The following is a 57671-nucleotide window of genomic DNA, read 5'->3' on the forward strand; positions in this document are numbered from 1 at the left end:
ACGGGAACCCCGTTAGTCCACATTTTTACCGGTACGCCACTTTCTTGAATTATTTGATTAAAGTTATTATTACTCATTGTTATTCCTTAATTTTTACCAATCCATTTAATACTTGGTCTAATCCACCGTAAACGGAAATTTGATCGATTCGATGTGCAATACTTTCTAAGGTTTCTAGCTCTTTTAAGCGCAGCGCAACAGGGTTGTTTTCCATCACTTTTGCCGTATTTAACAGTGAACGTGTGGCCGCTGTTTCTTCGCGACGGCGGATCACATTCGCTTGTGCTGATTTTTCAGCCTCGACAACTTGGGACAATATTGTGCGCATTTCACCCGGCAAAATAATGTCTTTTACACCGATGCTATCCACTTCTAAGCCAAACTCAGTAATGCTTTGTACCACTTGCGTTAGCATCAACTCATCGATTAATTGTTTGTTTTCTAATAGTTCATCAAGTGTACGGGTGCCGATGATTTCCCTTAATGAGAACTGTAATTCACGGTACAAATGCTCCACTGGCTGGCTTAATTTTGAAAATGCATGCAGCACATCTCCATAGCGCCAGTTAGCTGATAAATTAATACGCAACGTGACTTTATCTTTGGTTAAGATTTCTTGCCCATTGACTTCTAATGACTGTAAACGCGTATCAATGATATCAATTTCAGGAGTATGCTCTACGCGCCAATAACCGTGGGTACCTGCGTCGAGTAAACCTGTTATCTCACCATCAATTTTTAGTACGCCAATATGCCAAGCTGGTATTTGAGCAATTAGGCAAAGTTCGCTGCCTTTGATGCGTTTTTTTGCCGCCAAGCGTTGTGTTAATGTATCGGATAGCATCACATCACCCACTTTTTGTTTCTCTACACGCAAGGAATTTCCTGATTTCCAGTACAGACGTCGCGTTGCGGGTGATAAAATTTCCACCAAGTTATTATGTGAATATAAAAAACCGATTTCGTCATCGGATAAATCAATATCGACCCCATATGAGGCTACCCAATTTGGGTGATATTGACGAATTTGTTCAGCAAGTACAGTGTCAATGGGTTTATCAATGGTCTGTGAGCATACATCAATCACTTGAATTTCTGGTTTTTGTTTGACTGACCAAAAACCATAATTTCCCGCCTCTAATAGGCTTTTTATTTCACCGTCCACTTTTAATAAGCCTATTTGCCCTGCAAAAATTTGGGCCATCACACATAAATCACGGCCTTTAACCCCTTTTTTGTGGATCAAATGATCCGTTAGCTTATCTGTCATCGCTAAATGGGCTACGCTATGCTTTTCGATACGTAAATCATCGTTAGTTTTCCAATATAAACGGCGTGTTTGTGGGGCAATAATTTCAACTAAATGATGATGTAAATATAAAAATGCGACTTCATCATCAGATAGATTAATATCAACGCAGTATTCATTTACCCAATCCATATGGAACTGACGCAAATGGGCGGCCAATTTTTCTTCAATCGGTTCATTGTTTAATGTGAAAAATGAAACTGTCAGTTTATTGAACCAATCTTGTACGCGGTGCTCACCTGCCACTAACAGTTGTTTGAAATCACCATTTTTTGACGTTAATGCAATAAGTCCTTGAGCTACATTTATTTTTTTCATTATTTTTCCTTTTTTAATATTTATCCGGCACTGAAGAAAAAAGCGAAGTGATGAGGGGAAAAGTAGAGTGCCTAGGGGCTGTCTAAATTTCTGCTCATCACTCGGCGTAGCTCCCGAGTGGCGGATTTAAGCTTAACTTCAGCTCGTTGTTTTACGTTTTGGAGACGTTATTTTCAGGAGTCGAACCTGATAGCTAGGCTATTACCAAGGTATCTTACCGACGGCGGCATACAGACCATGTAGTGACAACAGCCACCATGTCTGCACCGGTTGAACGCGAAGTTCAGACATTTTCCGGCAGTGGATGAATTTATAATTGCCAGAAGCGTGCCAACTTTTTAAAGAATAGGAAAAATATTTTTATCTGCATGAAAAATAACAATTAATTATTTTTATTCTAAAATAAGCTTACAATAACAGCAGAAATGAATTAGCCTATTTATTATCTTTTTATATCGCATTTTATAAATTTATATAAATCATGACTGAAAAACGAAAGGTTGTAATTGGTGTACTGGGAACGGTATTGGATAGGCGGGGTAAGAGGGCCAACCGCTGGACCAAATGGCGTCCAACGGTCGGGTTGTGCCAACAGCCGAATATCAATATTGGCCGCTTTGAATTAATTCATCAGGTCAATGATTACTCGATGGCGCAGCGGGTCAAAGAGGATATTGAACAAGCCTCTGCACAAACTGAGGTGGTATTACACGAAGTGGATATCGCTGATCCGTGGGATTTTGAGGAGGTGTATACCTCGCTACTGGATTTTTCTGCGAGCTATACTTTTGATACGGATAACGAAGAGTATCTGGTACACATCACCACCGGGACACACGTGGTGCAGATTTGCTGGTTTTTATTAACAGAAGCCCATTATTTACCTGCCAAACTGATCCAAACCTCCCCCAGTGAAAAGGGCAGGGAAAAAGACCCTATTGGTATTCACACGGTGATTGACCTTGATTTAAGTCGCTACACTCATATCACTAGTCGTTTCCAAAAAGAACAACAGCAACAGGTTTCATTTTTAAAGTCGGGTATTGCGACACGTAACCGCGCATTCAATACCATGATTGAACAAATTGAACGCGTCGCGTTACGTTCAAAGGCCCCGATTTTACTTAATGGCCCAACAGGGGCGGGTAAATCATTTTTAGCACGAAGAATTTACCAGTTACGTGAAAGCCGGCACCAAGTAAAAGGGCGGTTTGTGGAAGTGAACTGTGCAACATTGCGCGGCGATAATGCGATGTCCACATTGTTTGGTCATGTAAAAGGGGCATTTACGGGGGCGATTAATCCACGAAAAGGGCTATTAAAAGAAGCCGATGGCGGCATTTTATTTCTTGATGAAATTGCGGAGCTTGGGCTAGATGAACAAGCCATGTTGCTAAAAGCCATTGAAGAGAAAAGTTTTTTTCCTTATGGTGCAGATGAAGAAATTCACAGTGATTTTCAATTAATTGCGGGGACTCATCGCAATTTGGCGCAGCAAGTGGAAGAGGGTAAATTCCGTGAAGACTTGTTTGCCCGTATTAATATGTGGACCTTTGCTTTGCCCGGTTTGCGTGATCGCCGTGAGGATATCGAACCGAATATCGATTATGAACTGGTGAAATTTAGCCAAGACGCACAACATCAAATTCGCTTTGATAGCGAAGCCCGTGACCTGTATGTGAAATTTGCCTGCTCGGAACAAGCGCTATGGCGCGGCAACTTCCGTGAATTAGGTGCATCAATTAGCCGTATGGCAACCTTTGCTGAAAAAGGGCGAATAACTCGGTCGGTAGCCGAAGAGGAAATAGTTCGGTTGCAGACGCAGTGGCAAATAAAATCGAGTAATATGTTGCCTGAACAAATTGGTGAAATTGATTTATTCGATCAACAACAACTGGTCACGGTACTGGATGTGTGCCGCCGCTCTTCATCCCTTTCAGAAGCCGGACGCACGCTGTTTGCGGTGTCTCGGCAACAGAAAAAACAACCCAATGATGCGGATAGGCTGCGAAAATATTTAGCCAAGTTTGGGCTGGATTGGGAACATATTCAACAGATAAAGAAGAGACAGTAAAAGGAACAAAAACATGGAGTTAACTTTTCTAGGAACCAGTGCTGGTGTGCCGACAAAAGAGCGCAATGTTACCAGTATGATATTAAATTTGGTCGGTATTCGTAAAAGCTACTGGCTCTTTGACTGCGGAGAAGGCACGCAGCACCGTATTCTTAATAGTCCATTTAAAGCGCCAAAAATTGAGAAAATATTTATTACCCATTTGCACGGTGACCATATTTTTGGGCTGCCGGGGTTGTTATGTAGCCGTTCAATGGGGGGAGCAACGGAACCATTAACCTTATATGGGCCAAAGGGACTCAAGCAATATATTGAAACGGTGTTGTCTATTAGTGTGTCTTATATGACTTACCCTCTTGACATTATTGAGATTGAGGCTGGTCAATTGTTTGATGATGGCGAGTTAATTGTCACTGCGTATTCCCTTGATCACCGTGTGGAATGTTATGGCTATCGTATTGAAGAGCATGCCAAAAGTGGGGCATTAGATGCGAACAAATTAGCGCGTGATAACATTCCGCGAGGCCCGTGGATGCAAGCACTCAAGGCAGGTAAAACCATTACCCTTGAAGATGGCCGTATGGTTAATGGCGCGGATTATCTTGGTGAGCCGATTCCTGGCAAAGTTATTGCCATTTTTGGGGATACCCAACCGACTCCGCAAGCACTGGAACTTGCAAGAAATGCGGATGTCATGATCCATGAAACGACTTTAGAAGCGGAATTTGCGGAAAAAGCGAATGAACGCGGTCATTCAACAACACAACAAGCGGCTGAATTAGCGCGCGAAGCGGGAGTAAAACGTTTTATTGCGACTCACTTGAGTGGGCGCTATACAAGTGAAGATATTCCAAGGTTATTAGCGCAGTGCCAATCTGTGTTCCCTGCAACTGAAATCGCAGAAGATTATTTGACCGTGAAAATCTAGCCTAAGCGGGCAAGATATTGTCCGCTTAATCTCTTGATGATTTTAATAAATCACTTTCACAAACCCATTGCGGCAATAGGTTTCATATTCATCGGAAAGCTGCCTGTTTGTGACTATCACATCAAATTGTGATAATTCCCCCATATTGGCGGTCGCCACTTCATCAAATAAGTTATAAGGGGCGAGTAAAATCTTACGAATAGATTTTTCCATCGCTTTTTTCTTCATGGGTAAATCATCAATATTATAACAGGTTACGCCATACGTACCGTGAACACCTGCGGCGGAAATAAAAGCTTTTCTGGGGTTAATTGAGTCGAGTAGAGAAGGCAACGAAGGGTTGTAAAATGAATCACTTTTAGGGCGATATTCACCACCGCACAATAACGCGGTGGCATTTTTTTTCTGGCTAAGTGCAAGAAAAACGTTATGGGAATAACAAATCCCCGTAAAGCTGATTTCTTCAGGGATCAGGGAAATTAATGTTGCCATTTCAATGCCATTATCAAAGAAGATCACGTCATCCTCAGTCACCATGCTAGCGGCAAGATTGGGAATATAGAGCTCTTCGGTTTGATCTGGCGTGAAAATATCGGCTTGCTGCTCTTGGGTTACGAGGTTAGCGGGTCGGGTAACAGAAACAATATAGCCACCAAGGAGTGACATAGGGATAGGGCCTTCCGTATCTGCGCTAAGGTCTCGGCGAATGGTCATTTCAGACACTTCGAGTATCCTAGCAGCTTCTTTAAGATGAATACGTCCTGAACGTTTCAAACATTCACTTAAGCGGCGAAGGCGTTCTTTTTGTTTAGTTTCTATCACCCTACAATCCTTTTATGAGATACAAAATTAGCGCGGCTGGGCCGCGCTCCATCATTTAGTAGTCGCTTGGCTTGGTTGCTGTTCCTGTGACAATCGCCACACTGGCGCTTGCGCCAATGCGGTTTGCACCGGCTTCAATCATTTTAATTGCCGTTTCACGATCACGTACACCGCCGGAGGCTTTCACACCAACTTCACTGCCAACGATGTTGCGCATTAAAGCAACATGATGTTCAGTGGCACCCATTGTACTGAAACCTGTTGAAGTTTTCACAAAACCAACGTTAATTGTGCGGCAAATTTCACAAACTTGTGTAATTTCTTCATCAGTTAACAGGCAATTTTCTAAAATAACTTTTAATGTTGCACTACCACAGGCGGCAAATACGGCTTCAATATCTTTGCGGACGAAGTCTAAATCGCCACTTTTTAACATGCCCACGTTAATCACCATATCCACTTCATCCGCACCGCGGCGCACAGCTTCAGCAGCTTCAAAGGCTTTTGCTTCTGTTAAACAAGCACCTAATGGGAAGCCTACCACACAGCAAACTTTTACGTCGCTGTTTTTTAAGAGCTCACTGGCTAAAGGAACATAACCGCTATTTACACATACGGAAGCAAAATGGTGTTCAGCCGCTTCTGCACATAATTTTGTGATATCACTGACAGTCGCATTAGCCGCGAGTAAAGTGTGATCAATATACTTTGCTAAGTCTTGCATTTTCAACTTTCCTATATAAATGTGGGATAGACAACAAAGAATGAGGAAATGTGGTAGATGTAACACTTGATCATTCATTAATCGAGATCCTAATCACAAATGATATTTTTGCAACATGATAATGTTACTATCATATCATTATGTGATTTATTTAACACGAGGGGTATCATGGATATAGCAGTTATTGGTTCAAACATGGTTGATTTGATCACTTACATCGATCAAATGCCAAAAGAAGGCGAAACGTTAGAAGCGCCCGCTTTTAAAATTGGTTGTGGTGGTAAAGGGGCGAATCAGGCGGTGGCCGCTGCTAAACTCAATTCAAAAGTGATCATGTTAACCAAAGTGGGAGATGATATTTTCGCGGATAATACGATCCGTAATTTGGAATCTTATGGCATTAACACCCGTTATGTGGAAAAAGTACCTTGCACGTCAAGCGGTGTCGCCCCTATTTTTGTTAATCAAAACTCATCAAATAGCATTTTGATCGTCAAAGGTGCGAATAAATTTTTATCCCCAGAAGACATCGATCGTGCGGCAGAAGATCTGAAAAAATGTAAGTTGATCGTGCTGCAATTAGAAGTGCAGCTTGAGACGGTCTACCACGCGATTTCATTTGGTAATAAACACGGGATCCCTGTCTTGCTCAACCCAGCACCCGCGCAACGCTCCCTTGATCTGGATTTTGCTTGTCGCTGTGATTTCTTTGTGCCGAATGAAACAGAATTAGAAATTTTAACCAATATGCCAGTAGACACGATGGATAACGTCCGTAGTGCGGCGCAGTCTCTGCTGGATAAAGGACTCAAAAATCTCATTGTGACCTTAGGGGAAAAGGGCGCTCTGTGGATGACTCGCGATAGCGAGTTATATATACCGGCAATCAAAGTGAATGCCATCGATACAAGTGGTGCGGGGGATGCCTTTATTGGTTGTTTCTCTCATTACTATGTACACACGGGGAATATTGAAGAAGCACTGAAAAAAGCAGTGATGTTTTCTGCGTTTAGTGTGACAGGGAAAGGGACTCAATCTTCTTATCCAAGTGTTGAGCAATTCAATGAATTTGTACAAATCAACACCTCAAACACATAGCTAATTAATAAAACTCAACGTAGCTGTATACCCTTTGACGTATTAATCCGCCATTAGAGCTGAATAGATACTCATCGGGTATAAATTATAAAAATATAAGGGTTACTATGAACATTAAGAACATCACTCAGTTACCTGATGGGTACCTGAGTCGGACTCCTCTATTCCAATTTATCCTACTATCGTGCTTATTCCCATTGTGGGGATGTGCCGCAGCATTAAATGATATTTTAATTACCCAGTTTAAAAGTGTCTTTGAACTCAGTAACTTCGCATCGGCTTTAGTACAAAGTGCATTCTATGGCGGGTATTTTTTAATTGCGATCCCGGCCTCTTTGGTGATCAAAAAAACCAGTTATAAATATGCGATTATGGTGGGGTTAATTCTCTATATTGCGGGTTGCAGTATGTTCTTCCCCGCCTCCCATATGGCAACTTACACGATGTTCTTGGCGGCAATCTTCGCAATTGCTATTGGTCTAAGCTTCCTTGAAACCGCAGCAAACACCTACAGTTCAATGATTGGTCCTAAACAGTACGCCACATTACGTTTAAATATTAGCCAAACTTTCTACCCAATCGGTGCGGCGGGTGGGATCTTACTCGGCAAATATTTAGTGTTTTCTGAGGGGGATAGTTTACAAAGCCAGATGGCAGGGATGAATGCTGAACAAATCCATGAATTCCGTTTAGCAATGCTGGAAAACACGCTAGAACCTTATCGTTATATGATCATGGTACTGGTGGTGGTGATGCTCCTCTTCCTAATCACTAAATTCCCTAAATGTAAGGTTGCAGAAACGCAAGACCATAAGCGCCCATCTGCATTGGATACGCTCAAGTATTTAGCAAAAAATAGCCGCTTTAGGAAAGGGATCATTGCTCAATTCTTATATGTGGGGATGCAAGTTGCGGTGTGGTCCTTCACTATTCGTTTAGCGCTGGAAATGGGCGATATTAACGAGCGTGATGCATCTAATTTTATGGTGTATAGCTTCGCGTGTTTCTTTATTGGTAAGTTTATCGCCAATATCTTAATGACTCGCTTTAATGCAGAAAAAGTCCTGATTATTTATTCGGTAATTGGGGCACTATTCCTGATTTATGTTGCATTTATTCCGAGTTTCACAGCGGTCTATGCAGCGGTGATGGTGAGCATTCTGTTTGGACCTTGCTGGGCAACAATTTATGCAGGCACACTGGATACCGTCGATAACGAACACACCGAAATGGCGGGAGCGGTGATTGTGATGGCAATCGTTGGTGCCGCAGTGGTGCCTGCTATTCAAGGTTATGTGGCTGACGTACTCCACTCTTTGCAACTTTCTTTCTTAGTTTCCATGCTGTGCTTTATGTATGTTGGTATTTACTTCATTGGTGAACGCCGCTTTAAAGCAAAACAAGACGCTAAATAATGCCGACCTTGGGTAGCGTTAGCTACCCAATTTCCTTGATTAACCGTGAGTATGAAAATGAATACACGAATTCCTCTTCACAAAAGCGTATTTACGGAAAACCCGACGCTTATTCTTAAAAATGACCAGTTCACTGCCACTGCATTTCGTTATCACACTGGCGTGGAAGCTTTACGTATTGAAAACCAGCAAGGTTACTTAACGATTTTGCCTTTTTTAGGGCAAATGATTTGGGATGCAGAATTTTGTGGCCAAAATCTGAAAATGGAAAATATGTTTTCAGCCCCCAAACGGGTACCTACAGTGATTGAAACCTACGGGTGTTTTGCTTTTCATTCAGGTTTAATCAGTAATGGTTGCCCTTCACCAGAGGATAATCATCCCCTGCACGGCGAAATGCCTTGTGCAACAATGGACAGCGCATGGTTAGAGCTCACTGAAAACAGTGTAAAAATGTGTGGTGAATATGAGTATGTGATGGGGTTTGGTCATCATTACCGCGCTGCGCCGTTTGTTTTGTTAAAGGCAAATAGCGCATTATTTGATATTCATATGTCGGTGACTAACTTAGCATCCGTTCCTATGCCCCTCCAATACATGTGCCATATGAATTATGCCTATGTGGATAATGCAACACTGACGCAAAATATCCCTGAGCATGGGATTAAGCTGCGTGAGTCGATACCAGGGCATGTTCAACCAACAGAGAAATGGCTCGAATTTAATGACGCGTTGAAATCTGGAAAAGTCACGTTAAATCAGCTAGATCAGCCACAGATGTGTGATCCTGAAATTGTCTTCTTTATGGATAACCTTAGCCAATATACGGCAAATCCTGTGTTTAGAATGACATCGCCTGCTGGAGATACCTTTATTACGCAATTTAAATCTAGCGAATTGAACTACGCGACTCGTTGGATTTTATACAATGGTGACCAAAAAGTCGGGGCGTTTGTATTGCCAGCCACATGTCGACCAGAAGGTTTTTTAGCGGCGAAAAAGAGCCAAACCTTGATGTGGTTAGATGCAGGGCAAACTCGTGAGTTTACGGTCACGACTGGTGTTGAAAAGTAGTTTTTTACCTGAAGAGGCAGCATATTGCTGCCTCTCAGACTGCTGACAAACCGATTAGGTTTGCCAGCAGGTTGGATAGATTTTGAAAATAAACAAGGAAAATCAATATATTGATTTTCGTCTGATAACACAAAGTGGGAAAAACCACGCTTTTATCCCACTTTGTCAACAACCTGAAGAGGCAGCATATTGCTGCCTCTTACTCATATTGTTGGCATTCTTCCTCTAAATCAGCGAGCAGTGCTATCGCATCATAAATAGGTGTTTTTTCCCCATCAGGCTGCATTGCCAGCGCGACCTTAATATTGGCTTCATGCATATCGGGTAAAATTTCTGTCATTAAGTGATCAAGGGTAAACGGCATAGGCACCAAATTTGACCACTCACCTGTTAAATACAACTCCACATACGCTTTCGCAGGCCAAAGAGGAAGAGAGAGGCATTTATTATCATCCCATGTGGTGACGAGGTTTTTTCCATCACCGATACTCCAAACTTGCTGCCAATCGGCGATTTTACCGACAAAATAGCGGTATTTTTGTGAAGGACTTAAAGCCAAAACGTTATGAATTTCTTTCTTATTAGGGGAAAATATTGGGTTATTCATTATTAGATGGTCTAAAAAGTAATTGATAATTATTGGGAAAATAATATTTAGAATTGTTATCTTAGTAATAAGATAACGTAAAACAATGCACAGCAAAATGATTAAAAAATATCTATCAGATGAATTTTAGGGCGGTTAGAGATGATAGAAGTATTACTTGAAAAATATGCCATTGGCATGACAATAATCGCAGCATGTCTCATGCTGTATGTCTTTTTCGAGATATTCCACAAACGACGTAAACATAAGCATAAACATAAAAGCATTATTATTCATATTATTCAAACAGCTGCACTTTGTTTCGTGGTTATCGTTGCTGCGCAGTATGTGGACATGGCCGCGGCAGATTTTGATTTGCATTTTATTTCCACCCCGTTAGTTAATTTTATTACTATCGCATTGATTGCGTTAATTTTAATGCGAAAACTGTTCCAACTTGCTAATCGGTTAGAGAAGGCTCAAATTAAAAAAGGCAGTGATCCGACTTCCGCCCGTATTGTCGCTCGTGTATTTAAAACGACCGTGTTCGTTATTATGGTACTGCTATTTGGTGAGCACTTTGGCATGAGCCTGTCAGGGCTAATGGCGTTTGGTGGTATTGGCGGTATTGCTATTGGTATGGCAGGTAAGGATATCTTGAGCAACTTTTTCTCAGGGTTAATGCTCTATTTTGACCGTCCATTTAACATTGGGGACTGGGTCAGCTCACCAGACCGAAATATTGAAGGTACGGTTGTGGAAATTGGCTGGCGGATCACTAAGATCATCACGTTTGATCATCGACCATTGTATATTCCCAATTCGGTATTTTCGTCCATTAGTGTGGAAAACCCTGGGCGCATGACTAACCGTCGTATCAAAACGGAATTAGGCTTACGTTACGAGGATTCCGATAAAATTGGTGCGATCGTTGACGATATTCGCACAATGTTGCAGCAAGATGAAAATATCGATACTAGCCAAACCCTATTAGTGTATTTTGATGCGTTCGCAGATTCTTCGTTAAATATTATGGTGTACTGCTTTACCAAAACCACCGTTTGGGCGGAATGGTTAGCAGCACAGCAGGAAGTCTATTTAAAAATAATTGAGATTGTTAAGCGTCACGGCGCAGATTTCGCATTCCCTTCTCAAACATTGTATGTGGAAAAAAACCACTAAGCTCCCATACAGGATAAATTGACCGACTGATTTCATAGATTATTGTTATTAGTTGGTCATTTTATCTATCTATTTTTGTTTTTCTGATTTTATATTTGGCTAAGGGCGTAGAGGGGTGGGAATATTTTTATGCTATTAACCAGTGGCTTATAAACAATATTCGACTTCGCGGATTTTCCGTTTTTTTACCGCAGTGCAAATCATTCCAATTCCCTGATCTATCAAGTATATTGACCGCTTCTTTTCCTCAGCTAACTAAGAGCCAGACTGCTATGAATAAAATCAATGTGGCATGTAGCCAGGGGGTCGCAATCTATTTCACTAACCAATTTCAGTGGGTAGATATTCGCGATGCACAGTTAAACAATATTGCTGCGGTGGTGCTATCTGAACAAGATGCTAACCAAGGGCTGTGGGAAAGGATTGCACAGAGTAAACTCAGTATTCCGCTGTTTATCATCAGTGATAAACAGCTGCCAACACAAGACACTTTGCCACCATATGTCACGGCATTATTACCCCCTGCGCCATCTGCGCGGGAAGAAAACAGCCGCCAATTATTGGATGCTGCTAATCAGTATCTTGAACAGTTATTACCGCCATTTTTTGCTCGAATGATGGATTATGCTGCGGGTCATAATGTTACGTTTGCGTGCCCAGGACATCAAGGTGGGCAATTTTTCCGCCGCCATCCAACCGGTGAACAATTTTACCAATTTTATGGTGAGAATTTATTCCGTACTGATTTATGCAATGCGGATGTGGCGATGGGGGATTTATTGATCCACGAAGGCGCAGCAAAAGAAGCTCAAAAGTTTGCGGCAAAAGTGTTTAATGCAGACAAAACCTACTTTGTCCTCAATGGCACATCATCTTCCAATAAAGTGGTGCTCAATGCATTATTAACACCGGGGGACTTGGTGTTATTCGACCGCAACAATCATAAATCCAATCATCACGGTGCATTAATTCAAGCGGGAGCAACCCCCGTTTATTTAGAAACAGCACGTAATCCGTATGGTTTTATTGGTGGTATTGATGCCCATTGTTTCGATGAACGTTATTTGCGTGGCTTGATCCAAGAGGTGATGCCAGAAAAAGCGCAGCAAACCCGACCATTTCGCTTAGCTGTGATCCAACTCGGCACATACGACGGTACCGTGTACAACGCAAGGCAAGTGGTGGATAAGATTGGTCACTTATGTGATTATATTTTGTTCGATTCGGCGTGGGTGGGTTATGAACAATTCATCCCCATGATGCGTCAGTGCTCGCCATTACTGCTCGACTTAAATGAAAACGACCCCGGCATTATGGTCACTCAGTCAGTACATAAGCAACTGGCGGGCTTTTCACAAGCCTCACAAATTCACAAGAAAGATAACCACATTAAAGGGCAACAGCGTTTTGTTTCTCACAAAAAACTCAACAATGCCTTTATGATGCACGCCTCTACGAGTCCATTTTATCCATTATTTGCCTCTTTAGATGTCAACGCCCGTATTCATCAAGGTGAAGCGGGGGAAATGATGTGGATGGATTGCGTGAAAACGGGCATTGAAGTGCGTAAATCAATTTTCCAGCACTGCCGTTATTTTAGACCGTTTGTGCCTGAATTGATTGACGGGAAAGCATGGTATGAATACCCGACTGAGCAAATTGCATCTGAGCAGCGTTTCTTTAATTTTATTCCTAAGGAACGTTGGCACGCCTTTGAGGGTTATGCGCAAGAGCAATATTTTGTCGATCCCTGTAAATTAATGCTGACGACACCGGGGATTGATGTAGAAAGTGGGGAATATGAGGCATTTGGCGTACCTGCGACCATTTTGGCTCATTTTTTACGTGAGCACGGTGTGATCCCAGAAAAATGTGACTTAAACTCGATCTTATTTTTATTAACCCCGGCGGAAACAACGGAAAAATTAGCACTATTAGTTTCTCATTTAGTGCGTTTTGAACAGTTATTGGATGAGGATGCATTACTGGAAGATGTGCTGCCATCGGTATACCAGCGCTACCAAGAGCATTATCAAGGTTATACATTGCGCCGCTTGTGTCAAGAAATGCACCAATTGAGTGTTAATGACAACATTAAACAGTTACAAAAACAGATGTTTCGTAAAGCGCATTTCCCAGAAGTCAAAATGAACCCACAACAAGCACATTTGGAATTTATTCGTGGTAATTGCGAATTATTGCCATTGGATGAATTGGAAGGGCGCATTGCGGTTGAGGGAGCATTACCCTACCCACCGGGGGTTTTATGTGTTGTCCCAGGTGAAGTGTGGTCGGGACCTGTACTGCGCTACTTTAAAGCACTTGAGGCTGGGATCAATGCGTTACCGGGCTTCGCACCTGAGTTGCAAGGGGTGTATATTTCGAAAAATGAAGGTGAGAGAAAACGTGTCTATGCGCATGTTTTAAAATAATTTTCTTCGTATTCAGACGACAAGCATAGATTTTGCCTTATGGGGTCGTTACATTGGAGTTAGGCCATCTCTAACTCCAATTTTATAAGGTAAGGTATGAGCAAAAAAATCATCCTCGATTGTGATCCTGGTCATGATGATGCTATCGCATTATTACTGGCTTACGGTAACCCAGATATTGATTTATTGGCTGTAACAACCGTTGCTGGTAATCAAACCCTTGAAAAAGTGACCCGTAATGCACTGGCAATCGCAGAAATGGCGAAAATTACAGATATTCCATTTGCGGCAGGATCTGTTCGTCCATTAGTGCGAGATATTGAGGTAGCTCCCGATATTCACGGTGATTCAGGGCTTGATGGGCCAGTTTTACCCACGCCAACTTTGCAGCTTGATGAAAGGCATGCCGTTTCATTGATTATCGACACTATCATGTCCCACCCGCCTAAAACGGTCACATTAGTGCCAACTGGCGCTCTGACAAATATTGCCCTTGCTGCTCGTCTTGAGCCACGTATCGTTGAGCGAGTGAAAGAAGTGGTGCTGATGGGAGGAGGTTATCATGTTGGCAATTGGAGTGCGGTGGCAGAGTTTAATATCAAAATTGACCCTGAAGCGGCTCATATTGTTTTTAATGAAAAGTGGCCATTGACAATGGTTGGGTTGGATTTGACACATCAGGCACTTGCGACCCCTGATATTGTGAAGGAAATTGCTGCTATTGGTAGTGATTGTTCACAATTTGTCGTCGAATTACTGGATTTTTTCGGCAAGATGTACAAACAAGCTCAAGGTTTTGATGCGCCGCCCGTTCATGACCCTTGCGCTGTCGCTTATGTGATTGATCCTTCAGTGATGACCACTCAAAAAGTCCCTGTAGATATCGAGCTTACAGGAGCGCTGACGCTTGGCATGACTGTTGCGGATTTTCGCCATCCAGCTCCAGCGGATTGCCACACGCAGGTTGCCGTTAAACTTGATCATCAGAAGTTTTGGCAGCTAATTGTGAATGCTTTAAAAAATATTGGATAATCAATGCGTAACGAATTAGAACAATTGCCCTATGAGGCATTAATAGAACGTAGCATGAACAGCTTGCAAGTGAAAAACCAATTTCATTGTGATACATGGAAACTGGATGAAGCCGATTGGTCGGTTGACCAAGACCAAGGCACCATTATTTTCCATACACCTGATAATATTACAGCGACAGCTGCCGTGCAGATAATTGGTACTTATGATCAAAGCCAAGGCAGTTGGATGTGGAGTTGGGCAAATCCGTCCATTGATAATGCGCTAGCCCAAGATGCGATTGCGGTGAAAGCGTATGGTGAGCGCAAAGACAATGTATTGCTAACGGCGCGAGTTAGCCAAATTGAAGAGTATGATGCGTGGCAATTAACGGCACTGGCGTGTGAACTGAACCAACAGCAAGGGGTTTATCGCGGTATTGCAGGGCATACGTTGATTTTTATGACATTTGGCAAAGTTTCCCTCCAACAAAGTTAGCTTTTGCTGCCTTATTGGTTTTTCAATAAGGCATTTTCCCGTCTATACTATTTCATCTTATTGTTTATATTTGTTTTTTAAACGGGAGCTGCCTTATGTTAACGATAGCGCTTAATGCTGCAAATTCAGTCAAAAACCTTGCTCTTGATGCTTTTCAACGTGCAGGGAAGTTCGATTATAAGCCAGATCGTTCGGTGGTAACTGAAACAGACTTGCGTGTTGAAGAACAAATCCGTGAATTATTCGCCAAGCACACACCAGATATTCCTGTTTTAGGTGAAGAGTTCGGTTTTACTGGGGAACAAAAATTTACCTCGGGTTGGGTGATTGACCCAATTGATGGAACTCGTGCATTTATTTATGGCGTGCCTCTGTTTAGTACCTTGATTGCTTATGTGGAAAATGGTGAACCATTATTGAGCGTGATTAGCTTCCCTGCCATTTCTACAATGGTGTATGCCTCTAAAGGGGAAGGTTGCTGGTTAGATATTAGCGGACAGCCATTACGGCAATTAAAATTAGGGCAAGACTCGCCAAAAACACTTTCAAACGCAGTGATCAGTGCATCGGGTATTCATAGCAGCAGCTATAACTGCCGTGAGGGCACACAAGTGTACAACCTTGATGCTGTGGTGGGGCAAGCCCGTGATTTTATCTTTGCGAACGATGCGTACCAACACGCTATGGTTGCCGCAGGGCGCATTCATGGCGCGATTGATACTATTATGAAACCTTGGGATAGCGCAGCGTTAATCCCTTGCATTCGCGAAGCGGGGGGCGATGTTTGTGCTCTGAATGGTGAACGCGGTCAAGCTATGTTTGCAGGGAGTTTGTTATCTGCCGCCACCCCTGAACTCGCCGACCAAATCGTTGAATTGATGAATTGCTAATAATTAATGGCGGGGCGGTTTACCTCGCCATTACCGATAAAACATCAACTAAAATCAATATGTAAGCGGAGTTTTTTACAGTGCAAACAACGGAATAAATACCCTTGGGCAGCACCATCCCCATCTAAATTAAGTTCGAGCTTTTCTGTTGAAAAGCCATAATCCGCAATATCGTCTTCCAGCGAAATAAATTCATCAAGCCTATCTTTTATATCATCCCAACAAACATAACCTATAAACTCACAAGGCTCTTGGCAATGCGCCAGCCACATTTCTTGCTGCCATCCTTGATAGCCCGGTGTGCGCTTTATTAATTCATCAAATTTTTCAGTTGGATAAGGATTTATGCTGTGTGAAAACTCACCGTCCTCATCATATTCACAATCGACGCCTTCGACACTCGCAGGATCTTGGAATTCACCAGCAAACTTCTGACTTGCCGCACCATCAGAAATACACCATGGGCAAATGGCGTCAATATTTTTTACTGAATAAAAAGGGCTCTCATAATAAATACCAGTCAGTTGCCCACAACAATCACAGGTTACCGTTTTGTCTGTAAGGAATGCCCCCGTATTGACGGGATTAGGGTGGTATCTAAACGTGGGGAGCTTTCGGTTATTAAGTGCCATAAATACGTTCCTTGCAAGTTAAGCCGTAAATACACACGGAGCAGATGGATCAGCGTACCACAGTAATGCGTTGAGTTGGGGCTAATGTCTGCATGAAAGATAGATAAACAATAGCGCATTATTTTGTTCAATTTAATTGAATGAGTTTAGCGATTTTATTAGCTTTAACTCAAATAATATTTGGGGATATGATACCTCCATCGAAGGCAACACGGGTTGCCTCCTCAAATAAACACTGAAGGAATTATATTATGAACATGTTTAAAACGTTAATGGCAGCTTCTGTATTATCTATGATGGCATTCGGCGCATCAGCCGCAACCATAACAGCAACAGGTGATACACTGGATTCAGCAGAAGCGATAATTGCAGCTAAAGCAAAAGCAGCGGGTGCAGAGAGTTACACAATCACCAGTGCGCGTATGGGGAATGTTGTTACTATGAGTGCTGAAACTAAGTAGTTAGATAATAAAAAACTTATTGAAATATTTTATCTAAAATGGCGCTTGCTCGGTTTTTATCTATAAGCGCCATTAATAAAATTATCTTCTATACTGAATAATATCACTGCCCCTGTTTAAAGGAGTTGTTGCGATGAGTTTCAAATATAACCGTTTAGATAAAGACAATGCCGCAGTATTACTTGTTGACCACCAAACAGGATTGCTATCATTGGTTCGGGACCAAGACCCCGATAAGTTTAAAAATAGTGTGTTAGCATTAGCCGATCTTGCCAAATATTTTAACCTACCAACGATTCTAACGACATCCTTTGAGAATGGCCCTAATGGCCCATTAATTCCTGAATTAAAACAACTATTTCCAGATGCCCCTTATATTGCGCGTCCTGGGCAAATCAATGCTTGGGATAATGAACAGTTTGTGAAAGCGGTGAAAGCAACAGGCAAAAAACAGTTAATTATTGCGGGTGTGGTGACGGAAGTGTGTGTGGCATTCCCTGCGTTGTCTGCTTTAGAGGAAGGCTATGAAGTGTTCGTAATAACGGATGCATCGGGGACTTTCAACCCCATTACACGTGATGCAGCTTGGGACAGAATGTCTAAAGCGGGTGCTCAATTGATGAGTTGGTTTGGTGCGGCATGCGAATTACACCGTGACTGGCGTAATGACGTGGAAGGTTTAGGAACTTTATTCTCAAACCATATCCCTGATTATCGTAACCTTATGACCAGCTATGCGTTGCTTTCAGAGAAAAAATAGTTTTTATTTTAACCTGATGACAAATATATCAACCCTCAGTGCCAAATGGTATTGAGGGTTGTTCTTTATGCTTCAGAAATGATTGTTAACCATCACATAAAATGAGTGCTATGGTATACTTGCCCACTGTTTTTCTTTGGCTCTTTGTTTTTTGGGGCTATTCCATTGATTTTATAAAGCAAGCAAACCATGCAACAAATAACACCTAAACAAGGTTATCAAAACTTAAACCGCTTTTCCGTTGCGCCGATGCTCGATTGGACAGATCGCCATTGCCGTTATTTCCATCGCTTATTAAGCAAAAACACTTTGCTGTACACCGAAATGGTGACAACAGGGGCGATTATTTATGGGAAAGGGGATTACCTTGCGTTTAGTGAAGAAGAACACCCTGTTGCGTTGCAGCTAGGTGGAAGCGACCCTGCGGCGCTAGCTCAGTGCGCTAAGTTGGCCGAGGAACGTGGCTATGATGAAATCAACTTAAACGTGGGGTGCCCATCAGATCGTGTTCAAAATGGCCGTTTTGGCGCATGCTTGATGGGCGATGCCCAGTTAGTAGCGGATTGCATCAAAGGGATGCAGGATGTTGTATCCATTCCAGTCACGGTTAAAACACGTATTGGTATTGATGAGCAAGATAGCTACGAATTTTTGTGTGATTTTATCGAAACAGTTTCCACTCAAGGTGGCTGTGAAATGTTTATTATCCATGCCCGTAAAGCATGGTTATCCGGCTTAAGCCCGAAAGAAAACCGTGAAATTCCCCCGTTAGATTACCCTCGTGTTTATCAGTTAAAGCGCGATTTCCCGCATTTAACGATGGCGATTAACGGCGGCATTAAAACATTAGAAGAAGCAAAAGAGCATCTTCAGCATTTAGATGGCGTAATGGTAGGTCGTGAAGCTTATCAAAACCCGTCCATTTTAACGGCGGTTGATAACCAGTTATTTGGTGAACACTTTCCTGTCACTAATGGTGTGGATGCGGTGCGTGCGATGTATCCGTATATTGAAAATGAATTGTCCAAAGGCGCTTATTTAGGTCATATGACGCGGCATATGTTAGGGATCTTCCAAGGCATTCCCGGTGCTCGCCAATGGCGTCGCCATTTAAGTGAAAACGCCCACAAAAAAGGGGCTGATTTAGCGGTCGTTGAGCAGGCCTTGGCGTTTGTGACTCGCGGTGAATAGCGCATTGATGATAAAGAAAAAGCGCCAGTGTTGACGCTTGAGGTTGTTGACAAAGTGGGATAAAAGCGTGGTTTTTCCCACTTTGTGTTATTAGGCGAAAATCAATAAATTGATTTTCCTCGTTTATTTTCAAAACCTATTCAGACTGCCGCCAAACATGTTGTGTTTGCCTGCAGTCTGAAGCGCCAGTGTTGGCGCTTTTTTATCGACGAAAAATCATGACGGGATAAGCAAACTTGACCCTTGGGTTTTTCTCGATTCAAGGGTGGTGTGGGCTTTTTGCGCATCTTTCAAGGCAAAAATTTGTGATTGCGGTACATCCACATTCACGTTGCCACTTAAAATCATATCAAACAACGCATTACTGGCTTGGTCTAGCTCAGCACGGTTGGTGACATACACCGCAAGTGATGGGCGAGTGACATATAAACCGCCTTTTTGGTTTAAAATCCCCAAATTTACGCCAGTAACAGGGCCCGATGCATTACCAAAACTGACCATCAATCCGCGGCGTTTTAGCGAATCTAAAGAGGCAAGCCATGTGGATTGCCCCACTGAGTCGTATGCTACACTGACTTTTTGCCCCTGTGTGATCGCTTTAACGCGTTCCGCGATGTCTTCAGTCTGGTAATTAATCACTTCCCATGCACCTGCGTCTTTTGCACGTAGTGCTTTATCCGCAGAACCAACTGTACCAATCATTTTTGCCCCCAGTGCTTTGGCCCATTGGCAGGCAATTAAGCCCACACCGCCTGCGGCAGCGTGAAACAAAAACATTTCATCACGTTGGAGTTGGTATGTTTGATGGAATAAATAATAAACGGTCATCCCTTTTAATGAACTCGCGGCGGCTTGTTCAAAACTAATGCCATCCGGCAAATGGGCAACTGCGTGCTCAGGCACATTGTGTACCTCGCTGTATGCGCCGAGTGGGCCTTGTGCGTACACCACGCGGTCACCGGGTTTGAAGCCAGTGACGTGAGCACCTGTTTTCACGACCACACCAGCGGCTTCCGTACCAAGGCCACTTGGTAGTTTCGCTACAGGGTAGAGGCCGCTGCGAACATAGGTGTCGATATAATTGATGCCGATTGCGCGGTTTTCGATTTGAATTTCATTATCAGCAGGTGCGGTTGGGGAATACTCTACAAAGTTTAGAACCTCAACGCCGCCATGCTGCGTGAACTCGATACGTTTTGCCATGACAATCTCCAATAAGGATCATTCGTTATTGTTTACAATATCAATCGTTTTACTATAACGCCATGTTTTAGTCAGAAGAATTATTGGTTTGTGCTTTTTGTCGCAAACGTTATTAGGCAATTCTCTGGTAGGGAGGCGCAAAGAATGCCACAACAAAAATCAGATTGGCGTATACTAGAAGCTGTTCGTTAATTATAGACTTGGATGCAAATGTATGGCTAAAAAACCCTCATCGAATTTTAAAACAGATGCCCCTCGAGACCACCAAATGGAAGGCTTGAAACTTCCACCGCACTCTCTTGAGGCGGAGCAATCTGTTTTGGGAGGATTGATGTTGGATAACGAACGTTGGGATACCGTCTCTGAGCGAGTCACCCACGCTGACTTTTTTAGTCGCCCTCACCGCACGATTTTCTCGCAGATGCAATTATTGCTAGAGCGAGGCAAGCCTATCGACTTAATTACTTTGTCGGAATCGTTAGAGCAAGAAGGTGAACTCGATAGCGTAGGGGGCTTTGCCTATTTAGCCGAGTTGTCAAAAAATACGCCAAGTGCGGCGAATATTAATGCTTATGCCGATATTGTTCGCGAACGTGCGGTTGTGCGCGATATGATTTCTGTTGCTAATGAAATCGCGGATGCGGGTTACGACCCACAAGGGCGCAGCAGTGAAGACCTGTTGGATTTAGCCGAAAGTAAGGTTTTCCAAATCGCGGAATCCCGAGCAAACAAAGATGAAGGGCCAAAAGGCATTGAAGCCATTTTATCTGAAACTGTCGAAAAGATAGAGCAGCTCTACCAGCAACCTCATGATGGGGTAACAGGGGTTTCTACGGGGTATCAAGATCTTGATAAGAAAACGGCAGGGTTACAAGGTTCAGACTTAATTATCGTGGCAGCACGTCCATCAATGGGGAAAACCACCTTTGCGATGAACTTATGTGAAAATGCGGCGATGACAGAAGAAAAGCCTGTGCTTATCTTCAGCTTGGAGATGCCCGGTAACCAGATCATGATGCGTATGCTCGCCTCACTTTCTCGTGTTGACCAAACACGTATCCGTACTGGTCAATTAGATGATGAGGATTGGGCGCGAATTTCCAGCACCATGGGTATTTTGATGGAAAAACGTAACATGTACATCGATGACTCATCAGGCCTGACGCCAACAGAGGTGCGCTCCCGTGCGAGGCGTATTTACCGTGAACATGGTGGCTTAAGTCTTATCATGATTGACTACCTCCAGTTAATGCGAGTACCTTCGCTTTCTGATAACCGTACCCTTGAAATTGCCGAAATTTCGCGCTCACTCAAAGCATTAGCGAAAGAGCTCAATGTACCTGTGGTGGCATTATCACAGTTAAACCGTAGCCTAGAGCAGCGTGCGGATAAGCGCCCAGTTAACTCTGACTTGCGTGAATCAGGGTCTATCGAGCAAGATGCGGACTTGATCATGTTTATCTACCGTGATGAAGTTTACCACGACAACAGCGAGCTTAAAGGTGTCGCTGAGATTATTATCGGTAAACAGCGTAACGGGCCAATTGGTACAGTGCGGTTGACGTTTAACGGGCAGTGGTCGCGCTTCGATAACTATGCAGGGCCGGCATATAACGATGAAGACTAAAAAATACTCGTCATATTTTGCGCTGTCGCGGTGTTGGCTGCACTCAGCTACGCGAGTCACATACTTGTGTATGCTCCCCGCGATATCTTCGTTTGCCGCCTAGCGACACCTCAAACTATTTAGAGTATTGGAAATAGGGCGTTGGAATTCGAGTGTTTGAACTAGAGTATTAAAATTAAATGGTTCATAAAATAATATCTAATGGAAATTAGAGTATTAGCGTGTTTGTCATATTTTGCGCTGTCACGGTGTTGGCTGCACTCAGCTACGCGAGTCACATACTTGTGCGTGCTCCCCACGATATCTTCGTTTGCCGCCTAGCGACAACCCAAACTATTTAGCGTATTGGAAATAGGGCGTTGGAATTCGAGTGTTTGAACTAGAGTATTAAAATTAAATGGTTCATAAAATAATATCGGATGGAAATTAGAGTATTAGCGTGTTTGTCATATTTTGCGCTGTCGCGGTGTTGGCTGCACTCAGCTACGCGAGTCACATACTTGTGTATGCTCCCCACGATATCTTCGTTTGCCACCTAGCGACACCTCAAACTATTTAGCGTATTGGAAATAGGGCGTTGGAATTCGAGTGTTTGAACTAGAGTATTAAAATTAAATGGCTCATAAAATAATATCTAATGGAAATTAGAGTATTAGCGTGTTTGTCATATTTTGCGCTGTCGCGGTGTTGGCTGCACTCAGCTACGCGAGTCACATACTTGTGCGTGCTCCCCACGATATCTTCGTTTGCCGCCTAGCGACAACCCAAAACGATTTAGCGAATTAAAATTAGAGCATAAAATAAAACGATTCATAAAATAATATCTAATGGAAATTGATCTTTTTTAGCGTATAACAAATAGAGAATATATTGAGCTGCCAAAGGGCAGCTTAATTTTTAGTGGGTATAGAGAAAACGAACGAGGAAACAATGAAAGCGGCAACCGCATTGATAAACCGCCGCGCTCTGCGACACAACTTGCAACGGGTAAAAGAGATTGCGCCTAATAGCCAACTGATTGCAGTTGTTAAAGCAAACGCTTATGGCCATGGATTAGTTGGGGTGGGAAGTGCAGTGGAAGCGCTAGTAGATGGCTTTGGCGTAGCAAGGTTGAATGAAGCATTACTATTGCGTCAACATGGCATCACAAAACCGATTGTCTTGCTGGAAGGTTTTTTTGAGCAAGCAGACTTAGTGTTGATGGCGGAGCATAAGATAGATACGGTTATTCACTGTGTTGAACAGCTTGAAATGCTTGAAACGGCTAAGTTGTCCCACTCTCTTAAAGTTTGGATGAAACTCGATACGGGGATGCACCGCCTTGGTGTATTGCCAAAAGAGGCTGACGCTTTTTATCAACGTTTACAACGCTGCCAACATGTCGCACTACCGATTAATATTGTGAGCCATTTTTGCCAAGCCGATGCGCCACAGTTGCCAACAACCCAACGACAAATCGACTGTTTTAAACAGTTTATTGCAGGCAAAGAGGGGGAGAAGTCCATTGCGGCGTCTGCCGGTATCCTATTATGGCCTGAAGCTCACTATGACTGGGTTCGCCCTGGGATCATGATGTATGGTGCTTCACCTCAAGAAGGAAAAAGTGCCGCAGACTTTGGTTTGCAGCCAGTGATGACTTTAAAATCCACTTTAATTGCCGTGAGAGAACATTTCGCAGGTCAATGTGTTGGCTATGGTGAAACCTGGTGTAGTGACAAAGATACTCGCCTTGGTGTTGTTGCCATTGGTTATGGTGATGGTTATCCACGTAATGTGCCATCAGGAACACCTGTGTTGGTTAATGGGCGAAAAGTGCCCATTATTGGCCGTATTTCGATGGACATGACTGTCGTGGATTTGGGGGCAAATGCCACCGATAAAGTGGGGGATGAGGTGATTTTGTGGGGGAATGGACTGCCAGTTGAAGAAATTGCCGCACAAACGGGTATTATCAACTATGAGCTACTCACTAAATTGACCTCGCGTGTTGCAATGGAATATGTAGACGAATAGTCAACAAAGGGTTATTTTCAAGTAACAACGTAAAACAGCGCTGAGTAACGCAATGAGCGCTTACATCATTAAGCGCTAAATAATGATTAGGAGATGTCCTGTGTTTGAACATGTTGATGCTTATCCGGGCGACCCAATTCTGTCGTTAATGGATGAATTTAATAAAGATACTCGTGATAACAAAATTAATCTGAGTATTGGCCTTTATTACGATGGTGAAGGGAAAACGCCTGAACTGGCAACGGTGAGTACCGCGAAAGCGTCATTAAACAAACTGCCTGCGAGTGCCTCGTTATATTTGCCGATGGAAGGCTTGAAAGATTATCGCCTTGAACTGCAAAAACTGGTCTTTGGTGACGATTGTCCGTTGATTGCCCAAGAGCGTATTGCGACGGTACAAACCATTGGTGGATCGGGCGCATTAAAAATCGGCGCGGACTTCCTACATCAGTACTACCCTGATTCAGACGTGTGGTGCAGTGACCCAACATGGGAAAACCATGCTTCCATTTTCGCTGGTGCCGGTACAAAAGTTCACTATTACCCGTACTTTGATGAAAAAACTAAAGGTGTTAAATTTGATGAAATGCTGGCAACATTCAAGAAATTACCAGCTAATAGCATCATTTTAATGCATCCATGCTGTCATAACCCAACAGGATCTGATTTAACGCCAGCACAATGGGATGAAGTCACTAAAGTGGCTGTTGAGCGTAAACTGATCCCATTCTTAGATATTGCTTATCAAGGTTTTGCTGAAGGTATCAACGAAGATGCCTATGCTATCAGAACGATGGTTAAAGCAGGTTTACCTGTATTTGTTAGTAATTCATTCTCTAAAATTTTTGGTATCTACGGTGAGCGTGCTGGTGGATTATCGGTTATTTGCGAAAACCCTGATGAGCGTGACCGCGTATTAGGTCAGCTTAAAGCGGGTGTGCGTCGTTTATATTCAAGCCCTCCATCAAATGGGGCAAAAATTGTGGCGGCGGTGTTGACCAACAGTGCAGAAAAAGCGAAATGGCTAGCGGAAGTAGAAGAAATGCGTTTACGTATTTTAGACATGCGCACTGTGCTAGTGGAAGAGTTGAAAAAAGCACTACCAAGCAAAAACTTCGACCACTTATTGAAACAGCGTGGGATGTTCAGCTATACCGGCTTTACTAAAGAGCAAGTCGCTCGCTTAAAAGATGAATTTGCAGTGTATTTAGTCGGTACGGGGCGCGTGTGTATGGCGGGGGTTAACCGCCACAATGTAAAACGTATCGTTGAGGCATTTGCGGCGGTTAGCCAATAATTATTTGCTAATTAATACATTATTGATAAACGCAGGTGAAGGCCTGCGTTTTCTGACTTACCATTAATAGCCGCGCTCTAAAATGGTTTTTAAGAACCTTGAAGTATGGGATTTTTCGCATTCAGCCACTTCTTCTGGTGTACCTGCAATGAGAATTTCACCACCTCCGCTGCCCCCTTCAGGGCCTAAATCGACAATCCAGTCTGCGGTTTTAATCACATCAAGGTTGTGTTCAATGACGACAATGGTATTGCCTTGGTCACGCAATTGATGCAGAACCACTAAAAGCTGTTGGATATCTGCAAAGTGCAGACCTGTGGTTGGCTCATCCAAAATATAAATCGTTTGCCCAGTGCCGCGTTTCGATAACTCTTTTGCCAGTTTAACGCGCTGCGCTTCACCACCAGATAATGTGGTGGCGGACTGACCAAGGCGAATATAGGATAACCCTACATCCATTAAGGTTTGCAGTTTACGCGCAAGGGCAGGAACTGCATCAAAGAATTCACGGGATTCTTCGATGGTCATATCGAGAACTTCATGAATGCTCTTGCCTTTATATTTAATTTCTAAGGTTTCGCGGTTATAGCGCTTGCCTTTACACTGGTCGCAAGGCACGTAGACATCAGGCAAAAAGTGCATCTCAACCTTGATGACGCCATCACCCTGACAAGCCTCACAGCGCCCCCCTTTTACGTTAAAACTAAAGCGCCCTGGATTGTACCCACGGGTACGAGATTCTGGTACGCCAGCAAATAACTCACGAATAGGTGTAAATACCCCCGTGTAAGTTGCAGGGTTTGAACGTGGTGTTCGTCCGATTGGGCTTTGGTCAATATCAATGACTTTATCGAAATGCTCCAAGCCTTCAACATCCAAATAGGGCGCAGGAGTAATAGTCGTTGCCCCATTTAATTGGCGTTGAGCAATAGGGAATAATGTGTCGTTGATCAGTGTGGATTTGCCTGAGCCTGATACGCCAGTAATACAGGTAAATAGCCCGACTGGTATTTTTAATGTCACATTTTTTAGGTTGTTGCCTTTCGCGCCGAACACCGTCAACATTTTGTCTTTATTGACAGGAACACGTTGTTTAGGAATTTCAATTCTACGTTCGCCACTTAAGAACTTACCGGTTAAGGACTCTGGGTTAGCAACAATATCTTCCAATGTACCTTGAGCCACAATTTGGCCACCATGTACCCCAGCACCAGGGCCAATATCAATCACATGATCAGCGGCACGGATGGCGTCTTCGTCGTGTTCTACGACGATCACGGTATTGCCTAAGTCACGAAGATGGATCAAGGTTTCTAATAGGCGATCGTTATCTCGCTGATGCAGACCAATTGACGGCTCATCAAGCACGTACATCACCCCCACTAAACCCGCTCCAATTTGACTTGCAAGGCGAATACGTTGTGCTTCTCCCCCCGATAAAGTGTCTGCTGAGCGTGATAAACTTAAGTAGTTTAAGCCTACGTTCACTAAGAATTTGAGACGATCACTTATCTCTTTCAGTACTTTTTCTGCGATTTTCGCACGTTGCCCACTGAGCTTTAAGTTTTGGAAAAACGCCATGGCATGGCCAATACTGTAATCTGCGATTTCAGGTAACGTGGTGTTTTCAACAAAGACAAAGCGTGCTTCTTTACGTAAACGAGTTCCGTTACAAGAGACACAAGGGCGATTACTGATGTATTTTGCGAGTTCCTCACGAACAGCGGTAGATTCCGTTTCTTTATAACGGCGTTCCATATTATTGAGGACACCTTCAAATGGATGGCGGCGAACGGTAATGTCCCCGCGATCATTACGGTATTTAAACTCAATCGATTCTTTGCCTGAACCATACAAAATGATTTTTTGCACAGCGGGACTGAGGGAGCTATAAGGGGCTTCGACATCAAATTTATAGTGTTCGGCTAATGACATTAGCATCTGGAAATAATAAAAATTACGGCGATCCCAGCCGCGGATTGCCCCACCAGCTAAAGAGATTTCCGTATTTTGCAGTACGCGCTCGGGGTCAAAAAATTGCTGAACGCCTAAACCATCACAGCTTGGGCAAGCTCCTGCTGGGTTATTAAAGGAAAATAGGCGCGGTTCTAATTCCACCATGCTATAGCCACAAACGGAGCAAGCAAAGTTTGCAGAAAACACCAGCTCTTCTGCTTTTGCATCGTCCATATCGGCAACAATAGCGGTACCACCAGAAAGCTCCAGTGCAGTTTCAAAAGATTCGGCTAGACGCTGAGCAATGTCATCTCGGATTTTAAAACGATCCACTACCACTTCGATGGTGTGTTTTTTCTGTAATTCGAGTTTCGGTGGATCTGATAAGTCACAAACTTCGCCATCAATTCGCGCACGGATATAACCTTGGCTCGCTAAGTTATCGAGTAATTTAACATGCTCTCCTTTGCGATCTTTGACGACAGGCGCGAGCAACATCATGCGGCGATCGGTGGGTTGTGCTAAAACGTTATCAACCATTTGGCTGACAGTTTGAGCCGCTAATGGAATATCATGATCAGGGCAACGTGGCTCACCCACCCGTGCAAATAGCAACCGTAGGTAGTCATGAATTTCAGTGATAGTTCCTACCGTTGAGCGCGGGTTATGAGATGTGGATTTTTGTTCAATCGAAATTGCGGGAGAGAGCCCTTCAATATGGTCTACATCAGGCTTTTCCATTAAAGATAGAAACTGCCGTGCATAAGCGGATAGAGACTCAACATACCGACGCTGTCCCTCTGCATATAGAGTATCAAAAGCTAAAGAGGATTTTCCTGAACCAGATAACCCCGTGATAACAATCAGCTTGTCACGAGGAATAACGAGATTGATATTTTTCAGATTATGCGTGCGTGCGCCGCGGACTTCGATATTATCCATTTACCACTTCCCGGATGATTTGATATTGAACAATCGGAAGCGATCATTATCACATATTTTTCCCTGAATGGATATACAGTACTCGTCATATTTTCTTGCTCGTTATATTTAAGCTCGCAGCATTGTTGATTGTATTCAGCGAGGTAGCCCATATACCGTGTAGATCCCGTACAATCTGTGTATTTGCCACCTCGTGGTGAATTAAACGATTTAGAGTAGGGGGGCTTTTGAGATTGAAAATAACAAGTCAGTTCAAGAGAGGGAATAATGTGTAGGAAGGCGTGATACGGATAAATAATATTGTGTCTATACTGAAAAGGTCACAATGAAATTTCACTTAAATTTGGAAAGCGTTTCGCAAGTTTTATCGTGTAATTTCAATTGTTGGTGCAAATCGGTTCGGTCGTTGGTAAACTTCACGGCTAATCCAGAGATTAAAATTCAATGCATCAGGAGTAATAAATGGCCAGCAGAGGCGTAAATAAAGTAATTCTTATCGGTAACCTAGGACAAGATCCTGAAATCCGTTATATGCCTAACGGCGGAGCTGTGGCAAACCTGACTCTGGCAACTTCTGAAAGTTGGCGCGACAAGCAAACTGGCGAGATGCGTGAAAAAACAGAATGGCATCGCGTGGTGATTTTCGGCAAATTAGCTGAAGTTGCGGGTGAATATCTGAAAAAAGGTTCACAAGTCTATATCGAAGGTTCTCTGCAAACGCGTAAATGGCAAGACCAAAGCGGTCAAGATCGTTACACAACTGAAGTGGTTGTTAATATTGGCGGCTCTATGCAAATGTTGGGTGGTCGTGGTGGCGATGCGTCATCACAAGGCCAGGGTGGTCAAGGTGGTTGGGGTCAACCTCAACAACCACAAGCCGCACAACAATTCAGTGGCGGCGGAGCCCCAGCTCGCTCACAAGCGGCTGCCCCGCAAACCAATGAACCACCAATGGATTTCGATGATGATATTCCGTTCTAAAGGGAATACGTTTATAGATGTTAAAAAGCTTCATAGTATTTTCTTTACCTTATTGAATTAAAATAAACGAAGAAAAAATTAGGCCTCATATATCAATATATGTGAGGCCTTTTTGTTATGCCTGAAAAGATGTCGACCTATATTAGGACTCGTTAGGCTATAGTGGGTTTTACAAGTTAGCGGTTGAAAAGAGGAAGGGAAATTTGAACAAAGCGTTACAATTTTTGATTATAAAGTTGCGTTAAGTAACAAGTAAAGATCATAAAATCTACATAACCCTTATTAAGAGTTATATGGGTGATATAAATATTGCATATAATCAATATCTTGTTGAGTTTTCATGTTCGCTATATTTTATCCTTAGTTGTAATTAATTAAATTTTGTTACTGGTCAGTAATGTGGATTATTGATAGAGAAATAAATTTATGTTTTGTTTTACATTTTTATATTTATTGACATAATTTATATTCTATTAGAATGAGGCGAGTGATATTAATATCAGTAAGGTTTAATTAACATTATGATAATATGGTTATTTTCACAATAAGTGGCATTTACTAATAACCAAATAAGCTGAAATATTTTTTTTCAAAAAAACACATATTACAATTACTGTTGAATCTGAAACGTGGAAACCCAAGAAAATTATTTTTATCTTATTTTACTCTACATTGGGATTTATATTTTTTGTTTTTGTTTTGGTTTTTATTAAAAATAATAAAATGTTTTGTTTTTATTTTTAATTAATCCTAAATAGGGATAAAAAAGTATAATGTTTATAGCATTATAAGGCTTAATGCTTGTCACTTTAATTAAAGTGATATTGAATTTATATTATTGTTGTGCTTATAATCGCCATTGCCTTATTAGGTGATTAGACTTTATTAATAAAATCTAATTTATTCTAATTCAATTTTATTTAGTATTTAGAAATAAGGAAATCATATGAAACTGTTAAATGCTATTGATGCATCAAAGGTGATTGGCGGAACAGCACCTGTATGTAATACATCTTATAATTCTGTTGTTGTTGGCGGCGGAAATGCAAGTTGTCAAGCAATCACTAAATGTACTGACAAGCATGGTGAAGTTAGTTATAAAACGCAACCTGCTCCAGGTAAATGCCAAGCATAATTAATTAGTTATAAGATAACTATAAAGCATGCTGAAGAGTTGTCTTCGCATGCTTTTCTTTAATTAAATGGTAAAATTGCATGCATAAGAAAATATCTAATTTAGCGATTGTTACGTATACCCTGTTCATTATTTTAATTTCTGTTCTTACAACAGTTTTGTTTTATCATATTTTTATTTTTGAAACATTTAAAGATAACAGTGAAAGCCAGAAGACATTTTTTGAATTCCCATTGGATAAAGTATCATCGAGCCCAATAAAAGAAGATAATAGTATTATCGAAGTTATGTCCTACGGATGTTATTACTGCGCAACTAATAACGATGCTATCATGGAATTTGCCAATCAGTTTTCACAAGAGGGAAATTTTAGTGTAATTCATTTGGCAAAAAAATATACAGGATTAGCGGCTTACTCTCCTATTTTTGCAACGTTAGAAGAAATGAACATAGAGTCTGAACTGCGCTCAGATATTTTCAATGCTATTTTAAATGAAAACATCAATTTTAAAAATAATGACGAACTTTTGAATTGGCTAAAGCAACACAATGTTGACACTGAAAAATACCTTGAAGTTAGTAAAAGCTCAGCTGTATCCGAAAAGTTAGATTACATGGAAAGTATTGCAGAGTTTTATGATATTACAGCAACACCAGCATTTATTATCAATAAGCGGTATGTCGTTTATCAAGACCGTGATTTTCCTGAGTTCACAAAATATATGGCTAAGCTTTTTGAGCAGAGTAAGCAGGAGTAAGCGTGGGGCGGTTTATTGTTGTTTGGCTAGTATTCAGTATCAAAAAACTAATTGATTTATTATCGCTATATACAGCTAAATTAAATAATTTTTTTGTTGCCTGTTTTCGTATCATATTACGTTATATGCCGGCACCATTAGTATTAGCAATGACTTATGCGTTATGTCGTTTAGGGGTTATTGGCAGAAATTACCGTAACCGAAGTAAAGTTGCTACTCAAAATTACCAATGTTTAACAGAGAAACCTGATTATATTGATGCGGCTTGGATTGCGGTACGGCGTTATATATTAGAAGAAGGGGCAACATGGGGGCAGAACAAACAAATTATGTCTCAAATTCAAGTTTGCACACGCAAACTTGATGAGGTAGTTGCCCCTCTGCACCAAAAAAATATACCCGTTATCCTCGCGCCATTACACATGGTTTCTGATGTATTAGCCACCATTGTGGGAGCGGGAACTACACCTCGAAACGCAACTGTTATTGTTTCTTCAAGTGCTGAGCAAGATAAATTTGATAATGCTGCTCGTATTCTTGGCGGCGTTAATCTGTCTTATTGCTCCATCCATCAAGAAGATAAATCTTTGGCAAAAGAGCTAATGAATTTAATGGCAGAAACGGCTTCAGGGCTGAAAAATATGATTATTTTTCCTGATATTACGCCTGACTATACGATTCATACAGGGGAAGGAATAAATAATAAACTCACATGTCGATTATTTAATCGCCCAGCAAAATTACACAGTGGGTTAGTTCGCTTATCTAGCGTGATTTCTGCACAAGTGGTTTTCTATAATTTGTATTGTAAAAACGGCATACAAATCAACATTCATGCACCAGTGCCAGCAAAAGATATTGCGACACAGATGCCAGTTATTATTGAAAACGTGATTAGAGATTACCCGAATGATTGGCTTTTATGGCATAGCCATTCACTTTATTTTATTAATCATTAAGCACTTATGAACAAGATTATCCCGAATACCGTTTATCAAGAAGAGACTAATGAATGTGGGTTAGCCTGCATTTCAATGTTGGCGCACACACAAGGTGTGGCAGTTTCATTGGATACTTTACGTGAGCGTTATCCAGCAACAGATCACGGGACCTCTCTATTACAACTTTCCTCAATATTAAACGACTATGGAATTGCCACTGTGCCAATTCTTTTTGAACATGATGAACTTAATAGCATTCCTCTTCCTGCTATTTTGCATTATGGGGCAAATCATTTTGTGATTTTAGCCTATCGTAAAGGAAACAATGTATGTGTGATTAATCCAGCAATTGGTCAGCAGTGGTTACCCTATTCGGCATTAAAATTAGAAATTAGCGGTTATGCCCTGATTTTAGATCCCAATCATCAATCAAGTTCAATTGAGACCTCGTCTTTAACCGATAAGCACCCGAAAACGCAGCGGCGTCCTCAGGGGATGATGAGTTTAAAAGAAACCAGCACTATATCGGGAATTTATTGGCTAATGCTTCTGACTTTTTTGGTCGGTTTGACGCTATTTATTATGCCAATTATGGTGAGTAATGCAGTCAATGAAGCCTTTTCAGATATAGAAAACGCAAATTTTCCCTATGGGTTATTTATTTTAGCTTTTGTGCTGGCATCTTTGTTAGCGCTTGGCGTTAGGATTATCACTGAAAAGTTTATTAAGCATTTTGTGTTAATTAATAGTGGAGCCGGTTTTTCTCGATTATTAAGTAATCCATTACGTTTTTTTGAAAAACGCGCGCCGGGTGATGTTTTTAGTCGGTTTATGGCTTGGCAAACCGCGATGACACAAAAAATCGAGCTTGATAATCAGCTACGAACAGACTGGGTGATTGGTATCATCGCCCTTGCTGTGATGTTTTGGATAGCCCCGGTTTTAGCGGCTATTTCGTCAGTTGGTGTGACCGTAATGGGGTTGATCAGTGTTTGGGCAATTATTCGAGACCGTTGGTACACCCAACAATTACAGTTAAAAACAGCTGCTCTAAATGATTTTTTTATGGAAACTCTTCAGGGGATCTTAACCGTTAAGGCGAGTGGTTTAGAAGAGCAACGAAAAATACAATTTGCGTGGTTAAGCCGTGACTTATTCACTTGCATGCAAAAAAGAAATATTTATGAACAAGTTAAAGGAACGCTATATCAGTTAACAGGTAGCTTGGAAATGGTGGTTTTTATGCTAGTCATACTGCCAATGGTTGCAAGCAAAATGATATCTCTAGGTGATTTTTTTGCATATAGCTTTATTCGCCAGATTTTCACGTCTTATATTACGCGAATTTTTTATTCAATAATTCATAAATCACAATTGCATATTATTGATACGCGAGCACACAGTTTATTTCCTGAACAGATTTCACTACCAGTGAGTTCTGCCTATGCTGAAGTATCAAATGGAAAGGCTTTGCACTTAAGATTTGAGCAATTAAGTTTTAGCTACGACCCAGCAAAACCAATTTTAAACAATATTTACTTGGATTTGCCAGCAAGGGCACAAATTGCGATTGTGGGAGAGTCCGGCGCAGGGAAAAGCACCTTACTGCGAATTATTGCTGGGTTGATACCGCTTCAAAGTGGAACTTGTTTTTCAGGAGAGGAAACACTTGTTCATCAGCAGCTTGCTCAATTAGTGTGTCTACAAAGCCAAGAAGATATTCTATTTAATGCTTCAGTTGGAGAAAATATAACGCTATTTGCGCCAAATATTCAGGAAAAAGAGCAAAAAGTCATTAATCATTTGTTGAAAAGTCTTGTTTTGGATTCTGTTATTAACAGTTTGCCAGGTGGGATAAATGCGCTTATTAGGGAAAGTCATAGTGCTTTATCTTTGGGGCAACGTCAGCGTTTGTTATTAGCTCGTTCAATGTATAGCAACAAGCCAATATTATTACTTGATGAGCCAACAGCTAATTTGGATGAAGAAACCGCAACTAAAGTGATCGACGCTATTCAAACTCATTGCCATAAAACAGGGAAAACGTTGGTTGTCGTCACACACAGTGACAACATCACCGCCAAGTTTGATACCGTTTATCAGATAGTCGATGGCGAACTGGCATTGAAAAATAACAGTAAGCAGGTTGGTTTTGTTCATCAAGCTTCTTCGTTGAGTCAACCCAATGAACAGCTGGCTTAAGCGTATTTTCAAACGGTCAAGGTTGTTCTTGATGCTGATGCTCATGTTGGTGTTTGCCATGGTGGCTTACATCACAGTGTTGCTGTCGCAGCCCCAACAAAATGAACAAACGCAAGTCGTCACAGTTGACCGTGGTGATATAGAAAAAGTCATTATGGTCACAGGGACATTAAAACCATCTGTACAAGTGAATGTAGGTGCCCAAGTTAATGGGCAAATAAAATATTTATATGCAAAACAAGGTGATAAAGTCTTTAAGGGACAAATCCTTGCGGAGATAGACCCAGCCATTCAAAAATCTGATTTACGTAATGCTATCGCAAAACTATCTAGTGTGCGGGCTCAAAAAGCGTCTTCAGAAGCCATGTTACTTCAATATCGAAAAGCCTTTGAGCGACAAAAAAAATTACGCCGTGATGGTTCTGGTGTTGAAAGTGATTATGAGCAAGCACAAGCTCAGTATGAAGCGCAGAAGTATCAAGTAAAAATGAATGAAGCATTAATTGTTCAGTCTGAAATGGAAGTTGAAACAGCTAATGCTAATTTGAGTTACACCCAGATTATGGCGCCTATTGAAGGTGAGGTACTGGGGATAGTGGCAAATGAAGGACAAACTATTGTCTCCTCACAAACGGCTCCAACAATTTTAGTTTTAGCTAATCTTGATAAGATGCAAGTACAAACGCGTATTTCTGAAGCAGATATTCAGTTGGTAAATTCAGGGCAACCTTTATCTTTTTATGTACTTGCAGATCCGGAAAAACGTTATGAAGGGACTATGGGGTATGTTCAGCCAGTACCACAAGAAGCCCTAGAAGAACGAAATATTACTAACCCAAATAATCAACAAAATAATGCTGTGTATTACACAGGAACATTTGAGGTTGATAATAAAAACCGTGCGTTAAAAACGTCTATGACGGCTCAAGTCTTTATTCGTGTAGCTGAAGCAAAAGGGGTTGTTCGTTTACCCGTTATGGCGCTAGGTCGTTCTATTGCAGCTAACGAATATGAAGTAACCGTTTTTAAAGATAATCAACGTATAACCCGAACAGTGACCATTGGGATCTCTGACCGTCAGTTTGTCCAAGTAGTTGATGGCGTTGATGAAGGTGAGCAAGTCGTTGTTACCAATGCAATAGGAGCAAATTAATGGTTCCTATTATTACAGCGAAAAAAATCTCACGTGAATTTCTCGCGGGCACTCAGAAAATTTCTGTGCTGAAAAATATTTCGCTATCTATTTATCAAGGTGAAATGGTGGCGATTATTGGGGCGTCTGGCTCGGGAAAATCAACGTTAATGAATATCTTGGGCTGTTTGGACAAACCATCAAGTGGGGAAATCTATATTAATGACACCCCAGTGCATTTGGCAAATAGCGACCAGTTGGCAGAATTACGCAGTCAATATCTAGGGTTTATTTTTCAACGATATCATTTAATGCCGTATTTAACGGCGCAGGAAAATATGGCGATCCCTGCGCTATATACTGCAATGCCTGAACAAGAGCGCCAAGCTCGGATAGCGTCATTAGCCAAACAACTGGGAATAGAAACACGGTTAACGCATAAGCCATTTCAACTCTCAGGGGGACAGCAACAACGTGTGAGTATCTGCCGAGCTCTGATCAATGGCGCGAAAGTCATTTTAGCCGATGAACCGACGGGAGCACTCGATAGCTCTAGCGGAAAAGCGCTTATGGGGGTTCTTCACCAATTACATCAGACAGGGCATACGATTATTATCGTAACTCATGACAGAAATATCGCTAAGCAAACACAACGTATTATTGAGATTAGCGATGGGGAAATTATTGCTGATCATGCCAATGAAGTGAACAAAGACGAAGCAGTTTATCCTAAGTTGCCCATTGTAAACAGCAACCAACGTGCATCGTTGTGGCGTAGAGGGCGGGAATCTGTGCGTATGGCATTTCGTGCGTTACTTGGGCATAGAATGCGCGCTTTCCTTTCCATGTTAGGCATTATTATTGGTATTTCGTCGGTGATTTCTTCCATAGCCGTGGGGGAGGGCGCTAAACGCACTATCATGGATGAAATCGGTAAGCTGGGCAAAACAACATTAGAAATTCGTCCAGGTATTGGGTGGGGAACGAAACGGCCGGACTTAGAAAGAGCGCTTTCCATTGATGATGTTAATAGCCTTTCTGCTCTTTCATGGACGAAATACGTTTCACCAGTGATAGGCACTGCGTCTGTGATTATTTATCAAGGACGAGACTCATCTATTATGTTAAATGGTGTGTCGGAAAATTTTTTAGCTGGGCAAGGAATTAATATTATTCAAGGGGATAGGTTCCATCATTTAGACGTTATTAATAAAGAGCCTGTCTTAATTTTAGATGAGAGTAGTCGCCATATTTTATTTGGCCCAAATGAAAATCCACTCAATGAGCTAGTTCAAATTAATGGTACACCGTGGCGGATTATTGGTATCGCTAAAAAGACAGGTCCTAAAATGCTCAATAATTTTTTGATTGGTTGGGCACCTTACACATCCGTTTCACAGAGGATCACTGGAGATAGGCCCTTTGAATCTATTTCTGTTAATTTTGCAGAAACGTTAGAACTGGGGCAAGCAACGTCTTTAGTCGAATCTCATTTACTCCAAACTCATGGAACAAAAGATTTTTTCATCGAATCCGATGAACAAATGGCGGCAACGTTACAAAAAACATCTGATTCCATGTCGTTATTAATTACCTCAATCGCGGGTATCTCACTATTAGTGGGGGGAGTTGGGGTGATGAACATTATGCTTGTTTCAGTCACCGAACGGACTCATGAAATTGGTATTCGCTTATCTGTTGGCGCAAGGCCTTCCGATATCATGATCCAATTTCTGATTGAATCGGTCATGATTTGCTTACTTGGTGGGCTTATTGGTATTACAGGCGCGTTAATTAGTGGCGTCATTTTTTCCTATCTTACGGTTGAGTTTCGGATGGTTTTTACGCTGATGCCGATTTTATTTGCCTGTGGATTTTCCATCTTGATTGGCTTTATTTTTGGTTATTTCCCAGCATATCGCGCAGCGAAGCTTAATCCTACGGAGGCGCTGGCAAGAGAATGAATATAACCTCTATGATTGCCTATGGAAGCCTATTTTTACTCGCAGGATGTGGCGGCTTGATGAAAACAGAATATCAGCAGCCGAAACTAAACTTACCTGAGCAATGGCAACAAAACGTTCATCTATCTATCGATCAGGCGCAATCTATTCATTTTCAAGACTCAGATTTAGCGCATCTCATCGTGCTGGTATTAGACAATAATACTGATTTAGCGTTGGCTGGAATAAAGCTAAAACAGGCAAGAGTAACGGCTGGTTTAACAAATACGAATTTCACCCCCGATTTTTCGTTAACGGGAAGTGCATCAAACAGTAAATCAATAAAACACGGCACTCGCTCACAAGAAAATTATAGCTCAGGATTATCATTAAATTATGAGCTAGATTTGTGGGGGAAACTTGCGCGGGTACGTGAAAAAGATGAGTGGGAAGCCATTGCCAGTGAATATGATTTTCAGGCAACAAAGTTAACGTTGATAAGCACAGTTTCTCAGTTGTACTGGCGTATTGCATTACTCAAGCAGCAAATTGCTAACCAAATAGCAGGCATTGAAATTGCTGAAAAAATATTAGCTCAAACAGAGTCTTGGTATTCTGCCGGTAAAATTGGTCAAATTGATGTACTGCATGCCAAACAAACAGTTATCACTCGTAAAAACGAATTAACTCGTCTTATTAACCAGAAAAATAATGAAAAAAATGCACTTATTTTGCTGCTCAACAACACGGAATTACCTGATTCTATTGATATTAAACCCATCAATTTAGAGCAAAATATCACTGTCCATTATTCAGTTCCGTTAAGTGTTATCTCGACCCGACCTGACGTACGAGCAGCGGAGTTTCGATTGCGTTCTATGTTAGCCAACTCAGATGCAGCTCGGCTCAGCTTTTACCCGACTTTATCATTACAAGCAGCACTAAATATGGGAAGCGAACTAGTTAGCCAATGGTTTAGCGATCCAACTCGGGTTGTCGGTGGGGCGATTTCATTACCTTTTATTCAGTGGAATACCGTACAACTCACTATCGAACAATCAAATCTACAGGTCCAGCAAGCTGGGGTTGAATTTCGTAAGAGTGCTTATAACGCCATCATGGAAGTCAATAATGCGATCAATGAGCGTACGATGGCTGAACATCAAAAATCACAGCTTCTTCAAGGGTTATTGTTGGGCCAGCAGCGATTAAAACTGACAGAAAGTCGCTATAAGGCGGGCGTCGTTGACTATCAAACTTTATTAAATGCACAAGATGATCTGTTGTCTATCGAAAATTCACTAGCACAGAACCAATATGATTACCTATATGCCACGCTACAACTTTGGCTAGCACAGGGCGGTGGGAACGAATGATAAGAGGATATCAAGCAATGTCACAATTTAAGCGAGTTGTAGTAACGGGATATGGTGCGGTGACTCCATTAGGAGGAACGGCAGCAGAATGTTGGCAAGCTATTATGGATAAGAAGTTAGGTTATCAATATGTGGATAAAACAGCGCAAGGTATTTCGTCTCATTTTTTCGGGCTTATTGATCAAGAACCGAGTATGAAAGGGATCCCTGCGGTGATCCGCCGTCGTTTACCTCGCTATGCACGTTTAACCATGGCTGCGGCGCGTGAGGCGGTTCAAATGGCATTTGGGGAAGCCGTCCCGACGGATTACTATCCCCCGTTGTTGTGTGGGGCCATCATGGGAACGGGGTGGGCAGGGTTAGATGAAAGTTATTTATCCATTGATGAATTTAATGAAACAGGCATGACCTCACCATTTAACTGTTTTTATTCTATGCCTAATGTGGCAACGGCTGCTTGTAGTCAATTATGGAACTTACGAGGTTATCAAAATACTGCAATTGCTGCTTGTGCTACTGGGACTATTGCGATTGGTGATGCTTTTGAGTGTATTCGCAGTGGGAAAGCATCAATGATGTTGGCAGGTGCGGGGGAATCATTACGTACAGATTGTGCCGTATGGAATATTGATATTTTAGGGGCATTGAGTCATGAAGCAGACAATATTGCACGTGCAAGCTGCCCATTTAGCGCAGATCGTAGTGGGTTTGTGTTATCGGAAGGTGCGGCAGTATTATGCCTTGAAGAAAGAGAGAGTGCGTTAAGCCGCGGTGCGATGATTCTTGGTGAAATAACAGGTTATGCCAATTTCTCTGATGCTTTTGATTTTACTACACCCGCTGAGGATTGCATCGCACGAATCCAAACTATTCAATCGGCATTAAAGCAGGCCAATATTCTCCCTGAGCAGCTCGATTATATTAATGCACATGGTACCTCAACGCCGCTTAATGATTTAAATGAAACGGAAGCATTAAAGCGTGCCTTGGGGGATGTTGCTTATACAATCCCCGTCTCGAGTACTAAATCTTATTCTGGTCATCTTATTGCAGCTGCAGGCAGCTTTGAGGCGATAGTCTGCCTACAGGCTCTGCAAACTGGCGTCATGCCTGCCACTGCAAATCTGCATCACCCCGATCCACAGTGTGACCTTGATTACATTCCCAATGAACACCGTATTGCTGATATATCACGGGCACTCAATTTGAGTTTTGGATTTGGCGGTGCAAATGCGGCACTCGTTTTGGAAAAATAACATGAAAACATTATGTTATACCATGAAAGATGCAAATGACTGGGCTGAATTTTCGGGGGACTATAACCCTATACACTTTGATCTTGCATGGGTCCAAGCTCGTGGAGGGAACCATTTAAGTGTACATGGGATGCGGGCTTTATTAGATGTAAAACACTTTTCGAGTCAGCAATTTTTGCAGGCAACTTTCGAGGCGGATCAGGCGATAAAATGTGTTATTCGCATTCGATATCCACTATGGAACAATGTTAAATATCCGTTGGTGGCAGGGAATAAGCTCGGGTCATCGGCAATTTTAATGACTGGAGGGCAAAAGTGTATAACTTGCAATTTATCCTCTACTGATCGAACCGCATTAATACAAACACAAGATACGCAGTATATTTGTGCTAACGACGTATTAAATATGCAGAAAACCTTTGATGCTCGTTTTTCTAAATTACCACTTTGGATTTTCTTAGATGCTATTGTTTTTAAACATTTAATTGAAAATGAAAATATTTTAAAGGGAAACCATCTTACCGATTGGTTTCCGAAAAATGCCAACCTAAAAGATATTTTTGCACATTATTCTGTTGTGCAAACTCATCAAGAAGTGCAATTCGACCCGATATTTTTACAACCTGATCCCTTCAGCGGTAAAAGTGATGCTATCAAAATTGGCATACAGCCAGAAATTGTAACGGGGGATATCCATTCAGGGTTATTGGTTTGCATACAAATAGTCGCAGAGTATCAACATAAATTGTTAAGCAATTCAATAACATTAAAAATAAGTTCAACACATGCATAGCGTATAAAAAGGAAAAGTACATGAGTGATTATCAAACAATTTACACTAAAATTAATGCAATGATCTGTGATGCAAAAGACCTCGATGAAGATATTGATGCAGAGCAGACACTCGATCAAATTAAATTCGACAGCCTTGATTATGTAGAATTAATGGTACTCGTAAAGCGCGAATTTAATGTCACACTTACCGCAGATTTTTTCATTGAACATCCCACAATGACGATCAAGGAAATGATCGAGTATATTAGTAAGGAGTCAAGTTCGTAATATGTCTACTCAATGGATTTTAATTACTGGTGGGAGCCGTGGTATAGGGCGATCACTGGTTATCGAATTGCAAAAAAATTGGCATGTCGTATTTACGGGGCGAAGTGAAGAGGGGTTAACAGAAACCTTGAACGCAGTAAGTAACAATGCTTCTGGCTCATGGGTTAAAGGTTATGCCTGTGATGGAAAAGATGAAAAGCAAGTTGAGCAATTGGCGCATAAATTACTCAATTTATTTGGTGCGCCGAGTGCGATTATTCATAATGCGGGCATTGCTAGAGATGCTCTTCATATTCATCAAAATGCGGACATTTGGCAGGATGTAATGGATAATAACTTGATGTCAATTATTAATTGGGATCGTCATTTAGTGCCTGCTATGTTGCTAGAAGGGCGAGGTTCGATTGTATTAATGTCCTCTGTGACAGGATTAAAGGGCAATATTGGGCAAACCGCGTATGCCGCAAGTAAAGCCGCTATGTTCGGTATTGCTCGATCCTTGGCGCATGAGGTAGGGCGTTTTGGTGTCCGTGTAAATTGTGTGGCTCCAGGCTTGATTGATAGCGACATGACCAAGGCTATTCCTGACGCTAAGTTAAAAGCAATGTTAAGAACTATTCCTTTACGTCGTCTTGGTAAACCAGAAGAAGTGGCTAAAACCGTTGAATTTTTAATCAGTGATAATAGTCGATACTTAACGGGACAAACTATTACGTTAGATGGTGGTTTTAGTGCTTAATATTGATGGGTATTTTTACTTATTTATTCATCAGTTAAGTGAGTTAATAACCAAACTAACAATGATAAGGTAATGCTGTTCAATACTATTTAATTGCTAAAGGTGAAGAGTAATATTACGTTCGTTCAAGTACATTTAATCGTAAGTTTTTCACTCATATTCTTAATAAATGTATTTTTTTTAGGGGTATTATATAAATATAAAAATATCAAAAATTAAGAAAACCTTAAATAATGTTTAAAATGCAATAAAAAAGCTCCAGTAATTAACTTACTTGGAGCTTTGTATTGAGGGTGGAATAAAAAGGGTAAATACAAATTTTATTTTCATCTTGCGTATCAAGCTACTTTAGGTTCCAGCAGTAAAGGGTCATTTTGACTTTCACCGGAAATTCGGTAGATTGACGGCGATGTGCCTAAATAAGCGCGAAATCGCTTTGCAAATGATTGTTGGGAGTCAAATTGATATTTTAATGCAATATCAATTACTTGTAATTCTGTGGTGCAGAGATCCTTTGCCGCTTCACAAATCCGTCTTCGGCGAATATATTCCCCCAAAGGCATACCAACAACTTTACGAAATACTCTTTGTAAATGCCACTTTGTATATCCAGATTTTAGTGCAATATCATCCAGTAGTAGACGACTAGTTAAGTTCATTTCAATCCAAACGATTATTTCATTAACAACTGTAGATTGAAACTCTGTGTATTTCCCACTATAAGGGGCTGGAATTTCTTTATACATAATGTTTTTCCTACTAGTTACTTTTTAATCATATCCCTCATTAGCTAAATCACCAATAAATAAAGGCTAAACAAATACGAATACAGATTGTTAATTTGTTAAATGGTATTAATACCAATTTTTAATTAATATTCGAACAGTGGTGTTTACCTTAAGGTAATATATTCACCAAGGGATGAGTATAATCAGCAACATTTGATTCTCGACCTTGTAGTCAGCCATATCACAGCAAAGACAACGATTATTTATACAAAACTGTGCGTCGGAATCGATTTTTTGAGTCTGTATTTTCTTAAGCACTATGCTACAACCTAAAGTTGACGTTAAATCAAGGGGGAAATAGCGTTAATTAACGAGTGAATAAAACTTTATATTGATTAAAAATAAGTCAATAATTCTGATGGCATTGAGTGTGATAAAGCTCGCATTTAGGAAGGATGAATACTGAAAAACGAAAAAATGATTGTCATAAATAAAAAATTATGTTTTCTTAAAGGCAGTTAAGCAAACTACAACAAAAATTGAACTGACAGATTAAAACAGGAAAAACCCGTGAACATGACTGCTAATCACTCAAACCTACTACTAACCGCGCCACGTGCTGCGGTGGTCGTGCGTGTGGTGGTGGTCGTGGGCTTAGCGCCGTAACGGGTACAAATCAACGCAGATTTAGAAACCCCGCCGGCGCAAACCGAGCGGGGTTTTTTTATTATCACTCGCTCAAATTCGCAGGCTAGCAAAGGATAATTATGATGAGCGAATCGGGCACCATATCACCACAGAAAACCCGTTTTACGGGGGCAGAGTTAATCGTCTATTTATTGGAAAAACATGGTATTACCATTGTTTCAGGCATCCCAGGCGGGGCTGCTTTACCCTTTTATGATGCATTAGGAAAAAGTAAAAAAATTCGCCACATTCTTGCTCGCCATGAGCAAGGGGCAGGTTTTATTGCCCAAGGTATTGCTCGAACAACGGGTAAAGCTGCTGTATGTATTTCCTCTAGCGGCCCCGGTGCAACCAATTTAGTGACCGCAATTGCGGATGCAAAATTAGATTCTATTCCGCTAGTGTGCATTACGGCGCAAGTACCTTCCTCAATGATTGGGACTGATGCATTCCAAGAAGTTGATACTTATGGTATTTCTATTCCAGTCACCAAACATAATTATTTAGTTCGTAGCATCAATGAGTTACCTCAGGTGATTTGTGATGCTTTTCGTATTGCCGAGTCAGGTCGTCCGGGACCGGTTTGGATTGACATACCGAAAGACGTTCAAACCGCGACCATTGAATTAACGGAAATACCTAAAGTTTTACCGAAAGATAAAGCGCCGACTTTTGATATGGAAAAAGTGATCCAAGCGGCGCAGATGATCAACGAAGCCAAACGTCCAGTGCTGTATTTTGGGGGAGGGGTTATTAGTTCATCCTCAACAGAAACGGCGATTGCATTTGCTGAAAAAGCCTCTTTACCAACAACGATGACCCTAATGGCATTGGGTACGGTTCCTATGCGCCATCCGTTGTACTTAGGGATGTTAGGTATGCATGCGGCAGCAAGTACCAATATGGTTATGGAAGAGTCGGATTTACTGATTGTTATTGGGGCACGTTTTGATGATAGAGCCATCGGAAAAGCCGAAAAATTTTGCCCTAATGCCAAAATTATTCATGTAGATATTGATAAAGCGGAAATCAGTAAAATTAAGCGCCCAGATATTGCCATCCATGCTGATGCAGGACAAATTTTAGAATTATTACTGCCATTGGTTGAGCGAAACACGCGAAGTGAATGGATCAAACGAGTGGACGAGTTAAAACAAAAATACCCATTAAATTTGAGTGATGCAGATAACCCGTTAAATCATTATGGATTGGTATTAGCGGCGGCGCGTGCTGCGGGTGAAGATGCTATTGTTACTACGGATGTTGGACAACATCAAATGTGGGCTGCGCAGGTTTATCCGTTATCTCGCCCTCGTCAATGGCTGACTTCGGGCGGTTTAGGCACGATGGGATTTGGTTTACCTGCCGCGATTGGTGCCGCTTTAGCAGAGCCTGAAAAAACCATCGTTTGCTTTTCCGGCGATGGTAGTTTGATGATGAATATTCAAGAATTAGCGACCGCAGCAGAGCACCAGTTAAATATCAAGATCGTTTTGATGAATAACCAAGCGTTGGGCATGGTTCATCAGCAACAAGACTTATTTTTTGAAAACCGTATATTTGCTGCTGCTTATCCCTATCAAACTGATTTTATTAAGATAGCGGCGGGCTTTGGTTTACAAACCTGCGATTTGAATAATGAAGCAGACCCTGCAATGGCGTTGGAAGCCGTGATGAATACAAAAGGCCCTTGCTTAATACATGCCTTGATCGATGTGAATCAGAAAGTATATCCAATGGTTCCACCAGGTGCCGCTAATATTGATATGATTGGAGCGTAATTATGGTACTTGAACATCACCCAATTGCTTTAGAGTTAATTGTTCGTAACCACCCTGGTGTTATGTCGCATATTTGTGGTCTGTTTGCTCGCCGAGCATTTAACGTCGATGGTATCCTCTGTATGCCAATAAAAGATAAAGATGAAAGCCGAATTTGGTTATTAGTCCAAAAAGACGAACGCTTGTCGCAAATGATTAATCAAGTTGAAAAACTTGAAGATGTCAGGGAAGTGCGTTTTAGCGATAACTTACAGCTATTTGAAATCATGCAAAATTATTTGCAGTGATCCTTAAATTTACTTTTCACATAAGCTCATACGTTAGTATGGGCTTATTTTTTGTCCAAGCAATATTGTTTTTAGGGTTTCTTAAAGCGAACGATAATGATATAACATCAAAAGATAAACCAAAAGCTTCTAAGTTGTCGGTGAATAATAAAAGGAACATAACGATGCAAAATAACATCTATCTTTTAAATACATATCAATATGAAGTAGAAACAAACCTGATTAATCAAGGGCATGATGAGGAGGGAGCATGGATAGCGTTAGAAGATAATATTTTCCACCCTCAAGGTGGAGGGCAACCAGCTGACACCGCTTGGGTGAATGATATTACTGTTCGGATTAAGAAACATTCAAATGGTTTAATTGTCGCATATCTCCCTGATAGCGTGTCTTTTAATCTGGCGGAAAAGGTGAGCGCAAGGGTTGATAGCGAGAAACGCCGGCGCTATGCTGCATTGCATACCGCAGGGCATTTGTTGAATTGGGAATTACGTCGTTTTGGTTGGATGGCACAAAAAGGGCATCATTTTCCCGATGAGTCACGTGTTGAATTTACTATGATGGGAAATCAAGCCACGCCTTTCGAAGAGCTTGATAGCGTGCAAATTGAAAGTATCGTCAATCAAAGCCTACAAAGTGCTCGTAAAGTCGATATCAGACAAAATGGCGACATGCGAATAAGTTACATCGACCAAACGGAAGAGATGCCATGCGGAGGAACGCATGTGGCTTCATTAGATGATATTTGCCATTTTTCAATTAAGTCGATGAAATTTAAAAAAGGAACTTTACGTATTAGCTATGATGCCGAGCATGTTGTTGCTTAAACACCATCACTGATGTGTGAGTATGTCATCACGACAGTGGCTTGAAGTTCGCCTTCCATACATAAGTAACTGTGTGGAAAATCACCACTAAATGCATAAAAATCCCCTGCTTCTAAAACAATGTTTTGCTCGTTGTTTAAGCGTAACATGAGTGAACCTGAGTTAACCATAATATGTTCATGGGTTCCTGTCATGTGGGCAGGGCTATTAATAATTGCCCCTCGCTTCATTGTTAATTGCCAAATTTCTGAGATATTTCCCATGCTGATGCGGAATTTAAACTGTTGTGAATATTCATCCTCATCATTCACCGTTGATTTGACAAAATATGGGTAGATTTCATGTTGCCGGGTAAAGAGATCGCTCAGTGGAAATCGTAGTGCAACGGCAATAGATTCTAATGTGTCAATGCGAGGGTTTGAATCACCGGATTCTAATTTGGATAGTGCTGCCTTAGATATGCCAGAAAGACGAGAAAGCTCGTTAAGAGAAAGATTTCTCGCTTGCCGAAGTAAACGGACTTTTTGTCCAATCTTTATGTTAATTTTTTTATCCATTTAGGCCTGTCCCTGAACAGTGGTTTATCATGTTAATTCTACATCACTCAGCGGATCAAATCACATACTCTCAGTTATCCATATTATTTCAATGTGTTATTTTATTTTTTGATAGAGATTAGAATTTTAAAAAATCTAAAAAATAAAACTATTTAATAATTACGATAAAAACTATAGTGGAAGCGTTAAAAACTTTCGGAGCTAAGCGCTATGCCGTTTGAATTATTATCACCAGAAATGGCGATTTGTTTTATAACATTATTATTTGCCTACCTCGTTTTTGGAATGGCAGGTTTTGGGTCTGCACTCATTGCGACACCTGTACTCGCGATGTATTTACCGTTGAATATGATCGTTCCCATTTTGGCTTTAATTGATTTAACGGCAGCGGTATTAAATTTATTTAAAGATGGTAAAAATGCAGATTATCAGGAAATAAAGTGGATAATTCCCCTCATGATAGTGGGAAGTTTAATCGGTGCTGCCATTTTATTAAAAACACGACCGGATATTTTGGTTTTATTATTAGGAATATTTGTTATTGGCTACGTATTAAATGCTTTCTTTTCAAAAAAAGCCAAAAAACCATTTTCAAAAGCACTGGTTGTGCCATTTAGTTTGATTGGTGGTGTTTTTAGTGCGCTATTCGGTAGTGGTGGCTTTATTTATGCAATGTATCTGTCCAGCCGTATTGAAGATAAACAGCGTTTTCGTATTACTCAAATGACATTGATTGGTTTTAGTACACTCACTCGAGTAGTGATTTTTCTTGTGATGGGAGTGTATCTTAACCTTGATATTTTATTGATTACATTATCATTTTTACCCGCGATGTTGATTGGTACATGGGTAGGAAGGCACATTACATTAAAAATCTCCCGTGAAGCTTTTTTGAAAATTATCAATATGGTTATTTTGATTTCAGGCATTGCTTTGTTATATCGATATTTCTTTGTCCTCTAATTAAATATTTGCCTTAAAACGTCACTTTATTTTATAAAGATAAATAGCGGAATATAGGTGACATGCTACAATCACCGCTGACATTATTAGGTTCTTTGATAATGCGGCGGTTTTTTATATTATTAATAATTAATTTTGTGGAGTTAAAGTCTAATTCTTTAATTGAGAGTTTAGATAAATATCAAAATGAGCTCTGATAATCAGTGTTTACAAAATTTTCGACATTCTCCTTCATTTGCTATTTTTACGATCACCACCAGTATTGCTGTTATCGGTATCGTCATTGGGTTAAGCATTCCAATGGTGGCATTGAGATTAAATAACTATGGTGTGAATGAACTTACTATCGGCATTATTTCCGCGGCTCCGGCTTTAGGGATGTTTCTTATTGCCCCTGTTGTTCAGCGTATTGTGCAATGGTCAGGCAAGCGAAAGGCGATGTTAATCGCCACCATCATTTCAGGCATTAGCTTATTACCGTTATTAAGCACACTACCACTTTGGTTGTTATTTCCTTTGCGGTTAATAACAGGGCTAGCCAGTGGTGTGATGATTTGCTTAGGTGAAACGTGGATTAACGAATTATCGCCTGAAAATAAACGAGGTCGGATCCTCGCAATCTACACCACCGTGTTCACGGTAAGCCAGTTACTCGGGCCTTCTTTTATCGCTTATTATGGCGTAGAAGATAAATCTCCTCTGCTTATTTGTACTCTGATCCACCTGATTTCGGTTGTGTTATTTATTTTAATGGATCAAAAAGTGGGCGACCGAATTGCTGCTACCGCAGAAAAATCAAATTTCTCCATTATTCAATTTGTGAAAGTTGCACCAGGGATCTGTGGGGGAATTCTATTTTTTGCCTTTTTTGATGGCACTATTTTATCCATGTTCCCAATCTACGGAATGGGAATGGGGCATACTGAAGCTGTGGCTGCATTAATGATTAGCGCGATTTTAGCGGGTGATGCAATTATGCAATTGCCTTTTGGTTGGCTTGCTGATCATATGAACCGAGAAAAGCTCTATCGAATTTGTGGTGTTGTGACGCTAGCTGCCAGCATATTGTTGCCATTGACGATCACACAGCCCTATTTAATTTGGGGGTTATTGTTTGTATTAGGGGCAACCGCAGGGGCAATTTATACCATTGCATTAGTGCAAATTGGGCAATATTTTAAAGGAAATGAATTGATTATTGCCAATGCGGCAGCGGCGATGCTGTGGGGGATTGGTAATTTATCTGGACCACTATTTGCCGGAATGGCCACCTCCATTTCACCCTCAGGCTTACCTGTTTTGCTGATCTTATCCTCTGCGACTTTTTTGTGGTTTACCCGCGAAAAATACAGTGCCCAAGCCGTTGAACAGGCGACACATTGATCTTTAATGGGGGACGGGTGTCAACAGCACACCCGTTACACGCTATTCAGCCACTTTATAAACCACTAAATTCTCACGGTATTCATCTGGTCTATGATTATGCCAAAAGAGAGTCATGCCTTGTGGGGCGGGCTTGACTTCTTTTGATAACACAATCAACCAGCGGCAATGCTGAGGCTTTTCGAACCTGTCTTGCCGTTGATGCAAGATCCCTGTGTAATAGTACAACATTGGCGCTTCAGACTCGCCGATATTATCAGAAGCCATGCAATCGCTATCTGTAAATTGCCCAGATAAATGCTGCTCTAAATCGACAAACACCCCTTCGAAACCTTTGGTGTAATCAACCCAGCCTAAAAATAGCGTTAAAGTGATCCCCCAGACAGCACATAAACCCAAAGCCCAGTTTTTCATCAACTGAAAGGCAGGGGAGAAGTTCGGAATAATTCGGTTGCGTAAGAACCAAACGAGGGTGATCAGTAGCCCACTGAAAAAAGCCAAGGTGGAAAAGGGCATCTGGTAACTCATAGGGAGCCAACGGCTAAATAGCGTTAACCATTCTTGTTGGTGATTTGTTAGGGTGATGAAATAACTGATCCACAGAAACACCACCAATAATGACCAAAACAGTGCGGAGAAACGTGAAACCCCATTTAGTATCTTTTCAGGGATTGCCAACAGTACAGGGGTACCAATAATGGCCATCGGTGCGATAAAAGGAAGAAGGTACAACGCGCGACCAGAAGCCGAAATTTGCAAAAAAACGATACCTAATAGCGGGAATAACGTGAGTAAATAGCTATTAGCATTAACTAAGCGTTTGATTGGGTGACGCAAAAAATAAGCCACTGCTAACAAACCTGATGGCAGGGCAAACAATGAAACGGCAGCAGGAATGCGTGTTAAATTCGCTTTTGCGCCTAGCTTTTCAACAGAAAAACCAAAAAAGCGACCTATATTATTTTCCCAAAACCAAACTATAAATAAATCAGGATGTTGTAAGTAAAGCTGAATTGGCCAAGGGAGGATAGCAAGAAGAGCGACGAGCCCAGCGGCAAAACTGTACAGCCAAAATTGCTTTGTGCGGCATTGAGTTAAAAATACAGGAGCGAGCAAGAGGCAAATCCAAAGGACACCAGGAATAAAGACGCCTTTAGAGAGCATTGTCACCACGGTTCCTATACAGAGCCAAACGGCAGACATCCTCATTTTTTGTTGCAAAATCAACCCTAATAACCCATAAAGCCCAATTGTCGCCCCTGCGGTTAAGGCGACATCGGTAAACATATCATGGCTGTGGCGGATAAGCCCCGGCGCACTGACATACAGTGCAAATGCAACCCAAATGCGGATATCGGTAAAATCTTTCGCGACAAAAAAGCGGCGGGCTAATAAAACAAAAAATGAAAAATTAACCACTGAAAAAAATAGGCTGGCGGTTCGAGCCGCATCGTAAAGTGGCATAATCCCTGAAAATAAGTGGGATGTTATCGTAGCAACCCAATAATAAAGCGGGGGTTTTTCCATAAAAGGTTCACCCGCATTGGTTGGAACTAGCCACTGCCCCGTTTCGTACATGGTTTGAATAATACCAAAACTGTAATTTTCATCTTGCTTCCATGGGCTATGACCATAGATACCCGGAAGTAAATAGAGGGCAAGGAAACCGATAAAAAGTAGTAAAACACCTCTTTGTAACGTGATGGATGGTGTATTTGTATTTGGCATATTTATTTAAAACTATAGTTCGTTAGGATAAAAATAAAATAATAACTGTGGTTAATAGTAATTAACCTAATATATTAAGAAATAATATCCAATTAGCGACAAATATGGATATTTTGTTAATAAATAATATTATTAGCTAATTTGCGTTTCATCTATTTTACCATGAATTAATAATGAGTTAGCGAAACCTTTTGTAAGCAAATATTCGGTGATTATACCAAAGAAAATAATCACGCTATCTAAACAAAGCTTATATGAAAATTAATTAGTGGTTTTTACGTGCTGTTATTTCTAATAAAAGGAGAAAAAATAAATAATAACGCGCAGAATTGATTTTATTATTAGGTATTTTATTCTATTTTTGTGGTGAAAAAATGAGCTAGATGTGGGTAAAAAACTAAAAACACTTGATCATTTGCCCGTTTTCGAATGATAATTGCTCCCCTCACAATACGCCTTACTCTTATTTTTAAGCCAAACGATTGCGCCACTGTTTTGATTGAGGTTTTTCTCTCAGTCAATTTAGTTTTTATCAAAACGTAATCGTTTACGTCAGCGGATGTGTGATAAAGCCAGTTAGGTGAGCACATAAGCTTACTGGCTTTTAGAATGTTCGTTTACCATTAACAGCAGAGGTACACCATGTCAGGCCAACCGGCTTCATCCAACTGCAAATTGGATTCATTTTTTAAGATCACCGCTCGAGGCTCTTCCGTTCGCCGTGAAATCATTGCAGGGTTAACCACATTCTTAGCGATGGTCTACTCTGTTATTGTTGTGCCTGGTATGTTGGGGCAGGCTGGTTTTCCACCTACTGCTGTGTTTATTGCTACCTGCTTAGTGGCGGGGTTTGGCTCCTTACTAATGGGATTATGGGCGAATTTGCCGATGGCAATTGGCTGTGCCATTTCACTCACCGCGTTTACCGCATTTAGCTTAGTATTAGGCCAACAAATTAGTATTCCTGTTGCATTAGGGGCGGTATTCCTGATGGGGTGCTTGTTTACTATTATTTCTGTGACAGGCATTCGTAGCTGGATTTTACGGAATATGCCAATGGGGATCGCTCATGGCACAGGGATTGGTATCGGTCTGTTTTTATTATTGATCGCGGCAAATGGTGTCGGTTTGGTGATAAAAAATCCAAATGCAGGCTTACCTGTAGCTTTAGGTGAATTTACCTCTTTCCCTGTTTTAATGTCATTAGCGGGTCTTGCGGTTATTTTCGGCTTGGAAAAGCGCCGTGTACCGGGTGGCGTGTTATTGGTGATTATTGCTATTTCAATTATTGGTTTAATTTTTGACCCAGCCGTGAAATATCAAGGTTTCTTTAAGTTACCGTCATTAGGTGATGAAGGTCTTTCTCTGGTGTTCAACATGGACATTATGGGCGCATTACAACCAATGGTTTTGCCGAGCTTGTTGGCGTTAGTGATGACCGCCGTATTTGATGCGACGGGGACGATCCGTGCAGTTGCTGGACAAGCCAACTTATTAGATAAAGACGGGCAAATTATTGATGGTGGAAAAGCGTTAACCGCTGACTCCGTAAGCAGCATTTTTGCGGGGGCGATTGGTGCTTCACCTGCGGCGGTTTATATTGAATCTGCTGCTGGGACTGCCGCAGGCGGTCGTACAGGTTTAACTGCTGTTGTTGTCGGTGTGTTATTTCTGTTGATCTTGTTTTTATCGCCGTTGTCATACTTAGTGCCTGCTTATGCGACCGCGCCAGCCCTGATGTACGTTGGGTTATTAATGTTAAGCAATGTCTCGAAATTGAATTTTGATGATTTTGTTGATTCAATGTCGGGTCTATTGTGTGCGGTGTTTATTGTCCTGACGTGTAATATCGTAACGGGTATTATGCTTGGCTTCGCAGCCTTAGTCATTGGTCGCATTTGCGCAGGTGAATGGCGTAAATTGAATATCGGAACCGTTGTGATTGCAGTACTTTTGGTGGCGTTTTATGCTACCGATTTGGCAATTTAAAGTTAATTATATCAACAAGGCGGGGGTTGTTACCGCCTTGTAACGCATTATTTCGATTAATCGCAAAGTATAAATTTTTTTCCCATAGAACGGGTAGCTAGGGATAGAATAGATACAAGGTGATGATCAAGTGGATGGGCTATTTTTCACTTGTAAGCGCTTATTTGTCATAATCGAAGTCTGGACGGTGCTATCTCTTACTATGCGGCGGCAGGCAAATTTGGATTCTGGTCGTTTGGTTAATCAGTAAGGGCAACATGGAAATTTTCTTTACCATACTTATTTTGATTTTAGCCGTCTCTGTTTCAGGGGTTGCCGCTAAAATTCTTCCTATCCGTATTCCGCTTCCACTTATTCAAATCGCTATTGGTGCATTGCTGGCTTGGCCACAATTTGGCTTACATGTGACCTTTGATCCCGAACTGTTTATGGTTCTGCTGATCCCGCCTTTGCTGTTTGTTGATGGCTGGAAAACACCCACCCGTGAATTTTTCCAAAATGGGCGGGAGATTTTTATTCTTGTACTGGTGTTGGTACTAGTCACTGTGATTGGTATTGGCTACTTAATTTACTGGTTAATGCCGGGTATTCCACTGATTGCCGCATTTGCCCTTGCTGCGGTGCTTTCGCCAACGGATGCGGTTGCGTTATCTTCCATCGTAGGGAAAGGGCGTATTCCTAAACGGATGATGAGTGTCCTCGAAGGTGAAGCATTAATGAATGATGCTTCAGGTCTGGTGGCATTAAAATTCGCTGTCGCAATTGCTATGGGCACCATGGTGTTTAGTACATCAGGGGTAACCATTGAATTTTTCAAAGTCGCCGTGGGGGGATTATTGGCAGGGATTATTGTGACTTGGTTGTACAGTAAATCCTTGCGCTTAATGAGTCGCTGGAGTGGTGATGATCCTGCGACGCAAATTGTTTTTATGCTACTTCTGCCATTCGCTTCATATATGATTGCAGAACACATTGGTTTTTCAGGTATCTTAGCCGCAGTCGCTGCGGGGATGACTATCACTAAATCTGGCGTGATCCGCAATGCGCCATTGGCGATGCGTCTGCGTGCAGATAGTGTTTGGTCGATGTTGGAGTTTGTATTTAACGGTTTAGTCTTCATCATGTTAGGACTGCAATTGCCGGGGATCTGGAAAACTTCAGTCATTCAAGCAGATCTCGATCCAAGTGTTGAAACATGGATGCTGTTTGCCGCTGTTGCCATTATTTACTTTGCCTTATTATTGCTGCGTTTTTGTTGGCTATGGCTGATGAAAAGATTTAGCCGTTTGTTTTTAAAGAAAAAACCGTTGCAATTTGCTAACTATACTGTGCGTGAACTGTGGCTGGCTTCTTTTGCGGGAGTTCGCGGGGCAATTACTTTAGCCGGTGTACTCTCTATTCCACTGTTTTTAACCGATGGCTCACCATTCCCTGCTCGTTATCAATTGGTGTTTATCGCAGCAGGGGTCATTTTGTTCTCCATTTTTGCAGGGGTCATTGCACTGCCATTATTATTACGTAATTTTAAAGTGAGTGACAAAGAAGCGGATGCTAACGAAATTCGTATGGCGAAGGCCAAAATGGCGGAAGTGGCGATTGTCAGTTTAAATAAAATGGAAGAGCGTTTATCTGCGGATGTGGACGAAAAGCTCGACTCAGAAGATATCAGCGAGGTTGCCTCTCGCGTTACGGGGTATCTGAGACGCCGCACAGCAGAGCAAGATGAAATGGAACATAACTTGCAAATTGAAGACCTTGAGCGTCGTTTCCGTTTGACTGCGCTGCGTGCTGAGCGTGGTGAGCTTTATCACTTACGTGCCACGAAAAAAATCAGTAATGAGACGCTGCAATCTTTGTTGATTGACTTAGATTTATTAGAAGCGGTGCTGATTGAAAAAGAGCATTAATATGAAAAACCGAGTATTCTACTCAACATTCTTTAGCTTGAGATAAAGTATAGTCTTATGTGGTTACTCGTTATCACGACGCTGCTTTGGGCAGCGTCTTTTAGTTTGATTGGTGAATATTTAGCAGGTCAAGTCGATAGCTGGTTCTCTGTGCTGGTGCGTGTTGGCCTTGCCTCACTGGTATTCCTACCTTTTCTTCGCTGGCGTCGCTTTAGTGCTAAAGTGATTTCACTATACATGTTAGTGGGCGCTTGCCAGCTTGGGATCATGTATCTATTTGTTTTTCATGCATATCAATACCTTACAGTGGCGGAATTTTTACTATTCACGGTATTAACGCCGCTGTATGTCACGTTAGTTTATGATTTATTAGAGGGGCAGCCACTGCGTAAAGGGTATTTATTTAGCTCATTACTGGCGGTGATCGGCGCAGCAATTATTCGCTATGACCATCTGAGCGGCTCCTTCTGGCTAGGGCTTATGCTTGTACAGTTAGCCAATATCTTTTTTGCTATCGGGCAGGTGGGATATAAGCGTTTGATGGAGGTATATCCGATCCCTCAACATCAAGCTTTTTCATGGTTCTACCTTGGCGCAACGCTCATTGCGTTTATCGGCTGGTTATTGTTTGGTAATAAGTCCATGATGCCAACGACAAATCTCCAATGGGGTGTGTTGCTGTGGCTTGGTATCGCTGCATCGGGTATTGGTTATTTTATGTGGAATTATGGGGCGACAAAAGTGGATGCTGGAACCCTTGCTATCATGAATAACATGATGGTTCCAGCAGGTCTATTAGTGAATTTCGCCATTTGGCAGCAACATCCTAATTGGTTGAGCTTTACCATTGGATCGAGCTTAATAATTGCTTCTCTTTGGGTGCATAAGCGCTGGATACTTTCGCGGGCTTCACATAAGAAAGGTTCTCCACCGCGTGATCTGTCGCAGTCTCAGTAAAGGCTTCGATCGCTGGCTGGCGTTGCTCTCCTTCACGGCATGCAGCGTACAGTCGGCTCCATAAACCGCTTCCTAACGTCTTGGTCTTAATTAATCCTTGTTTTTCAAAGGAGTCTACTGCCCAATGAGGTAATGCAGCAATACCCATTTTGGCTGCGACCATTTGGATTAAAATTAATGTGTTATCCACATTTTTCACGTTAGGTGAAACACCGGCAGGTTGCAAAAAGTGGCGCCAAACATCGAAACGCTCACGCTGTACAGGGTAGAGCAGCAAGGTTTCATCCGCCAGATCGTGGGGCTTAATTTGTGGTTTCTTCGCAAGTGGGTGGTCACTCGCAACAATCAATTTCACTTCATAATCAAACATCGGTGTGTAATGAATACCTTGATCAGGCAAAATGTCTGACGTCATCACAAGGTCGAGCTCCCTTGAGAGTAATTCAGGTTGCGGGTCGAAAGTCACACCTGATTTAAAATCTACACTTACCTGTGGCCAAGTTTGCCTAAATTGTTGTAATGCAGGTGTTAGCCATTGAATGCAACTGTGGCACTCGATAGCAATACGCAGAGCACAAATCCCCGGTTCATTACAGACTCGAATGGCGTCTTTCACTAATGGCAGCACTTGTTGTGCTAATTGCAATAAAACTTCCCCTTGCGGCGTAAACCGTAATGGTTGGCTTTTTCGTACAAATAAGCGAAAGCCTAACCGATGCTCTAAATCACTAAACTGATGTGATAGAGCCGATTGCGTTTGATGCAAGTGTGTCGCTGTGGCCGCTAATGAACCGTACTGGCTGAGTGCTTGCAATGTCTTTAAATGTTTTAATTCGATCATGAGAAACCTTCACGGAGACAATGAAATATTTGCGCTTGTGCTTTATACAGTACCTGTTGATTATAGATGTGTAAACATCTAGACGGCTAAATATTTTAAGGGGTCAATATGTCTGTTATAAATCATACACTTGGTTTTCCACGCATTGGTCTGAAAAGAGAGTTAAAACGTGCACAAGAAGATTATTGGGCAGGAAAGATTGACCAATCTGCACTTTTAGCTGTGGGTCATGAGCTGCGCATTCGCCACTGGGAACAGCAAAAAAAAGCCGGTGTAGAATTATTACCGGTGGGTGATTTTGCTTGGTATGACCAAATCCTGACAACCAGTCTACTATTAGGCAACGTGCCGCCACGCCATCAAAATAAAGATAGCTCTATTGATTTAGATACCTTATTTAGAGTCGCTCGTGGTCGCGCGCCAACAGGGGCACCAGCACCAGCGAGTGAAATGACAAAGTGGTTTAATACCAACTACCACTACATTGTGCCTGAATTTCAAAAAGGGCAAAAATTTGCGCTATCTTGGAACCAATTGTTTGATGAGGTCGATGAAGCGTTAGCATTAGGTCATCGGGTTAAACCCGTGGTTATTGGACCAATTACCTACCTGTGGTTAGGCAAGGTGAAAGGTGAACCATTTGACCGTTTATCCCTATTGAATGAGTTATTACCTGTTTACCAAGAAATATTGGCGCGTTTAGCCGAGAAAGGGATTGAGTGGGTACAAATCGATGAACCCGCATTGGTACTGGACTTACCAATTGAATGGCAACAGGCTTATCAATCGGCCTATCAAGCATTATCGGGTCAAACAAAATTGCTGTTAACAACTTATTTTGATGGTATTAATCATCACTTAGATATCATCAAACAGTTACCTGTGCAGGGGCTACACGTCGATATTGTGGCGGGCTCCGATGATGTGGAACAACTGCATCAAGCACTACCTGCTGACTGGGTGTTATCACTGGGAGTGATTAATGGACGTAATGTATGGAAAGCCGACCTTGGTGAGAAATTTGCCCAAGTAAAACCGTTGTTAGGTAAACGTTCAGTGTGGGTGGGC

At 41.6% G+C, this 57671-nt stretch carries 50 protein-coding genes (2 of these 50 running past the window's edge); 38 read left to right on the forward strand and 12 right to left on the reverse strand.

Annotated features, from left to right (window positions below):
• Both AB6N04_RS18955 and AB6N04_RS18960 read right to left on the reverse strand, forming a co-directional pair.
• Positions 1–77, reverse strand: the beginning of a protein-coding gene (locus tag AB6N04_RS18955; RefSeq protein ID WP_369309770.1) for an RtcB family protein. The gene continues 1150 nt to the left of window position 1, outside the view; the window shows 77 of its 1227 coding nt (coding positions 1–77); it begins with the start codon at positions 75–77; its stop codon lies off the left edge, out of view.
• A gap of 2 nt (positions 78–79) precedes the next feature.
• Entirely contained in the window at positions 80–1204 is a 1125-nt protein-coding gene (locus AB6N04_RS18960) for a slipin family protein (protein WP_369312188.1), read from the reverse strand.
• A 904-nt stretch (positions 1205–2108) separates the two neighbouring features.
• Here AB6N04_RS18960 and rtcR point away from each other — a divergent pair.
• Positions 2109–3701 (forward strand): RNA repair transcriptional activator RtcR, encoded by a 1593-nt coding sequence (gene rtcR / locus AB6N04_RS18965; RefSeq protein WP_369309771.1) that lies wholly within the window; start codon positions 2109–2111, stop codon positions 3699–3701.
• 13 nt (positions 3702–3714) lie between these two features.
• The gene (gene rnz, locus AB6N04_RS18970) at positions 3715–4629 is read left to right on the forward strand and encodes a ribonuclease Z (protein ID WP_369309772.1); all 915 of its coding nucleotides are present in this window, start codon (positions 3715–3717) and stop codon (positions 4627–4629) included.
• A 42-nt stretch (positions 4630–4671) separates the two neighbouring features.
• On the opposite strand, the gene deoR is transcribed toward rnz, so the two are convergent.
• Entirely contained in the window at positions 4672–5451 is a 780-nt protein-coding gene (gene deoR, locus AB6N04_RS18975; RefSeq protein ID WP_369309773.1) for a DNA-binding transcriptional repressor DeoR, read from the reverse strand.
• Between the two features lie 55 nt (positions 5452–5506).
• Positions 5507–6175 carry a deoxyribose-phosphate aldolase gene (deoC, locus tag AB6N04_RS18980; RefSeq protein WP_369309774.1) on the reverse strand — a complete coding sequence of 223 codons (669 nt, stop codon included), beginning with the start codon at positions 6173–6175 and terminating at the stop codon, positions 5507–5509.
• Positions 6176–6343: 168 nt separating this feature from the next.
• Between deoC and rbsK the strand changes: the two genes are divergently transcribed.
• The 3 genes from rbsK to AB6N04_RS18995 all read left to right on the forward strand — a co-directional run bounded on the left by rbsK (position 6344) and on the right by AB6N04_RS18995 (position 9762).
• Complete coding sequence (gene rbsK, locus AB6N04_RS18985) at positions 6344–7273, forward strand: ribokinase (RefSeq protein ID WP_369309775.1); 930 nt, start codon at positions 6344–6346, stop codon at positions 7271–7273.
• Positions 7274–7380: 107 nt separating this feature from the next.
• A complete protein-coding gene (fucP, locus tag AB6N04_RS18990; RefSeq protein WP_369309776.1) occupies positions 7381–8688 on the forward strand; it encodes an L-fucose:H+ symporter permease in 1308 nt (435 codons plus the stop codon).
• A gap of 57 nt (positions 8689–8745) precedes the next feature.
• Positions 8746–9762, forward strand: coding sequence for an aldose 1-epimerase family protein (locus tag AB6N04_RS18995; RefSeq protein ID WP_369309777.1), 1017 nt, complete (start codon positions 8746–8748; stop codon positions 9760–9762).
• Positions 9763–9961: 199 nt separating this feature from the next.
• Here the strand turns inward: AB6N04_RS18995 and AB6N04_RS19000 are convergent, their stop codons facing one another.
• A complete protein-coding gene (locus AB6N04_RS19000) occupies positions 9962–10369 on the reverse strand; it encodes a DUF2750 domain-containing protein (protein ID WP_369309778.1) in 408 nt (135 codons plus the stop codon).
• A gap of 141 nt (positions 10370–10510) precedes the next feature.
• Here AB6N04_RS19000 and AB6N04_RS19005 point away from each other — a divergent pair, with 141 nt between their 5' ends.
• The 5 genes from AB6N04_RS19005 (at position 10511) to AB6N04_RS19025 (ending at position 16361) form a co-directional block, all read left to right on the forward strand.
• Positions 10511–11530, forward strand: coding sequence for a mechanosensitive ion channel family protein (locus AB6N04_RS19005; protein ID WP_369309779.1), 1020 nt, complete (start codon positions 10511–10513; stop codon positions 11528–11530).
• A gap of 272 nt (positions 11531–11802) precedes the next feature.
• Positions 11803–13962 (forward strand): ornithine decarboxylase, encoded by a 2160-nt coding sequence (locus tag AB6N04_RS19010; protein ID WP_369309780.1) that lies wholly within the window; start codon positions 11803–11805, stop codon positions 13960–13962.
• 96 nt (positions 13963–14058) lie between these two features.
• Positions 14059–14994 (forward strand): nucleoside hydrolase, encoded by a 936-nt coding sequence (locus AB6N04_RS19015; RefSeq protein ID WP_369309781.1) that lies wholly within the window; start codon positions 14059–14061, stop codon positions 14992–14994.
• Between the two features lie 3 nt (positions 14995–14997).
• Complete coding sequence (locus AB6N04_RS19020; RefSeq protein WP_369309782.1) at positions 14998–15471, forward strand: DUF6882 domain-containing protein; 474 nt, start codon at positions 14998–15000, stop codon at positions 15469–15471.
• 95 nt (positions 15472–15566) lie between these two features.
• Positions 15567–16361 (forward strand): inositol monophosphatase, encoded by a 795-nt coding sequence (locus AB6N04_RS19025; protein ID WP_369309783.1) that lies wholly within the window; start codon positions 15567–15569, stop codon positions 16359–16361.
• A gap of 44 nt (positions 16362–16405) precedes the next feature.
• On the opposite strand, the gene cbrC is transcribed toward AB6N04_RS19025, so the two are convergent.
• Positions 16406–16993: a PF03691 family colicin E2 tolerance protein CbrC gene (gene cbrC, locus AB6N04_RS19030; protein ID WP_369309784.1), complete on the reverse strand. Its 588-nt coding sequence runs from the start codon at positions 16991–16993 to the stop codon at positions 16406–16408.
• A 251-nt stretch (positions 16994–17244) separates the two neighbouring features.
• Between cbrC and AB6N04_RS19035 the strand changes: the two genes are divergently transcribed.
• The 3 genes from AB6N04_RS19035 to dusA all read left to right on the forward strand — a co-directional run bounded on the left by AB6N04_RS19035 (position 17245) and on the right by dusA (position 19405).
• Positions 17245–17454 carry a YdgH/BhsA/McbA-like domain containing protein gene (locus tag AB6N04_RS19035; protein ID WP_369309785.1) on the forward strand — a complete coding sequence of 70 codons (210 nt, stop codon included), beginning with the start codon at positions 17245–17247 and terminating at the stop codon, positions 17452–17454.
• 133 nt (positions 17455–17587) lie between these two features.
• Entirely contained in the window at positions 17588–18214 is a 627-nt protein-coding gene (ycaC, locus tag AB6N04_RS19040; RefSeq protein WP_369309786.1) for an isochorismate family cysteine hydrolase YcaC, read from the forward strand.
• Between the two features lie 189 nt (positions 18215–18403).
• A complete protein-coding gene (dusA, locus tag AB6N04_RS19045) occupies positions 18404–19405 on the forward strand; it encodes a tRNA dihydrouridine(20/20a) synthase DusA (protein WP_369309787.1) in 1002 nt (333 codons plus the stop codon).
• 216 nt (positions 19406–19621) lie between these two features.
• On the opposite strand, the gene AB6N04_RS19050 is transcribed toward dusA, so the two are convergent.
• Complete coding sequence (locus AB6N04_RS19050; RefSeq protein ID WP_369309788.1) at positions 19622–20608, reverse strand: quinone oxidoreductase; 987 nt, start codon at positions 20606–20608, stop codon at positions 19622–19624.
• Between the two features lie 214 nt (positions 20609–20822).
• Here AB6N04_RS19050 and dnaB point away from each other — a divergent pair, with 214 nt between their 5' ends.
• The 3 genes from dnaB to AB6N04_RS19065 all read left to right on the forward strand — a co-directional run bounded on the left by dnaB (position 20823) and on the right by AB6N04_RS19065 (position 25545).
• Positions 20823–22235, forward strand: a complete 1413-nt coding sequence (dnaB, locus tag AB6N04_RS19055) for a replicative DNA helicase (RefSeq protein ID WP_369309789.1) — start codon at positions 20823–20825, stop codon at positions 22233–22235.
• A 930-nt stretch (positions 22236–23165) separates the two neighbouring features.
• A complete protein-coding gene (alr, locus tag AB6N04_RS19060) occupies positions 23166–24248 on the forward strand; it encodes an alanine racemase (RefSeq protein ID WP_369309790.1) in 1083 nt (360 codons plus the stop codon).
• 100 nt (positions 24249–24348) lie between these two features.
• Positions 24349–25545: an aromatic amino acid transaminase gene (locus AB6N04_RS19065; RefSeq protein WP_369309791.1), complete on the forward strand. Its 1197-nt coding sequence runs from the start codon at positions 24349–24351 to the stop codon at positions 25543–25545.
• 63 nt (positions 25546–25608) lie between these two features.
• On the opposite strand, the gene uvrA is transcribed toward AB6N04_RS19065, so the two are convergent.
• Complete coding sequence (gene uvrA / locus AB6N04_RS19070) at positions 25609–28443, reverse strand: excinuclease ABC subunit UvrA (RefSeq protein WP_369309792.1); 2835 nt, start codon at positions 28441–28443, stop codon at positions 25609–25611.
• A gap of 462 nt (positions 28444–28905) precedes the next feature.
• Between uvrA and AB6N04_RS19075 the strand changes: the two genes are divergently transcribed.
• From AB6N04_RS19075 to AB6N04_RS19130, 12 genes are all read left to right on the forward strand, one after another.
• Positions 28906–29424, forward strand: a complete 519-nt coding sequence (locus AB6N04_RS19075) for a single-stranded DNA-binding protein (RefSeq protein WP_369309793.1) — start codon at positions 28906–28908, stop codon at positions 29422–29424.
• Between the two features lie 946 nt (positions 29425–30370).
• The gene (locus AB6N04_RS19080) at positions 30371–30559 is read left to right on the forward strand and encodes a DUF4762 family protein (RefSeq protein WP_369309794.1); all 189 of its coding nucleotides are present in this window, start codon (positions 30371–30373) and stop codon (positions 30557–30559) included.
• An 80-nt stretch (positions 30560–30639) separates the two neighbouring features.
• The gene (locus tag AB6N04_RS19085) at positions 30640–31317 is read left to right on the forward strand and encodes a DsbA family protein (protein ID WP_369309795.1); all 678 of its coding nucleotides are present in this window, start codon (positions 30640–30642) and stop codon (positions 31315–31317) included.
• Positions 31318–31319: 2 nt separating this feature from the next.
• Positions 31320–32276 (forward strand): ABC transporter, encoded by a 957-nt coding sequence (locus AB6N04_RS19090; protein WP_369309796.1) that lies wholly within the window; start codon positions 31320–31322, stop codon positions 32274–32276.
• 6 nt (positions 32277–32282) lie between these two features.
• Positions 32283–34460 (forward strand): peptidase domain-containing ABC transporter, encoded by a 2178-nt coding sequence (locus AB6N04_RS19095; RefSeq protein ID WP_369309797.1) that lies wholly within the window; start codon positions 32283–32285, stop codon positions 34458–34460.
• Between the two features lie 31 nt (positions 34461–34491).
• On the forward strand, positions 34492–35613 hold the full coding sequence (locus tag AB6N04_RS19100) for an efflux RND transporter periplasmic adaptor subunit (protein ID WP_369309798.1): 1122 nt from the start codon (positions 34492–34494) through the stop codon (positions 35611–35613).
• Positions 35613–37556: an ATP-binding cassette domain-containing protein gene (locus tag AB6N04_RS19105; RefSeq protein WP_369309799.1), complete on the forward strand. Its 1944-nt coding sequence runs from the start codon at positions 35613–35615 to the stop codon at positions 37554–37556. Before AB6N04_RS19100 ends, AB6N04_RS19105 begins: the two co-directional genes overlap by 1 nt.
• Entirely contained in the window at positions 37553–38911 is a 1359-nt protein-coding gene (locus AB6N04_RS19110) for a TolC family protein (RefSeq protein WP_369309801.1), read from the forward strand. The genes AB6N04_RS19105 and AB6N04_RS19110 overlap by 4 nt, the downstream gene beginning before the upstream one ends.
• A 17-nt stretch (positions 38912–38928) precedes the next feature.
• Positions 38929–40167, forward strand: a complete 1239-nt coding sequence (locus AB6N04_RS19115) for a beta-ketoacyl synthase (protein ID WP_369309802.1) — start codon at positions 38929–38931, stop codon at positions 40165–40167.
• A gap of 22 nt (positions 40168–40189) precedes the next feature.
• Positions 40190–40960: a hypothetical protein gene (locus AB6N04_RS19120; RefSeq protein WP_369309803.1), complete on the forward strand. Its 771-nt coding sequence runs from the start codon at positions 40190–40192 to the stop codon at positions 40958–40960.
• Positions 40961–40980: 20 nt separating this feature from the next.
• Positions 40981–41229, forward strand: a complete 249-nt coding sequence (locus AB6N04_RS19125; RefSeq protein ID WP_369309804.1) for an acyl carrier protein — start codon at positions 40981–40983, stop codon at positions 41227–41229.
• A 1-nt stretch (position 41230) separates the two neighbouring features.
• Positions 41231–41968 carry an SDR family oxidoreductase gene (locus AB6N04_RS19130; RefSeq protein ID WP_369309805.1) on the forward strand — a complete coding sequence of 246 codons (738 nt, stop codon included), beginning with the start codon at positions 41231–41233 and terminating at the stop codon, positions 41966–41968.
• Positions 41969–42306: 338 nt separating this feature from the next.
• Here AB6N04_RS19130 and AB6N04_RS19135 read toward each other — a convergent pair whose 3' ends face one another.
• Positions 42307–42714: a helix-turn-helix domain-containing protein gene (locus AB6N04_RS19135; protein ID WP_369309806.1), complete on the reverse strand. Its 408-nt coding sequence runs from the start codon at positions 42712–42714 to the stop codon at positions 42307–42309.
• 558 nt (positions 42715–43272) lie between these two features.
• Between AB6N04_RS19135 and ivbL the strand changes: the two genes are divergently transcribed.
• The 4 genes from ivbL to AB6N04_RS19155 all read left to right on the forward strand — a co-directional run bounded on the left by ivbL (position 43273) and on the right by AB6N04_RS19155 (position 46278).
• Positions 43273–43362 carry an ilvB operon leader peptide IvbL gene (gene ivbL / locus AB6N04_RS19140; protein ID WP_369312190.1) on the forward strand — a complete coding sequence of 30 codons (90 nt, stop codon included), beginning with the start codon at positions 43273–43275 and terminating at the stop codon, positions 43360–43362.
• Positions 43363–43466: 104 nt separating this feature from the next.
• Positions 43467–45164 carry an acetolactate synthase large subunit gene (gene ilvB, locus AB6N04_RS19145; protein ID WP_369312192.1) on the forward strand — a complete coding sequence of 566 codons (1698 nt, stop codon included), beginning with the start codon at positions 43467–43469 and terminating at the stop codon, positions 45162–45164.
• A gap of 2 nt (positions 45165–45166) precedes the next feature.
• On the forward strand, positions 45167–45451 hold the full coding sequence (gene ilvN, locus AB6N04_RS19150; RefSeq protein ID WP_369309807.1) for an acetolactate synthase small subunit: 285 nt from the start codon (positions 45167–45169) through the stop codon (positions 45449–45451).
• Positions 45452–45615: 164 nt separating this feature from the next.
• On the forward strand, positions 45616–46278 hold the full coding sequence (locus AB6N04_RS19155; RefSeq protein WP_369309808.1) for a hypothetical protein: 663 nt from the start codon (positions 45616–45618) through the stop codon (positions 46276–46278).
• On the opposite strand, the gene AB6N04_RS19160 is transcribed toward AB6N04_RS19155, so the two are convergent.
• The gene (locus AB6N04_RS19160; protein WP_369309809.1) at positions 46275–46835 is read right to left on the reverse strand and encodes a helix-turn-helix domain-containing protein; all 561 of its coding nucleotides are present in this window, start codon (positions 46833–46835) and stop codon (positions 46275–46277) included. The genes AB6N04_RS19155 and AB6N04_RS19160 overlap by 4 nt on opposite strands.
• A gap of 210 nt (positions 46836–47045) precedes the next feature.
• Here AB6N04_RS19160 and AB6N04_RS19165 point away from each other — a divergent pair, with 210 nt between their 5' ends.
• Both AB6N04_RS19165 and AB6N04_RS19170 read left to right on the forward strand, forming a co-directional pair.
• Entirely contained in the window at positions 47046–47798 is a 753-nt protein-coding gene (locus tag AB6N04_RS19165) for a sulfite exporter TauE/SafE family protein (protein WP_369309810.1), read from the forward strand.
• A gap of 186 nt (positions 47799–47984) precedes the next feature.
• A complete protein-coding gene (locus AB6N04_RS19170; protein WP_369309811.1) occupies positions 47985–49181 on the forward strand; it encodes an MFS transporter in 1197 nt (398 codons plus the stop codon).
• A 42-nt stretch (positions 49182–49223) separates the two neighbouring features.
• Here the strand turns inward: AB6N04_RS19170 and AB6N04_RS19175 are convergent, their stop codons facing one another.
• Complete coding sequence (locus AB6N04_RS19175; RefSeq protein ID WP_369309812.1) at positions 49224–50909, reverse strand: ArnT family glycosyltransferase; 1686 nt, start codon at positions 50907–50909, stop codon at positions 49224–49226.
• A gap of 642 nt (positions 50910–51551) precedes the next feature.
• Between AB6N04_RS19175 and AB6N04_RS19180 the strand changes: the two genes are divergently transcribed.
• From AB6N04_RS19180 to AB6N04_RS19190, 3 genes are all read left to right on the forward strand, one after another.
• Positions 51552–52898, forward strand: a complete 1347-nt coding sequence (locus AB6N04_RS19180) for an NCS2 family permease (protein WP_369309813.1) — start codon at positions 51552–51554, stop codon at positions 52896–52898.
• A 257-nt stretch (positions 52899–53155) separates the two neighbouring features.
• The gene (locus AB6N04_RS19185) at positions 53156–54805 is read left to right on the forward strand and encodes a Na+/H+ antiporter (protein ID WP_369309814.1); all 1650 of its coding nucleotides are present in this window, start codon (positions 53156–53158) and stop codon (positions 54803–54805) included.
• Between the two features lie 57 nt (positions 54806–54862).
• Entirely contained in the window at positions 54863–55762 is a 900-nt protein-coding gene (locus AB6N04_RS19190; RefSeq protein WP_369309815.1) for a carboxylate/amino acid/amine transporter, read from the forward strand.
• On the opposite strand, the gene metR is transcribed toward AB6N04_RS19190, so the two are convergent.
• Positions 55647–56603 carry an HTH-type transcriptional regulator MetR gene (metR, locus tag AB6N04_RS19195; protein WP_369309816.1) on the reverse strand — a complete coding sequence of 319 codons (957 nt, stop codon included), beginning with the start codon at positions 56601–56603 and terminating at the stop codon, positions 55647–55649. The two genes, AB6N04_RS19190 and metR, sit on opposite strands and share 116 nt — an antisense overlap.
• Before the next feature lie 108 nt (positions 56604–56711).
• Between metR and metE the strand changes: the two genes are divergently transcribed.
• Positions 56712–57671, forward strand: partial view of a 5-methyltetrahydropteroyltriglutamate--homocysteine S-methyltransferase gene (metE, locus tag AB6N04_RS19200; protein ID WP_369309817.1) — the 5' portion only. The gene runs 1320 nt beyond the window's last position; only the first 960 of its 2280 coding nucleotides appear in the window; its start codon is at positions 56712–56714; its stop codon lies off the right edge, out of view.

It is taken from the genome of Providencia rettgeri, assembly GCF_041075285.1.
GTDB classification, from domain to species: domain Bacteria; phylum Pseudomonadota; class Gammaproteobacteria; order Enterobacterales; family Enterobacteriaceae; genus Providencia; species Providencia rettgeri_G.

Bases quoted from the DNA above. Each gene is read 5' to 3' on its own strand.
- AB6N04_RS18960 (WP_369312188.1), bottom strand. From the start codon at position 1,204: ATGGCCCAAATTTTTGCAGGGCAAATAGGCTTATTAAAAGTGGACGGT.
- rtcR (WP_369309771.1), top strand. From the start codon at position 2,109: ATGACTGAAAAACGAAAGGTTGTAATTGGTGTACTGGGAACGGTATTG.
- rnz (WP_369309772.1), top strand. From the start codon at position 3,715: ATGGAGTTAACTTTTCTAGGAACCAGTGCTGGTGTGCCGACAAAAGAG.
- deoC (WP_369309774.1), bottom strand. From the start codon at position 6,175: ATGCAAGACTTAGCAAAGTATATTGATCACACTTTACTCGCGGCTAAT.
- rbsK (WP_369309775.1), top strand. From the start codon at position 6,344: ATGGATATAGCAGTTATTGGTTCAAACATGGTTGATTTGATCACTTAC.
- fucP (WP_369309776.1), top strand. From the start codon at position 7,381: ATGAACATTAAGAACATCACTCAGTTACCTGATGGGTACCTGAGTCGG.
- AB6N04_RS18995 (WP_369309777.1), top strand. From the start codon at position 8,746: ATGAATACACGAATTCCTCTTCACAAAAGCGTATTTACGGAAAACCCG.
- AB6N04_RS19000 (WP_369309778.1), bottom strand. From the start codon at position 10,369: ATGAATAACCCAATATTTTCCCCTAATAAGAAAGAAATTCATAACGTT.
- AB6N04_RS19005 (WP_369309779.1), top strand. From the start codon at position 10,511: ATGATAGAAGTATTACTTGAAAAATATGCCATTGGCATGACAATAATC.
- AB6N04_RS19010 (WP_369309780.1), top strand. From the start codon at position 11,803: ATGAATAAAATCAATGTGGCATGTAGCCAGGGGGTCGCAATCTATTTC.
- AB6N04_RS19015 (WP_369309781.1), top strand. From the start codon at position 14,059: ATGAGCAAAAAAATCATCCTCGATTGTGATCCTGGTCATGATGATGCT.
- AB6N04_RS19020 (WP_369309782.1), top strand. From the start codon at position 14,998: ATGCGTAACGAATTAGAACAATTGCCCTATGAGGCATTAATAGAACGT.
- AB6N04_RS19025 (WP_369309783.1), top strand. From the start codon at position 15,567: ATGTTAACGATAGCGCTTAATGCTGCAAATTCAGTCAAAAACCTTGCT.
- cbrC (WP_369309784.1), bottom strand. From the start codon at position 16,993: ATGGCACTTAATAACCGAAAGCTCCCCACGTTTAGATACCACCCTAAT.
- AB6N04_RS19035 (WP_369309785.1), top strand. From the start codon at position 17,245: ATGAACATGTTTAAAACGTTAATGGCAGCTTCTGTATTATCTATGATG.
- ycaC (WP_369309786.1), top strand. From the start codon at position 17,588: ATGAGTTTCAAATATAACCGTTTAGATAAAGACAATGCCGCAGTATTA.
- dusA (WP_369309787.1), top strand. From the start codon at position 18,404: ATGCAACAAATAACACCTAAACAAGGTTATCAAAACTTAAACCGCTTT.
- AB6N04_RS19050 (WP_369309788.1), bottom strand. From the start codon at position 20,608: ATGGCAAAACGTATCGAGTTCACGCAGCATGGCGGCGTTGAGGTTCTA.
- dnaB (WP_369309789.1), top strand. From the start codon at position 20,823: ATGGCTAAAAAACCCTCATCGAATTTTAAAACAGATGCCCCTCGAGAC.
- alr (WP_369309790.1), top strand. From the start codon at position 23,166: ATGAAAGCGGCAACCGCATTGATAAACCGCCGCGCTCTGCGACACAAC.
- uvrA (WP_369309792.1), bottom strand. From the start codon at position 28,443: ATGGATAATATCGAAGTCCGCGGCGCACGCACGCATAATCTGAAAAAT.
- AB6N04_RS19075 (WP_369309793.1), top strand. From the start codon at position 28,906: ATGGCCAGCAGAGGCGTAAATAAAGTAATTCTTATCGGTAACCTAGGA.
- AB6N04_RS19080 (WP_369309794.1), top strand. From the start codon at position 30,371: ATGAAACTGTTAAATGCTATTGATGCATCAAAGGTGATTGGCGGAACA.
- AB6N04_RS19085 (WP_369309795.1), top strand. From the start codon at position 30,640: ATGCATAAGAAAATATCTAATTTAGCGATTGTTACGTATACCCTGTTC.
- AB6N04_RS19095 (WP_369309797.1), top strand. From the start codon at position 32,283: ATGAACAAGATTATCCCGAATACCGTTTATCAAGAAGAGACTAATGAA.
- AB6N04_RS19100 (WP_369309798.1), top strand. From the start codon at position 34,492: ATGCTGATGCTCATGTTGGTGTTTGCCATGGTGGCTTACATCACAGTG.
- AB6N04_RS19105 (WP_369309799.1), top strand. From the start codon at position 35,613: ATGGTTCCTATTATTACAGCGAAAAAAATCTCACGTGAATTTCTCGCG.
- AB6N04_RS19110 (WP_369309801.1), top strand. From the start codon at position 37,553: ATGAATATAACCTCTATGATTGCCTATGGAAGCCTATTTTTACTCGCA.
- AB6N04_RS19115 (WP_369309802.1), top strand. From the start codon at position 38,929: ATGTCACAATTTAAGCGAGTTGTAGTAACGGGATATGGTGCGGTGACT.
- AB6N04_RS19120 (WP_369309803.1), top strand. From the start codon at position 40,190: ATGAAAGATGCAAATGACTGGGCTGAATTTTCGGGGGACTATAACCCT.
- AB6N04_RS19125 (WP_369309804.1), top strand. From the start codon at position 40,981: ATGAGTGATTATCAAACAATTTACACTAAAATTAATGCAATGATCTGT.
- AB6N04_RS19130 (WP_369309805.1), top strand. From the start codon at position 41,231: ATGTCTACTCAATGGATTTTAATTACTGGTGGGAGCCGTGGTATAGGG.
- AB6N04_RS19135 (WP_369309806.1), bottom strand. From the start codon at position 42,714: ATGTATAAAGAAATTCCAGCCCCTTATAGTGGGAAATACACAGAGTTT.
- ivbL (WP_369312190.1), top strand. From the start codon at position 43,273: ATGACTGCTAATCACTCAAACCTACTACTAACCGCGCCACGTGCTGCG.
- ilvB (WP_369312192.1), top strand. From the start codon at position 43,467: ATGAGCGAATCGGGCACCATATCACCACAGAAAACCCGTTTTACGGGG.
- ilvN (WP_369309807.1), top strand. From the start codon at position 45,167: ATGGTACTTGAACATCACCCAATTGCTTTAGAGTTAATTGTTCGTAAC.
- AB6N04_RS19155 (WP_369309808.1), top strand. From the start codon at position 45,616: ATGCAAAATAACATCTATCTTTTAAATACATATCAATATGAAGTAGAA.
- AB6N04_RS19160 (WP_369309809.1), bottom strand. From the start codon at position 46,835: ATGGATAAAAAAATTAACATAAAGATTGGACAAAAAGTCCGTTTACTT.
- AB6N04_RS19165 (WP_369309810.1), top strand. From the start codon at position 47,046: ATGCCGTTTGAATTATTATCACCAGAAATGGCGATTTGTTTTATAACA.
- AB6N04_RS19170 (WP_369309811.1), top strand. From the start codon at position 47,985: ATGAGCTCTGATAATCAGTGTTTACAAAATTTTCGACATTCTCCTTCA.
- AB6N04_RS19175 (WP_369309812.1), bottom strand. From the start codon at position 50,909: ATGCCAAATACAAATACACCATCCATCACGTTACAAAGAGGTGTTTTA.
- AB6N04_RS19180 (WP_369309813.1), top strand. From the start codon at position 51,552: ATGTCAGGCCAACCGGCTTCATCCAACTGCAAATTGGATTCATTTTTT.
- AB6N04_RS19185 (WP_369309814.1), top strand. From the start codon at position 53,156: ATGGAAATTTTCTTTACCATACTTATTTTGATTTTAGCCGTCTCTGTT.
- AB6N04_RS19190 (WP_369309815.1), top strand. From the start codon at position 54,863: ATGTGGTTACTCGTTATCACGACGCTGCTTTGGGCAGCGTCTTTTAGT.
- metR (WP_369309816.1), bottom strand. From the start codon at position 56,603: ATGATCGAATTAAAACATTTAAAGACATTGCAAGCACTCAGCCAGTAC.